General features: G+C 37.1%; 50 protein-coding genes, 1 other RNA gene, 1 pseudogene and 1 other annotated feature (2 of these 53 running past the window's edge). Of the genes and pseudogenes, 1 reads left to right on the top strand and 51 read right to left on the bottom strand.

Translation table 11 applies throughout. The features are described 5' to 3' along the window. The 3 genes from QUE18_RS05340 to gltB all read right to left on the bottom strand — a co-directional run. Positions 1-286 carry the start of a DUF5662 family protein gene (locus QUE18_RS05340; RefSeq protein WP_015530897.1) on the bottom strand. Its footprint begins 308 nt before the window's first position, so the window shows 286 of its 594 coding nt (coding positions 1-286); the start codon lies at positions 284-286; its stop codon lies off the left edge, out of view. Between the two features lie 188 nt (positions 287-474). Next, positions 475-1,962: a glutamate synthase subunit beta gene (locus QUE18_RS05335; RefSeq protein WP_009204549.1), complete on the bottom strand. Its 1,488-nt coding sequence runs from the start codon at positions 1,960-1,962 to the stop codon at positions 475-477. 9 nt (positions 1,963-1,971) lie between these two features. Further along, complete coding sequence (gene gltB, locus QUE18_RS05330; protein ID WP_009204548.1) at positions 1,972-6,516, bottom strand: glutamate synthase large subunit; 4,545 nt, start codon at positions 6,514-6,516, stop codon at positions 1,972-1,974. 307 nt (positions 6,517-6,823) lie between these two features. On the opposite strand from gltB, the gene QUE18_RS05325 reads away from it, so the two are divergent. Further along, positions 6,824-8,185, top strand: coding sequence for an MATE family efflux transporter (locus tag QUE18_RS05325; RefSeq protein WP_009204547.1), 1,362 nt, complete (start codon positions 6,824-6,826; stop codon positions 8,183-8,185). A gap of 344 nt (positions 8,186-8,529) precedes the next feature. On the opposite strand, the gene queC is transcribed toward QUE18_RS05325, so the two are convergent. From queC to QUE18_RS05085, 48 genes and pseudogenes are all read right to left on the bottom strand, one after another. Next, positions 8,530-9,195, bottom strand: a complete 666-nt coding sequence (gene queC, locus QUE18_RS05320) for a 7-cyano-7-deazaguanine synthase QueC (protein WP_009204725.1) — start codon at positions 9,193-9,195, stop codon at positions 8,530-8,532. A gap of 18 nt (positions 9,196-9,213) precedes the next feature. Continuing rightward, positions 9,214-9,801, bottom strand: coding sequence for a GTP cyclohydrolase I FolE (gene folE, locus QUE18_RS05315; RefSeq protein WP_008393722.1), 588 nt, complete (start codon positions 9,799-9,801; stop codon positions 9,214-9,216). A gap of 11 nt (positions 9,802-9,812) precedes the next feature. After that, positions 9,813-10,481 (bottom strand): putative 7-carboxy-7-deazaguanine synthase QueE, encoded by a 669-nt coding sequence (gene queE / locus QUE18_RS05310; protein WP_008393721.1) that lies wholly within the window; start codon positions 10,479-10,481, stop codon positions 9,813-9,815. Between the two features lie 5 nt (positions 10,482-10,486). Further along, positions 10,487-10,906: a 6-carboxytetrahydropterin synthase QueD gene (queD, locus tag QUE18_RS05305; RefSeq protein ID WP_008393720.1), complete on the bottom strand. Its 420-nt coding sequence runs from the start codon at positions 10,904-10,906 to the stop codon at positions 10,487-10,489. A gap of 274 nt (positions 10,907-11,180) precedes the next feature. Continuing rightward, positions 11,181-13,142 carry a PTS fructose transporter subunit IIABC gene (locus QUE18_RS05300; RefSeq protein ID WP_009204724.1) on the bottom strand — a complete coding sequence of 654 codons (1,962 nt, stop codon included), beginning with the start codon at positions 13,140-13,142 and terminating at the stop codon, positions 11,181-11,183. A gap of 181 nt (positions 13,143-13,323) precedes the next feature. Then, positions 13,324-14,382 (bottom strand): 16S rRNA (cytosine(1402)-N(4))-methyltransferase RsmH, encoded by a 1,059-nt coding sequence (gene rsmH, locus QUE18_RS05295; RefSeq protein ID WP_009204723.1) that lies wholly within the window; start codon positions 14,380-14,382, stop codon positions 13,324-13,326. A 106-nt stretch (positions 14,383-14,488) separates the two neighbouring features. Continuing rightward, positions 14,489-17,842, bottom strand: a complete 3,354-nt coding sequence (locus tag QUE18_RS05290) for a DEAD/DEAH box helicase family protein (protein WP_009204722.1) — start codon at positions 17,840-17,842, stop codon at positions 14,489-14,491. Further along, positions 17,826-19,037, bottom strand: a complete 1,212-nt coding sequence (locus QUE18_RS05285; RefSeq protein WP_009204721.1) for a restriction endonuclease subunit S — start codon at positions 19,035-19,037, stop codon at positions 17,826-17,828. The genes QUE18_RS05290 and QUE18_RS05285 overlap by 17 nt, the downstream gene beginning before the upstream one ends. 52 nt (positions 19,038-19,089) lie before the next feature. After that, the gene (gene xerA, locus QUE18_RS05280) at positions 19,090-20,058 is read right to left on the bottom strand and encodes a site-specific tyrosine recombinase/integron integrase (RefSeq protein WP_009204720.1); all 969 of its coding nucleotides are present in this window, start codon (positions 20,056-20,058) and stop codon (positions 19,090-19,092) included. Between the two features lie 51 nt (positions 20,059-20,109). Then, positions 20,110-20,841, bottom strand: coding sequence for a Fic family protein (locus tag QUE18_RS05275; RefSeq protein WP_009204719.1), 732 nt, complete (start codon positions 20,839-20,841; stop codon positions 20,110-20,112). Positions 20,842-20,859: 18 nt separating this feature from the next. Continuing rightward, positions 20,860-22,035: a restriction endonuclease subunit S gene (locus QUE18_RS05270; protein ID WP_009204718.1), complete on the bottom strand. Its 1,176-nt coding sequence runs from the start codon at positions 22,033-22,035 to the stop codon at positions 20,860-20,862. Between the two features lie 37 nt (positions 22,036-22,072). Next, the gene (locus QUE18_RS05265; RefSeq protein WP_009204717.1) at positions 22,073-23,539 is read right to left on the bottom strand and encodes a type I restriction-modification system subunit M; all 1,467 of its coding nucleotides are present in this window, start codon (positions 23,537-23,539) and stop codon (positions 22,073-22,075) included. Positions 23,540-23,659: 120 nt separating this feature from the next. Then, the gene (locus QUE18_RS05260; RefSeq protein ID WP_008393704.1) at positions 23,660-24,559 is read right to left on the bottom strand and encodes a LysR family transcriptional regulator; all 900 of its coding nucleotides are present in this window, start codon (positions 24,557-24,559) and stop codon (positions 23,660-23,662) included. 81 nt (positions 24,560-24,640) lie between these two features. Continuing rightward, positions 24,641-27,370 (bottom strand): FtsX-like permease family protein, encoded by a 2,730-nt coding sequence (locus QUE18_RS05255; RefSeq protein ID WP_009204715.1) that lies wholly within the window; start codon positions 27,368-27,370, stop codon positions 24,641-24,643. Next, positions 27,371-28,072 (bottom strand): ABC transporter ATP-binding protein, encoded by a 702-nt coding sequence (locus QUE18_RS05250; protein WP_009204714.1) that lies wholly within the window; start codon positions 28,070-28,072, stop codon positions 27,371-27,373. It abuts the gene before it with no gap. 642 nt (positions 28,073-28,714) lie between these two features. Further along, on the bottom strand, positions 28,715-29,488 hold the full coding sequence (locus QUE18_RS05245) for an ABC transporter ATP-binding protein (RefSeq protein WP_008393697.1): 774 nt from the start codon (positions 29,486-29,488) through the stop codon (positions 28,715-28,717). Beyond that, on the bottom strand, positions 29,485-30,369 hold the full coding sequence (locus QUE18_RS05240; RefSeq protein ID WP_008393696.1) for an ABC transporter permease: 885 nt from the start codon (positions 30,367-30,369) through the stop codon (positions 29,485-29,487). Before QUE18_RS05240 ends, QUE18_RS05245 begins: the two co-directional genes overlap by 4 nt. Positions 30,370-30,387: 18 nt before the next feature. Further along, complete coding sequence (locus QUE18_RS05235; protein ID WP_009202825.1) at positions 30,388-31,410, bottom strand: ABC transporter substrate-binding protein; 1,023 nt, start codon at positions 31,408-31,410, stop codon at positions 30,388-30,390. A 71-nt stretch (positions 31,411-31,481) separates the two neighbouring features. Continuing rightward, positions 31,482-31,720, bottom strand: a binding site (T-box leader). A 47-nt stretch (positions 31,721-31,767) separates the two neighbouring features. Continuing rightward, complete coding sequence (locus QUE18_RS05230) at positions 31,768-32,409, bottom strand: cell wall hydrolase (RefSeq protein ID WP_008393694.1); 642 nt, start codon at positions 32,407-32,409, stop codon at positions 31,768-31,770. Between the two features lie 138 nt (positions 32,410-32,547). Then, entirely contained in the window at positions 32,548-33,243 is a 696-nt protein-coding gene (locus tag QUE18_RS05225) for an MATE family efflux transporter (RefSeq protein WP_009202826.1), read from the bottom strand. Positions 33,244-33,350: 107 nt separating this feature from the next. Then, positions 33,351-34,037, bottom strand: a pseudogene (locus QUE18_RS05220) (ferredoxin); the annotation flags it as partial. 50 nt (positions 34,038-34,087) lie between these two features. Further along, positions 34,088-34,816 carry a glucosamine-6-phosphate deaminase gene (nagB, locus tag QUE18_RS05215; protein ID WP_008393687.1) on the bottom strand — a complete coding sequence of 243 codons (729 nt, stop codon included), beginning with the start codon at positions 34,814-34,816 and terminating at the stop codon, positions 34,088-34,090. Further along, positions 34,813-35,634, bottom strand: a complete 822-nt coding sequence (locus tag QUE18_RS05210; protein ID WP_009202828.1) for a MurR/RpiR family transcriptional regulator — start codon at positions 35,632-35,634, stop codon at positions 34,813-34,815. Before QUE18_RS05210 ends, nagB begins: the two co-directional genes overlap by 4 nt. Before the next feature lie 23 nt (positions 35,635-35,657). Further along, positions 35,658-36,344 (bottom strand): N-acetylmannosamine-6-phosphate 2-epimerase, encoded by a 687-nt coding sequence (locus QUE18_RS05205; protein ID WP_009202829.1) that lies wholly within the window; start codon positions 36,342-36,344, stop codon positions 35,658-35,660. Continuing rightward, on the bottom strand, positions 36,328-36,498 hold the full coding sequence (locus QUE18_RS05200; RefSeq protein ID WP_009202830.1) for a hypothetical protein: 171 nt from the start codon (positions 36,496-36,498) through the stop codon (positions 36,328-36,330). The genes QUE18_RS05205 and QUE18_RS05200 overlap by 17 nt, the downstream gene beginning before the upstream one ends. Positions 36,499-36,617: 119 nt before the next feature. Beyond that, positions 36,618-36,965: RNase P RNA component class A (gene rnpB, locus QUE18_RS05195), an RNA gene on the bottom strand. A gap of 22 nt (positions 36,966-36,987) precedes the next feature. Continuing rightward, positions 36,988-38,640 carry a nucleoside kinase gene (locus QUE18_RS05190; RefSeq protein WP_009202831.1) on the bottom strand — a complete coding sequence of 551 codons (1,653 nt, stop codon included), beginning with the start codon at positions 38,638-38,640 and terminating at the stop codon, positions 36,988-36,990. A 32-nt stretch (positions 38,641-38,672) separates the two neighbouring features. Continuing rightward, complete coding sequence (locus tag QUE18_RS05185; protein ID WP_009202832.1) at positions 38,673-39,464, bottom strand: Nif3-like dinuclear metal center hexameric protein; 792 nt, start codon at positions 39,462-39,464, stop codon at positions 38,673-38,675. Then, on the bottom strand, positions 39,454-40,149 hold the full coding sequence (locus QUE18_RS05180) for a tRNA (adenine(22)-N(1))-methyltransferase (RefSeq protein WP_015530881.1): 696 nt from the start codon (positions 40,147-40,149) through the stop codon (positions 39,454-39,456). The genes QUE18_RS05185 and QUE18_RS05180 overlap by 11 nt, the downstream gene beginning before the upstream one ends. Before the next feature lie 9 nt (positions 40,150-40,158). After that, positions 40,159-41,250: an RNA polymerase sigma factor RpoD gene (gene rpoD / locus QUE18_RS05175; protein WP_008393675.1), complete on the bottom strand. Its 1,092-nt coding sequence runs from the start codon at positions 41,248-41,250 to the stop codon at positions 40,159-40,161. Positions 41,251-41,286: 36 nt separating this feature from the next. After that, on the bottom strand, positions 41,287-43,062 hold the full coding sequence (gene dnaG / locus QUE18_RS05170; protein WP_008393674.1) for a DNA primase: 1,776 nt from the start codon (positions 43,060-43,062) through the stop codon (positions 41,287-41,289). Between the two features lie 63 nt (positions 43,063-43,125). Then, on the bottom strand, positions 43,126-44,133 hold the full coding sequence (locus QUE18_RS05165; RefSeq protein ID WP_040343735.1) for a deoxyguanosinetriphosphate triphosphohydrolase: 1,008 nt from the start codon (positions 44,131-44,133) through the stop codon (positions 43,126-43,128). Between the two features lie 55 nt (positions 44,134-44,188). Next, positions 44,189-44,959 (bottom strand): sigma-70 domain-containing protein, encoded by a 771-nt coding sequence (locus tag QUE18_RS05160; RefSeq protein ID WP_009202834.1) that lies wholly within the window; start codon positions 44,957-44,959, stop codon positions 44,189-44,191. Between the two features lie 14 nt (positions 44,960-44,973). Next, positions 44,974-45,801 (bottom strand): undecaprenyl-diphosphate phosphatase, encoded by an 828-nt coding sequence (locus QUE18_RS05155; protein WP_009202835.1) that lies wholly within the window; start codon positions 45,799-45,801, stop codon positions 44,974-44,976. Positions 45,802-45,870: 69 nt separating this feature from the next. Continuing rightward, positions 45,871-46,113 (bottom strand): DNA-directed RNA polymerase subunit omega, encoded by a 243-nt coding sequence (rpoZ, locus tag QUE18_RS05150; RefSeq protein WP_015530879.1) that lies wholly within the window; start codon positions 46,111-46,113, stop codon positions 45,871-45,873. Positions 46,114-46,124: 11 nt separating this feature from the next. After that, positions 46,125-46,742, bottom strand: coding sequence for a guanylate kinase (gmk, locus tag QUE18_RS05145; protein WP_008393667.1), 618 nt, complete (start codon positions 46,740-46,742; stop codon positions 46,125-46,127). Between the two features lie 18 nt (positions 46,743-46,760). Then, positions 46,761-47,642 (bottom strand): YicC/YloC family endoribonuclease, encoded by an 882-nt coding sequence (locus tag QUE18_RS05140; RefSeq protein WP_040343738.1) that lies wholly within the window; start codon positions 47,640-47,642, stop codon positions 46,761-46,763. Positions 47,643-47,751: 109 nt separating this feature from the next. Next, positions 47,752-48,294, bottom strand: a complete 543-nt coding sequence (locus tag QUE18_RS05135; RefSeq protein WP_008393665.1) for a Holliday junction resolvase RecU — start codon at positions 48,292-48,294, stop codon at positions 47,752-47,754. Positions 48,295-48,296: 2 nt separating this feature from the next. Continuing rightward, complete coding sequence (locus QUE18_RS05130) at positions 48,297-49,268, bottom strand: RluA family pseudouridine synthase (RefSeq protein WP_009202837.1); 972 nt, start codon at positions 49,266-49,268, stop codon at positions 48,297-48,299. A 9-nt stretch (positions 49,269-49,277) separates the two neighbouring features. After that, a complete protein-coding gene (locus tag QUE18_RS05125) occupies positions 49,278-50,039 on the bottom strand; it encodes an SDR family NAD(P)-dependent oxidoreductase (RefSeq protein WP_009202838.1) in 762 nt (253 codons plus the stop codon). A 26-nt stretch (positions 50,040-50,065) separates the two neighbouring features. After that, a complete protein-coding gene (locus tag QUE18_RS05120) occupies positions 50,066-50,737 on the bottom strand; it encodes an HAD family hydrolase (RefSeq protein ID WP_008393658.1) in 672 nt (223 codons plus the stop codon). Further along, a complete protein-coding gene (locus QUE18_RS05115; protein ID WP_009202839.1) occupies positions 50,738-51,475 on the bottom strand; it encodes a pseudouridine synthase in 738 nt (245 codons plus the stop codon). Then, positions 51,466-52,827: an RsmF rRNA methyltransferase first C-terminal domain-containing protein gene (locus tag QUE18_RS05110; RefSeq protein ID WP_009265052.1), complete on the bottom strand. Its 1,362-nt coding sequence runs from the start codon at positions 52,825-52,827 to the stop codon at positions 51,466-51,468. Before QUE18_RS05110 ends, QUE18_RS05115 begins: the two co-directional genes overlap by 10 nt. A gap of 7 nt (positions 52,828-52,834) precedes the next feature. Next, entirely contained in the window at positions 52,835-53,638 is an 804-nt protein-coding gene (locus tag QUE18_RS05105; protein ID WP_008393655.1) for a GTP pyrophosphokinase, read from the bottom strand. Positions 53,639-53,837: 199 nt separating this feature from the next. After that, on the bottom strand, positions 53,838-54,800 hold the full coding sequence (locus tag QUE18_RS05100; RefSeq protein ID WP_009202841.1) for a beta-ketoacyl-ACP synthase III: 963 nt from the start codon (positions 54,798-54,800) through the stop codon (positions 53,838-53,840). Between the two features lie 122 nt (positions 54,801-54,922). Continuing rightward, positions 54,923-56,395 (bottom strand): stage IV sporulation protein A, encoded by a 1,473-nt coding sequence (gene spoIVA, locus QUE18_RS05095; protein WP_009265053.1) that lies wholly within the window; start codon positions 56,393-56,395, stop codon positions 54,923-54,925. A gap of 112 nt (positions 56,396-56,507) precedes the next feature. Continuing rightward, positions 56,508-57,383 (bottom strand): shikimate dehydrogenase, encoded by an 876-nt coding sequence (locus tag QUE18_RS05090; protein WP_009202842.1) that lies wholly within the window; start codon positions 57,381-57,383, stop codon positions 56,508-56,510. A gap of 48 nt (positions 57,384-57,431) precedes the next feature. Further along, positions 57,432-57,671, bottom strand: partial view of a UDP-N-acetylmuramoyl-L-alanyl-D-glutamate--2,6-diaminopimelate ligase gene (locus QUE18_RS05085; protein ID WP_009202843.1) — the end only. It continues 1,218 nt past the right edge of the window; 240 of the gene's 1,458 nt are visible here — the last part of the coding sequence; its start codon lies beyond the right edge, outside the window — the gene reads right to left on this strand; the stop codon is at positions 57,432-57,434.

Genomic DNA, 57,671 nt, shown 5'->3' with positions numbered 1-57,671 from the left:
ATCCTGGATGGTCTTTATCAATGCTGTAATCAATCCAATATTCAAAATGATGTTTGTTCCGTCCTTTATGATGCAGCCATGACATTGAAATCCCTTCCTCCATACGTTCTGCATTATTCGGACTTTCTGTTCCCTGATAATATTTCACTCCTACCAGAAATTCCGTTGGGGAATATTTGGACATATCGTGCATAATTCCCTGATAATAAAGACCCAGTTTAAAACAGCCTTTTGCCACCAGAATCTTATGTCTTGTAATCGTTTTAAAGTGACCAATAAAATGCATAATCCAATCTGCTCCCTCATACTTCTCTCTTTTATTAAGATTTTTTCTCCACGGATTATCATAGCAAAAACAATCTCTTTTGAAAAGACTTTCTCGAAAACTTATCAAAAATAGTTTTGTTTTTTGCAAACGAAAAATGATGTCAGACGATATTTGTATTTCTGACATCATTTTTCAATTTTTATAACTTAAAGATTTGTATATCCCATTAATTGTTTGTCAACTTCACGAGCTGCATCTCTTCCTTCACGGATCGCCCATACAACAAGTGACTGTCCTCTATGCATATCTCCTGCAGTAAAGATATTTTCTACATTTGTCGCAAAACTATCTGGTTTTGTTTCTACATTTGTTCTCTGGTTAACTTTAACCCCAAAAGCTTCTGTGACATAAGCTTCACTTCCTAAGAATCCTGCTGCTATCAGTACAAGATCTGCTGGAATCTCTTTTTCAGATCCTTCCACTGGAACCATCATCATTCTTCCTGTCTTTTCATCTTTTTTGCTTTCAAGATTTACTAAAACAGCTTTTGTGACTTCGCCTTTTTTATTCATTTTGAATTCTTTGACTGTTGTCTGGTAGATACGTGGATCATGTCCAAAAACCGCGATCGCTTCTTCCTGTCCATAATCTGTTTTACAGATTCTTGGCCATTCTGGCCATGGATTGTTCTCTGCACGTTCATCCGGAAGTTTTGGCATCATCTCTAGCTGAGTAACACTCTTCGCTCCATGACGAATGGATGTACCAACGCAGTCATTTCCTGTATCTCCACCACCGATAACAATAACATTCTTTCCTTTGGCAGAGATATATTTCTTGTCTTTTAATCCAGAATCTAACAGACTCTTTGTTGTGGATTTTAAGAAATCAACCGCAAAATAAATTCCTTTTGCTTCACGTCCAGGAACTTCGATATTTCTTGGATTTGATGATCCGCAAGCTAAAACTACTGCATCGTAATCTTTCTTTAACTGTTCTGGTTTGATATCTTTTCCAACGTTTGCATTCGTCACAAAGTGAATTCCTTCTTCTTTCATGATCGCAATCTTACGTTCTACGATATGTTTTTCCAATTTCATATTTGGAATTCCATACATTAACAATCCACCAAGACGGTCAGAACGTTCGTACACTGTAACTTCATGTCCACGTTTGTTTAAAGAGTTGGCTGCAGATAATCCAGAAGGTCCAGAACCGATCACTGCAACTTTCTTTCCTGTACGGAATTTTGGTGGTCTGGCTTTAGCTAATCCATGTTTGTATCCATACTCGATGATACTTAATTCATTTTGTTTGGAACATACAGGATTCCCATTTAATCCACATGTACAGGCATTCTCACAGAGTGCCGGACATACACGTCCGGTAAACTCTGGAAATGGATTTGTTTTCTTAAGTCTTAAGTATGCCTGTTCCCAGTTTCCTGTATAGATCAAGTCATTCCACTCTGGCACCAAGTTGTTAAGTGGGCAACCAGATGCCATTCCATTCAATAATACTTTTCCTGACTGACAGAATGGTACTCCGCAGTCCATACATCTTGCACCCTGTTTCTGCTGTTCTTCTCTTGAAAGAGGAATATGAAATTCGTTAAAATGTTTGATTCGTTCTTTCGGAGATTCTGCACGGGCGTCTTCTCTTTCATAATCTAAAAATCCAGTTGGTTTTCCCATAATTTCCTCCTATTTTCCTGCATTTGCCTTGATATTAAATGCTTCCATCTTTGCCTGTTCACTGCTTAATCCACGTTCTTCCATCTGAACGATCAGATTTAACATTGCTTTGTAATCATTTGGCATGATCTTCTTAAATTTAGGCAGATACTGTTCAAAGTCTTTTAGAATTTCTTTTCCTTTTTCGGAATTTGTATATGCAACATGTTCTTTTAACATATCTTTTAATTCAATAACGTCATATTTGGATGTTACAGTTTCTACTGAAACCATTTCTTTATTTAAGTTCTTATATAACTTACTGTCTTCATCTAATACATAAGCAACTCCACCACTCATACCAGCTGCGAAGTTCTTTCCTGTTGGTCCAAGAACAAGAACACGACCACCTGTCATATATTCACATCCGTGATCTCCAACACCCTCAACGACCGCTGTAGCTCCTGAGTTTCTGACACAGAAACGTTCTCCAGCAACACCATTGATAAATGCTTTACCACTTGTAGCTCCATATAATGCAACGTTACCTACGATGATGTTATCTTCTGCTTTGAATTTGATTCCTGTTGGAGGACAAAGGATTAATTTACCGCCAGAAAGTCCTTTTCCGAAGTAGTCATTGCTGTCTCCGACTAACTGTAATGTCAGACCTTTTGGAATGAAGGCTCCGAAACTCTGTCCACCAGCTCCGTTACATTTTACAACATATGTGTCATCTTCTAATGCCTGTTCACCCCAGTGCTTTGTGATCTCTGATCCAAAGATCGTTCCGAAAGTACGGTCAATATTTGTAACATCAAGCTGAATACTCTTCTTCTGTTTCTTTTCGAGTGCTGGCATTAATTCTTTCATCAGCACTTTCATATCTGCTGTCTGCTCCAGTTTGAAATCATATACATTCTTGTGGTTGTAATCCATCTTCTGTGCTGGATCATATTTATATCCAAGAATCCTTGAAAGATCTACATGTTTTTCAGCCGCTTTTGCATTTGGTTTTAATAAGTCTGTACGTCCGACTAATTCATCAACTGTAGCTACTCCTAATTTCGCCATGTATTCTCTTAATTCCTGAGCAATAAACTTCATGAAGTTTATAACATATTCAGGTTTTCCTGCGAATTTTTTACGAAGTTCTGGATTCTGTGTTGCAACTCCGACTGGGCATGTATCTAAGTTACATACTCTCATCATAACACATCCAAGTGTTACAAGTGGTGCTGTTGCAAAGCCAAATTCTTCCGCTCCAAGCATTGCTGCGATCGCCACATCACGTCCACTCATTAACTTACCATCTGTCTCAACGATAACTTTATTACGAAGATCATTCATGATCAGATTCTGATGTGCTTCTGCAAGTCCAAGCTCCCAAGGAAGTCCTGCATTGTAGATGGAGTTTTTAGGAGCAGCTCCTGTACCACCATCATAACCAGAAATCAAAATAACCTGTGCTCCGGCTTTCGCTACACCAGATGCAACTGTTCCGACTCCTGCTTCAGATACAAGTTTTACAGAAATTCTTGCATCTCTGTTTGCATTCTTACAATCATAAATTAACTGTGCCAAGTCCTCGATAGAGTAAATATCATGATGAGGTGGTGGGGAAATTAAGCTTACACCGGCTGTTGAATGACGAGTTTTCGCAATCCATGGATAAACTTTCTTACCTGGAAGATGTCCACCTTCTCCTGGTTTTGCTCCCTGTGCCATCTTGATCTGAATCTCTTTTGCACTTACTAAATATTCACTTGTTACTCCGAATCGTCCAGATGCAACCTGTTTGATCGCTGAACAACGGTTTAATCCATCTCTTCCGACTTTTAATCTCTCAGGTCTTTCTCCACCTTCACCACTGTTTGATTTACCACCTAATTTATTCATGGCAATTGCCAGTGTCTCATGTGCTTCTCCAGAAATAGATCCGTAAGACATCGCTCCTGTCTTGAAACGTTTAACGATAGAGTCAACGCTTTCTACTTCCTCAATTGGAATACCCTTTTCTGGATAATCAAATTCCATTAAACCTCTTAAGTTTCCTGGTTCTAATTCCTTATCAATCATATCGGTATATTGTTTAAACAGATCATAACTTCCTGTTCTTGTTGCAACCTGAAGTGTATGAATCGTCTGTGGATTGTATAGATGTTGTTCTTTTCCACTTCTATATTTGTGACTTCCTGCACTTTCCAGTGTCAGATCATTTTCTAATCCCAATGGATCGAACGCTGCTCCATGTCTTGCATCTACATCTGCTTCTAAGTCTTTTAAGGAAATACCTTCAACTCTGCTGACTGTATTTGTAAAATATTTTTCGATCACATCAGAATTGATACCAATTGCTTCAAAGATCTGTGATCCCTGATAAGACTGTAATGTTGAAATACCCATCTTAGATGCGATCTTAACGATTCCATGAAGGATTGCATTTGTATAATCTTCAACAGCTGCGTAATAATCTTTCTGAAGCATATTTTCATCGATCAGTTTCTTAATTCCCTGTAATGCAAGATATGGGTTCACTGCACATGCACCATATCCTAACAGTGTTGCAAAATGATGAACTTCTCTTGGTTCCCCGCTCTCTAAGATCAGTGCAACAGATGTACGTCTCTTTGTCTTGATCAGATACTGATGCATTGCTGATACTGCTAATAAAGAAGGGATTGCCACATGGTTTTCATCGACTCCTCTATCAGATAGGATAATGATATTCGCTCCATCTCTGTATGCTCTGTCTGCCTCTACAAACAAGCGATCTAAGGCTTTCTCAAGAGATGTATTCTTGTAGTATGTAATAGGAAGTTCTACAACCTCAAATCCTTTTTTATTCATAGATTTGATCTTTAACAGATCTGTATCTGTAAGAATTGGATTGTGTACTTTTAATACGCGGCAGTTCTCTGGTTTCTCGTCTAAAATATTACCTTCTTTTCCAACATAAACTGTTGTTGATGTTACAAGTTCCTCACGGATCGCATCAATTGGAGGGTTTGTTACCTGTGCAAATAACTGTTTGAAATAATTAAATAATGGCTGATGACGATTGGATAATACTGCAAGTGGTGTATCATTTCCCATGGCTGCGATTGCTTCAGATCCATTTAACGCCATTGGAAGGATTGCTGTACGGATATCTTCATAAGTATATCCGAATGCTTTCATCAATTTTTCGCGTTCTTCTGCTCCATATGTTGGAACTGGTTCATTTGGAATCTTTAAATCTTTCAATTCTAACAGATTACTGTCTAGCCATTCACCATATGGCTCTTTCTCTGCGTATTTTTCTTTCACTACATCATCTGCGATCACTTTTCCTTTGATCGTATCAACTAACAACATCTTTCCTGGATGAAGTCTTTCTTTCACTACGATCTTTGTTGGGTCGATGTCAAGAACTCCGATCTCAGAAGACAAGATCAGCTGATCATCATCTGTGATGTAATATCTTGATGGACGAAGTCCATTACGGTCAAGTACTGCTCCTACCTGATCACCATCTGTGAAAATGATAGATGCTGGTCCATCCCATGGTTCCATCATCGTTGCATAATATTGATAGAAATCACGTTTTTCCTGAGAAATAACTTTATTATTTTCCCATGGTTCTGGGATTGTGATCATGATCGCATGCGGAAGATCCATACCGCTCATAACTAAGAACTCTAATGTATTATCAAGTCTCGCAGAGTCAGATCCATTTGGATTTACGACTGGGATCAGTTTGTGCATCTCATTTTTAAGATATTCTGATTCCATATTTTCTTCTCTGGCAAGCATCTTATCGGCGTTACCACGGATGGTATTGATTTCTCCATTATGTACGATAAAACGATATGGATGAGCTTTCTCCCAGCTTGGTGTCGTATTAGTACTGAATCGTGAATGCACAAGTGCGATCGCTGATTCATAATCTGAATCCTGAAGATCGTTAAAAAATGTACGAAGCTGTCCAACTAAGAACATACCTTTATATACGATCGTTCTGCTGGATAATGAAACAACGTATGATTCTTCATTACTCTGTTCAAATACTTTTCTTGCGATATATAATTTACGATCAAAATCAAGTCCTTTTTCAACATCCGCAGGTTTTGCTACAAATCCCTGTAAGATCTTTGGCATGCATTCTAATGCTTTCTTACCAAGAACTGTTGGTGTTGTAGGAACTTCTCTCCATCCAAGGAATGTCATTCCTTCCTTCTCAACGATGATCTCAAACATCTTCTTCGCCTGACGAAGTCTCAATTCATCATTCGGGAAGAAGAACATTCCGATTCCATATTCTCTTTCTTTTCCAATATTGATATTGGCTGCCTTACAGGCTTTGCTAAAGAACTTATGAGAAATCTGAAGCATGATTCCTACACCATCTCCTGTCTCTCCTGCTGCATCTTTACCTGCACGGTGCTCTAATGTCTCAACAATCTTCAATGCATTATCTACTGTCTGATGATTCTTAACTCCCTTAATATTTACACAGGCACCGATACCGCAGTTATCGTGCTCAAAACTTGGATCATATAATCCAGGAATTTGATTTGTCTGTTTCATATCCATTCATCCTTTCTCGATGTACTGTCTCGTGTTTTTTCTTATCATACCGAAATTTTCCCTAGTTGTAAAGTATGAATTTTCTTAAGTTGTCTGATAATTAGATTTCTTAACGATTTATACATTTATTTTCTGATAATATATCGAATTATCTCTTATTTTCTCGTTTACTGAATCCTGTTTCTCAAAAAGTTTTTTAAAAAGTTGTACTATTTTGTCATTTATACTATACTAGATAACGTCCGTTTCGACCATTTTCGATCGTTTCGACAATCTTTTATATATATTTTAGAAAGAAGAGGTTTTATTTATTATGAACGAACAAAAGACAAATCCGCTCGGTACCGAGAAGATATCAAATTTGCTTCTTCGTTTCGCTATTCCTAGTATTATCGCTATGGTCGTAAGTGCCTTATATAATATGGTAGACCAGTTTTTCATTGGACGAAGTGTTGGGATGCTTGGGAACGCAGCAACAAATGTTGCCTTTCCTTTAGTTATCACCTGTACTGCCATCGCCTTGATGTGTGGAATCGGCGGGGCTGCAAACTTTAATCTTTGCATGGGCCAACAAGAAAAGGAGGAGGCTGCTTCCTTCGCTGGAAATGCAATCACAATGCTTTTTTCACTTGGTATGATCCTTTGTATCATAACAAGATTATTTTTAAAACCAATGATGATCTTATTTGGCGCAACATCTAGTGTTTTAGATTATTCTTTAATCTATACAGGTATTACATCTCTTGGATTTCCATTTTTGATCTTAACAACAGGTGGTACGAACCTTGTCCGTGCTGACGGAAGTCCAAAGTTTTCCATGACCTGCACTTTAACTGGTGCGATCATCAATACGATTCTTGATCCAACCTTGATCTTTGGTTTCCACATGGGAATTGCTGGTGCTGCTTGGGCAACCGTGATCGGACAGGTCGTATCTGGAATCATGGTTATTTTATATTTAAGAAAATTTAAAACAGTAAAACTTACAAAAGAAAAGTTAAGACCACATCCTCATTATATAGGAAGAATCGTTTCTCTTGGTATGGCGCCATTCTTTAATCAGGTTTCCATGATGGTCGTACAGATCGTTATGAACAATGTTTTGATCCGTTATGGCGCAAAATCTTCTTACGGAAGCGATATTCCATTGGCATGTGCCGGAATCATTACGAAGATCAATATGATCTTTTTTGCGATTAATATTGGTATTTCTCAAGGATTACAGCCAATTATCAGTTATAACTATGGTGCAAGAAAGCTAGATCGTGTCCGTGAGGCTTATTTGAAAGCTGCGATTTCTGCAACGATCATCAGCACAGTTTCTTTCATCTGCTTCCAGCTGTTCCCACGACAGATCATTGGAATCTTTGGGTCTGAAAGTGAAGCTTATTTCCGTTTTGCAGAGAAGTTTTTCAGAATCTTCTTGTTTTGTACCTTTATTAATGGATTACAGCCAATTACTGCAAACTTCTTTACAGCAATTGGAAAGGCAAATCGTGGTATTTTCCTTTCATTGACCAGACAAGTTATTTTCTTGCTGCCTTTGATGATCATTTTGCCGATCTTCTTTGGAATTGAGGGAGTTATGTTCTCAGCACCGATCGCAGATGGATTTGCTGCGGTATGTGCGATAACATTTGCGGTAAAGGAATTGAAGTCGTTTCAGAAATTGTGATTTGTAGTTTGAAGGCGGAAATTATTGGTGGAATATTATAAAAAGAGATCATGTGCCTGCAACCCACTCGCGTTCGGACTCCCACGTAGCTGTACTAAGCTCCTGAATGGTCTAACGACCATCCACTCGCTAAGTGCAGACGTGTCCGTACGGTTGCTGACACATGATCTCTTTTTATAATATTCAAATAATTTACATGATTCAAACCACTACACAGTGTGTATGTTATACGGTACTGGCTAATAATTTTTGTATTTATTAATAGATGACAGATGGTAAAAGGGCTTAAACAACACCGATTTATCGAGATGTTTATAAAGCAAGCTTTTCTCTTTCGTATATTTTTATTTATGTCCACGGACTTTTAAATATTCCTCTAATCCATGTCTTCTCAACTTACATGCTGGACATTCTCCGCATCCATCACCCATCACTCCATTATAACATGTCAGAGTTTCATTTCTTACAATATCAAAGACGCCTAATTTATCAGCCATCTCCCATGTCTGTTTCTTGTCAATCCACATCAGTGGTGTGATCACTTCAAACTCATAATCCATGGCAAGTGTTAATGTTGTTTCTAAAGATGAGATAAAGACATGGCGACAATCTGGATATCCACTGAAATCACTCTGGGAAACACCCGTTACTAACACATGAATATCTCTTTGTTTTGCAAAAACAGCTGCAAATGTTAAGAATAACATATTTCTTCCATCGACAAATGAATTTGGTGTTCCTTCTTCTGGTGCTTCATGATCCACTTCCATATCCACTCTGGTAAGAGAGTTTGGTGCTAACTGATTTAACAGTCCCATATCCAGAATATGATGTTCTACACCGTGTTCTTTACAGATTTTCTTTGCACATTCGAGTTCCTTTGAATGTCTCTGTCCATAATTAAATGAAAGCGCGATCACTTCATCATATTTCTTCTTTGCCCAGAAAAGACATGTTGTGCTGTCTTGTCCACCGCTGAATACCACAACGGCCTTGTTTGGTTTTGCCATTTTGCTTCTCTCCTTTTCTTATTTTCCTGCCTGCATCATGAAATGCCATTTTAATGTGGAATCTGTATCAAATGCTCCTCGAAGTGTTGTTGTCACTGTCTTGGCATTGTGTTTTTTGATTCCTCTTGCACTCATGCAGCTATGACATCCTTCAATATAAACAGCTACATCTTCACTTCCTGAAACTTCCATGATAATTTCTGCGATATCACTTCCGATCCTTTCCTGAAGCTGTAAACGTTTTCCAACCATATCACAGATTCTTGCGATCTTACTAAGTCCTAATACCTTGTCTTTTGGCAAATATGCCACAGAGACTTTCATATCATACATTAATGCCATATGATGCTCACAATAACTAAAGATATCAATATCTTTTACGATCACCATATCTTTATGATCTTTGACACTTAGATCATCTTCAAATGTCTTTGAAAACATCTGTGCGATCTCATGATTGCTGTAATTCATTCCTTCAAAGACTTCTTCATACATTTTCGCTACACGATCTGGTGTTTCTTTTAACCCTTCACGGTTTGGATCATCTCCAAGTGCAACAAGAATACCTCTTATATGTTCCTTGATCGCTTCTTTATCGATTGCCATAGTATTTCCTCCTATACACCTGTCTTGTCAGGGTCCCATACAACTTTATGGATCTGAATCTGGAACCTGACTTTGTTAAGCTTGTTTTCTTTCATAAATTCAACGATTTCTTCTGGTTCGATTTTACCAAATACAGGACTGAAGTATACAATTGCTTTTTCACAAAGTCTGAATCGTTCAATGATTTCTTTGGCCCTGTTTAAATCCTCCCTGCTTCCAATAACAAATTTAACAACATCCCATGGTTTTAAATATTCCATATTTTCAAGGCACATATTCTCTTCCATATTACTGGATGGAAGTTTGTAATCCATTGTCATTGTTAGTCTGTTGTCTCTTTCTTTATAATATCTGATCGGTACACTTCCATTTGTCTCAATCTCAATCTCAACTTTTGGCATCATCAAGATACTTCCGATCAGTTCTGACACATTTTCATCAAGAAGAGGCTCTCCACCTGTTAATGTAACAAGTTCGACTCCTGCTTCTTTGATCCTTTCTACAATCTGCGGTGCCGTCAATAATTCACATCTTGCATCTCTTTTATTGGCCCATGTTGTGTCGCAGTAAGAGCAGTTTAAGTTACATCCTTTCAATCGGATAAACATAGCAAGACGACCAGCTTTCTTTCCTTCTCCGTTGATACTTACAAAGGTTTCGACTACTTTAAATGTTTCCATCTCATTTACTCCCCATATGCTGCCATATTATTTGGTGTCTCATAAACTTTCGCTAACTTGACATCATATCCGATTTCTTTCACTCTATCATAAAAATATTTTGCAAAACTCTCTGCAGTTGGACGAAAATCTACGAAGATCATTTTGAAATTTTCCTCTTTCAATGCTTCTACTGTCTTCTCTTTTAATGTTCCATCTTCTATGATCAGACTATGATCAAACTCATCTGCTAATTTTTTAATATCATCTTTTAACTGTCCAAAATCGACAACCATTCCTCGAATCTGCCCTGTCTGTTCTAATGTTTCACTTTGTACGGTAACTTCTAATTTCCAGCGGTGACCGTGGATATTGCTGCATTTTCCTTCATAACCCGATAAAAAATGAGCTGAATCAAAGGATGCATGTGTTGTTAACTGATACATTTTCTTCTTTCCCTTCTACATATATTTTCAATCAAAAAAGGATACAAGCACGCGTACCTGTATCCTGAAAATCTTCTTCTCAGTCCTAGTTTTGTTTATAGACAGGATGGTACGAATGAACTGTCTTTGATTTCTAAAATCTTATCTAGTATATCATTGTTTTATCAAAATAGCAAACAGAGATTGCAAAATTTCACAATCTCTGTTTACTTATTATAAATATTGCTTATGAAAATATGAAGAATTAATTTATTGTAAATGGTTATTTACAATCTTATTTATTTAATGGTTTCTTTGTAAATGACATAACGATCATTCCAATAACTGCACCAACTACTACAGAAATTAAGTATTGTACTGGATTCGTGATGACTCCAATAACAAAGATTCCACCGTGTGGTGCTGGAAGTCCACATTTAAATGCCATGGATAACGCACCTGCTACTGCAGATCCTACGATACATGGTGGCAGGATATGGATTGGATCTCCTGCTGCAAACGGGATAGCTCCTTCTGTAATGAATGATAATCCCATGATGTAATTTACAACACCAGATTTTCTTTCACTCTCTGTAAAACGATTCTTGAAGAATGTTGTACAAAGTGCGATCGCAAGTGGAGGTACCATTCCTCCGGCCATAACAGCTGCCATGATCGCATACTGTTCTGGTCCTGCATTGGCTACTGTTAACTGTGCTGTACCAAATACATACGCTGCTTTATTAAATGGACCACCCATATCAATGGACATCATCGCTCCAAGAACTGCTCCTAAAAGGATAGAACTTGTTCCACTCATAGATGATAAGAAGTTATTCAGTCCTGTATTGATCGCTCCAACAACCGGATTAACTGCGATCATCACAACACCCATAATTAAAATACCACAAACTGGGAATAGTAAAATTGGTTTTAACCCTTCTAATGCACTTGGTAATTTATCAAACAGTTTTCTTAATAAAACCATGATATATCCACCAACAAAACCTGCAAATAATGCTCCGATAAATCCAGAGGAAACGGCTTTGGCAGAATCATATGCCATGATATTAGCAAATGTATAACCACCATTTGCTAATGCTCCACCAACGAAACCTATCGCTAATCCTGGTCGGTCTGCAATACTCATTGCAATAAATCCAGCTAAGATTGGAAGCATAAATCCAAATGCCTGTTCACCGATTGTCTTTAGTAAAGCTGCAAGTGGTGTATTCTTACCGAAGTTTGCCGGGTTGATCGCCTGATTATCTACTAAGAATGCAAGAGCGATCAAGATACCTCCACCGATTACAAATGGCAGCATATGAGATACACCATTCATCAGATGTTTATAAATCTGACGTCCAACGCTTTCACCTTCTGCACTATCTTCTTGTGCTGCTGCTCCTGAATGATGATATGTTGGCGCTTTCTTATCTAAAATTGTCTGGATCAGTTCTTCTGGTTTATTAATTCCGTCCGCTACTTTTGTCTGAAGAACCTGTTTTCCATCAAAACGTGCCATCTCAACGTTCTTATCTGCTGCTACGATGATTCCATCACAATTTTCAATCTCTTCTTTTGTTAAGACATTCTTTGCTCCACCTGAACCATTTGTCTCAGCTTTTAATGTAATTCCCATCTCTTTTGCTTTATTCTCAAGAGATTCTGCTGCCATGAATGTATGAGCGATTCCTGTTGGGCATGCTGTAACTGCAAGAACTCTGATCGTTCCATCGTCTGCTTTCTCTTCTTGTACAGCAGGTTTCTCTTCTTCCTTCGCCGCCTCTTCTGGGAATTTTTCTGTTTCTTTCTTGTCAATCAATGCAAGATATTCTTCCTTGCTTGTTGCCTTTAATAAACTGTCCTTAAATACTGGATCCATTAAGATCACAGATAATCTTGACAATGCCTCTAAATGCACGTCGCTTCCTTCTGCTGGTGCTGCGATCATAAAAAATACATCAGATGGTTCTCCATCCATTGCTTCATAATCGACTCCGTCTGGTACTGTCATAGAAGCCAAACCAGCCTTAGTTACTGCTTTGTTCTTAGAATGAGGAATTGCAATCCCTCCTCCGATACCAGTTGTTCCATTAGCTTCTCTTGCTAAAATGCCCTTCTTGTATTCTTCGCGATCTGTGATGTTTCCGCCCTTGACCATTAAATCAACCAGATGATCAATTGCTTCTTCTTTGCTGTTAACCTTCACGCCAAGGTCAATTGTTGCATCCTGCAACAGCTCTGTAATTCTCATACAGGTTATCCTCCTTTTCCAAAATAAAAACGTCAAAATCAATCATTCGTTTCCTTTTTTTCTTCATTATAGCACAGTTTCAGTCAAAGTCAATCATTTTAAACCATTTTCTTTCATGTTTTTGAAAAAAGGAAATATTAAAAAGCATACCTCTTTTTAATATTTCCCTTCCTTTTAATTTTTATTTCACTTTGATCGCCCAGCGCATCTTTGTTGATTTTGCTCTTCCATTCTGGGCACATTCCTCTTTTGATGGACGAATAACATCTTTGGCTACATCACTGTAGATTCCTACTTTCTTCCCATACTTAAACGCATGTTTTACAAGTCGATCTTCTCCAGAGTGGAATGTAAGGATTGCAACCTTTCCACCTGGTGCTAATGCGTCTGGAAGTTTCTCCAATAATTCTTCTAATACTTCAAACTCGCTGTTTACATCAATACGCAAAGCCTGAAATGTTCTCTGGCAGGATTTTTTAACTGCTTCTTTTCGCTCTTTTTCCGGCAAAAAGTTTAATGCTCTTTCAATGACATCTTTAAGATCCGTTGTTGTCTTGATCTTCTTTCCTCGTTTCATCGTTGCAACGGTTTCTTTTGCAATCTGTTTTGCATACGGCTCATCTGCATTTTCAATGAGCATTCCTTCAAATTCAGCCTTCGTGATATCTTCTAAACGCTCTGCCGCTGAAATTCCTTTTTCTGGATTCAGTCTTAAATCTAATGGTCCTTCAAATTTATAAGAAAATCCTCTTTCCGGATTATCAATCTGCATGGAGGATACGCCAAGGTCGGCTAAAATGAAATCGAATGGTCCAACTTCTTCGGCTACCTGATCAATATTAGCAAAATTAATATGCTTGATCGTTAAGATATCTTCTCCAAACCCTGCATCATGCAGACGTTTCTCTGTCTTTACAGATTCGATCGGATCTACATCTAATGCGTAGATATGACCTTTGCCCTGTAGTTTTTCTAACATCTTTCTTGTATGTCCGCCATATCCTAAGGTTGCATCCAATCCTTTTTGTCCCGGCTGGATGTCAAAAAATTCAAGAATTTCTTTTACACAGATGGAAATGTGCATTCCTGCCGGTGTACTTCCTTTACTAATAACTTTTTGAATCGTATCTCCGTATTTTTCTGGATTTAATTCTTTGTATTTCTCTTCGAACCTTCTTGGATGAGTCCCTTTATATCTGACTCTTCGTTTGTGTTTCTTTTCTGGCTGCTGTTGTTCCATTATTTTATACCTTTCTTTGTTATAATCATGTTAATCTAAGATCAGGACATTTTTTCCTTCAAATGCAAAACCATAGGCTTTGATACTATTTTCGTTGATTCCTCCTTTATACTGTAACTTCCGCATTCTGCTTGATCTGATCGATCACTGTCATGATCTTCATTGCAATATCCATATCATTTTCAAAAATCTGTCCAATACTTCCGACACTTCGAAATGGCTCATCCATTATAACTCTTCTGTCTTCGATCATTCCATTTACAGAAATATAATCAACAATCAATCGTACAAAACGAATCTGATCAGCATTTAATTTCTCTTCATTTAAGAATTCATTAAATGCCTCATTTGCTGCCTGTTGATCCATTCCTGTGATTTTTCTTACAAGAATTCCAACTGGTGTATCCCCATATTCTTTTGTATAATCTTCTTTTGATCCTAGTTCCTGCCAAAGAATTCTCTCCAGTTCCTGCATATCACTTTTTTGTAACGGCTGGTTATTTCGTAATTTACACACTGCCATGTTATCTTGATGCTCTTTTAAATAGAATTCTACCTTTTTGCGATAGTTTTCTAATCGATTTTCCATCTCAATTGGTGTGTTTTCCTGATATTCTATTACCTGATCTGCAAAATCTGTATAAACGATTCTCTGTGTCTTTTTTGGTAAAAACTGAATCAGATTTCTAAGTGTTTCCCTGACTACATCCATTTCCAGAATAAATGCTTTTTCCCAGAATTCATTTGTCTGTACCTTATCCAAAATATATTTTTGCTCTTTGATCTGTGGCACAGAATCCTGCATTAAAGATAGTTTCTCTGCAATACCAACAACTGCTCCAATATTTTTCGAAGGATTCTTTCGTTCCAACATTGCAAGTTCAATACTATACATCAGATAATCAAATCTTCGTGCCAATTCATTTTCCTTTTCAGCCTCTATAATTGGTGCGATATGTTTCTTCAGGTCAGCCATTGCTTCTGTCTCAAGAATATCCCATGATTTCTGTTCTCGATATCGAAGGACATATTTCAAATGATGTTTTACAATGAAACTTTCGTCATTCAGATCACTTATCGCTTGTATTAATTCTTTCACTAATGTATTTCGATATTCTCTGAAATCTTCGTCTTTTTGATAGTCTGTATCTTGTAATTCTCTTACGATCCTTGCCTTACATAAAAAGATTTTCTCTGCTAATGTTTCTATAAATCCGCTATCTTTTCCATGCGGATTCACTCTGAAATATTCGAAGTTATTACAATAATCAAAAATCAGAAATTTTTCTTTATCCATTCCAGGCCCTAGTAAATCTTTGCAAAGTCTTGTTCCTCTTCCGATCATCTGACAGAATTTTGCATAACTTCTGACTTTCTTGAAAAATACAAGATTCAAAATCTCTGGAACATCAATTCCTGTGTCCAGCATATCTACGGATACTGCAATCTGAGGCATCTTGTCCTTTTCTTCGAATTGTTCAATCAAATGTTCGGACTCTTTGATGCTGTAATCAATCTGTTTGATAAAATGACTGCCTTTTTCTGGAAAAAGCTTCTGAAAACGCTCGACAATTGTCTTCGCATGTTTGCTGTTTCTTGCAAAAATAATTGTCTTTCCCAATTTATCTCCGCCTTCTACCTTTAATCCTTCTCTCATCAGATTGGTTAACACAAGATCAATCGTGTCTTTATTAAACAGCCATCGATTTACAGCTGTATTCGGAATATCTTTCTCTACATTCTCATCATCATCGAATTCATCGTCAAATGCTTCTTTTTCTTCTTCGGATAACTGATCATAGTGGATTCCTTCTTCCATGATCTTTGTCTTATACTCTCTTGTCCGATAATCAACCAGATATCCTTCTTTTACTGCCTCATCAAGTTCATATGCATACGTTGGTACATTTTGTTCCAAATCAAAAATCTCATATGTATTTCTACCTATCTCTTCTTTCGGTGTAGCTGTCATTCCTAATAAGACCGCATCAAAATAGCGGAAGATTTCCTGATATTTCTTATAAATGCTTCGATGACTTTCATCTACAATGATCAGATCAAAATGTGCTGGTGTAAATAGTTTTTTTCCATCCTTTCTCTTCGTGTCATCAATCGCATGTAACATCGTTGGATATGTTGAAAATATCATTCTGCTGCTTTCTGGATCTTCTTTATTTTCAAGTAAATTGCATACTGTCAGGTCTGGAAGGAGATTACTGTAACTCTTCTTTGCCTGAGAAACTAAAGCTTTACGATCTGCTAAGAATAAAATATTCTTTACATAATTATGTCTGCGAAGTACGTCTACCAGACTGATACTAACCCTTGTCTTTCCTGATCCTGTTGCCTGTACTAGCAACAGCTTTCTATGATGATTCATGATAGATTCACATAAGACTGTCACGGCCTCTTTCTGATATGGCCGGTTTGTAATTTTATCTTGAATCTCTAAATGAATCAAAGGCTTTTTGCTTGTTCTTTGATCCACCATTCGCTGCAGATCTTCTTTTGTGAAAATACCTGAGACAACTCGCTGTGGATCATCCTGTGTATCGTCAATGATCTGCATTTCAAAACCATTTGTTATAAAAATGATCGGTCTTTGCTGGTATTGATTTTCCAGACAATCCGCATATAATTTTGCCTGATGACTTCCTTTCATCGGGTCTACACTGCTTCGTTTTGCTTCGATGACTGCCAGTGGTTTTCCATTATTGCTGTATAAAACATAATCGGCATAACCTTTTCCTGTACTGTTTGGCATACCTGTAACTGGCACTTCTGTAAGACAGTCCTTGCCAATCGTCCATCCAGCTTCCGCAAGATCAAGGTCAATGTATTTTCTTCTTGTCTCTGCTTCTGTATCTTTGTCCACTTCATAACTTCGTCCAGTTTCATTTTCCTTACGAAGTTTGGTCATCTGCTCTCTTAGCTTCTCATTTTCCTTGATCGCTTCTTCTAATTTCTGGTCTTTTCCGCTTAGTTCTTTTTGAAGATTTTCTAATTCTTCCTGTGTTTTTTTCTCTTTTCCGGCATCTGGCAGCAGACTCATATCATAATGGCGATTTATATAGTTTTCACCATAACAGTAATCAATCCATTTACAGAACTGGAAAACACAGCGTAACGAAAGTACCGCTGCATCGTGTTTTACGTTGGTATTTGTATGTACTGCGACATTTCCAAGCTTAATCGTGTATTTTAGCATATCAAATAATTTAGGCTGAATCAGCTTGCGGAAAGAATATTCGTGAATCAGGCTGGAAATATTATCACGATATGGCATGGTCAGGGCATCATCGTGGACATATACCCATCGAACTGCGAGTTCTAAGGCTCGTCTTGACAAGATTGCTGCTGTTGACGGAGATATGGCGATGCTTCGTTCCGCTTCTGCTGCCTGCATCGCAAAGTCTTTGAAGCAATCTGTCTGTGCTAGAAAGTCAAAATTCGTCTGCATGTGGTTTCCCTCCCCTTATTTTTCCTGATTCTTTGGTATTTGGTCTTGGTTTTATTATACTCTTTGTATTGTGGGTGGTGCAATATAGAAATTTGTGGATGACAAACTTCGATTTGTTGACTTGGTGGACGAAGGTTGCAAATTGGTTTTGTAAGTCTATTGGTGGAACCATAACCTTAATTGCATTAAGCTTTGCTATCGTCAATCTTGTAATTGCCGCGCCACCCATCTTATTACGAATATCCGTATACATATCCTCATTATTTAATAATGCTGTTAAAAAATATCCGTTCATTATTTTTCTGTCTTGTTTTAATAATGCTACACTAGAAAGTAATGTAAATTCTTCTTTTAATGTATTTACCATTGCTATTCCTGTTGTTGCCCCATCCTTAATATATAATACATCCTCATATTCTGGATTACATCTTTCAAATATAGGACGATGTACTTCTTCCGAAACATAAGTTATATTTGAAAAATCAAATCCTGATAATTTAATATTTTTCGCTGTAACATACTTATATTCTCCAACTTCGAAACTTTCTGGTGAAAAATGTGTTCCATCATTCAATTTCGTACAGACATCTTTAAGAGATTTTTTATTCCACTTCATAGAATTCAATATTGGATTACCAAACATCTCTACAAATCGGGCTTGAATTAAATTATCTAATTGAATTAATTCTTGTTTTCTATTGGCTATAATATTTGATATTTGATCAAGTACCTTTATAATTTCTTTTTGTTCTTCTATAGTATGTATTTCTATCTCCATTTCAGCTAAGGTTGCTTTGTTAAGAGTTTTTCCCATAACTGCCTTATTACTTCCAACATTCCAATCTTTAAATTTAAATAAATAATATATATATTCTGGTAATAACTCTACAATTTTTTTATCATGAAATGCCATTATGGCTTCATTCGAATACATATCTTCTGCAGTAATTGCTGTTTTTCCAATAGACAACTTAAAGCTCATCACCACTGTATTAGCTGGAATAATTTTTATTCCACTCTCTATAACTGCACTTTCAGAAATAGTTTCTTTTGTTTCTGATATATATTTTCCTACATTTGATAAATCTGCAATTGAAATCCATTTATAATCCCCTGTATTCCAATAACTTGAATTATGTCTCGACGGTGTTTTACCCATCTGCAACTCAAAAATCTCTTTCAATTTATATCTCATTATTATCCCTCAAATTCAAATTTTTCAAGGAATAATTTTCTATTTTATCTGATTATGCCATATATTTCTGATGGGATGCCTTTACATTATTCTGATTTACCATTGCATATTGCATCGTTGTGTCAATCTGTGAATGTCCAAGGATTTTTTGTACCTGTTCGATTGGCATTCCTTTATCAATGGCCCTCGTTGCCATTGTTCTTCGGAATTTATGCGGATGGATTCGTTCCAATCCAAGCTCTCTTCCTAATTGTCTTAATCGAATCTCTACTCCACTAATCTTTAAGCGGTCATATGGTGCATCTAACGTAACGAATAATGCGGGGTTCTTGTCTTTCCTGCTTTCTATATATTCAATTAAATGTACTTTTGCTTTCGCATCAAAATAAACTCTTCTTTCTTTATCCCCTTTTCCGTAGACGACACATTCTCGTTCTTCGAAATTAATATCTCCTATGTTCAAATTTACCAGTTCTCCCACACGTATACCTGTTGAATATAACAGATCGATCATTGCAAGGTCACGAATCTGTGTGCAGTGATCCCTTAATTGTTCGATTCCTTCATCTGTGATCACACTTTTTACCACTGTTTTTGTCTTAATCTTATGAATCCTTCTCATTGGACTTTTTAAAATGTAATCTTCTTCCTCCAACCATGTAAAAAAGCTCGATATATTCCGTCGTATATTATCAATTGTAACATTCGAGCAGTTATTCCTTTTTTGATAATCCGCAAGATATGACCTCATTTCATCTGTCGTTATCTTGCGGATTTCTTTTTCCGTTTGCGAAAGCATATGTTCTGTTGTTACCTTATAATATTGAATGGTACGTTCCGAACATCCTTCTACTCTTTTTGCATCCAAGAACATTTCCAGAAATTCTTTATTTGATATCTGTTGTTTCTCTAGTTCATTTTCCGAAAATGTCCTTAGAATTACTTCCTGTAATTTTTTCATCTGTGGCACTGTTAAATACTCTGCCATCTCATTTAGTATTGTTACAATTTTCTCTTCCATGTTGGTACACTCCTATATACCAACATCCTTCAACCATTCTTGTTCCTAAATCTATGAAATAAAATATTGACATTCCTGATAATATGTTTCAGCTTCTTTTTGCATTAATTCTAATAATTGATCCACTTTATGATGTTCTCTATATTCTTTTAGTCCTTCTAAATACTTACTGCGATCATCATCTAAGATAATAAATGGTTTTAACTCATCATATTTCAGGCTTTCCCGAAACAATATCATTCTTCCTGTTCGTCCATTTCCGTCTTGGAATGGATGAATAGACTCATATCTTGCATGAAATTCAGCAAGTATTTTCATACTTTTTTCTTGTTTATGATACCAATCCAAAAGTTGTCTCATCTCTGTTTCTACATCCTTTGGCAATGCGGTTTTATACATTCCAATCATATTGGGACGTTTCTTATAATCTCCGATTGCATACCCATTCGCTCGGTCTTCAAAAACTCCTGATTTCAATTCATAATGCATCTGTTTAATTAAGTCTTCTGTTAATTCTTCTCCCAATGTATCTAACATATAATTGAACATCAAGAAATGCCCATTCATTTCTTCTACATCTTTTGCACGATAATAATCGTCATTAACTGGTAACGTGCCATTATCAAACAATGATGCTGTCTGTTCTGGAGTTAATGTACTTCCTTCGATTTTATTTGAATTGTATGCCATTGCTCTTTGCGTATAAGCATACACTCCCGATCTATCAAATCGTTTTCGTTCTATTTTAAAACGTTCAATTAACCATCGTTTAAATTCTGACATTTTAATATCGCCTCTTTTCTATCCGAAATATTCTTGCATTAATGAATCAAATAATATCTGTGTTTTTTCTAATGACTTCTGAACTTCAAACTTCGATTTGTCTATTTGATCTTTTATTTTAATAAATTGTTTTTGTATATCCATATCTGGCAAATACACCTTAATACTTTGCAATTCTTGTGCATTTATATTAGCTTGGTTTACAGCTCCCTTTGCCATTGCCCGAAGCACATCCTTTAATGCTTTAAGATTCATATATTGAGAAAAGACTTCTGGTAATATCTTTTCATTTAATCTTATTCGGATGATATATCCTGCAATAACCATGTCCTCCACCAAATTAAAAACCGCTGTTTTTCCAACTAGATCAATGCTATTAGTTCTATTAAAAAGAACATCACCTTTTCTTACAACACATTTTTCAATTTCTTCATCTGGAATATCTATATATTTTAAATTTTTCAAATCTAGCTGACCATTTAATGTTAAATTATTCATTCTTAAATATGGATATTTACCACCTTCAACTGCTGGCTTACTTGTTCCATATCTTACTTCTGTTACAATATCTTTAATTGTTACAACATTCCATCCTTTGGGATTCATAATTGGATCACCAAACATCTCGACAAATCGGGCGCTAACAAGCTCATCAAATTTTGCAATTTCCTTTGTTTTCACATCTATTATTTTCTGAATTTTATCCAATACTTGAACCAATTTTTGCTGTTCCCTTAAACAAGGAATCTCCATTTTTATTTTCTTAAGATCTTTTACTGCAAAACTTGCTTGGTTGACAGATTTTTTCATTATATTTCTTAACTGGCTTCTAAATGAATGACCATAAAAATAATATTTTGCATATCCTGGAATAATAATATCTCTATTGGCTCTCAGTCTAAGTAAATTCATTCCATGAATAATTATCTCATCATCTTGTTTTTTATATAAAACTGTTCTTCCCAAGTATTGCATACTATTAATATGTGACATTAATAAATCTTCATCTTCTAATATATATGATTCGTATTTTGAAAGATCTGTGATACCTGCATAACCCATTCTATCTCTATTAAATCTATCATTGGCTATTGTTTCAATTCTTGTAATCGGAAATCCCCCATCTACTTTACCTTGTTTAATATTTGCCCCATTTTGTATCTGAAAAAAGCATTCATCTATTATTTTCCTCATTCTTCTCATCCCTTACAAATTCAAATTTCTCTATCTACTAATCATCATTTTCTTCCAATATTTTCCTTAATTCCACTAGATTCTTACGAATCTCCACCTCTAATTCCTCAATATCTTTCAAAATTTCCTCCGTTGGTGGATACTCTACTGGAATATATTCAATCTCTTTATACTTATTGATAGAGAGATCATAATCATTTTCAACAATCTCTTCTTTCGGCACAAAAAAAGACTGTTCTGTTCGTTTTCTTTCTTCTTCTTTTTCTAGATTCTGATACCTCTCAATAATATCAGGAATATCATTTTCCTCGATTTCCTGACGTTTATCGTCTAACGTTCTTCCATCAGCTTTCATATCATAAAACCAAACTTTGTCGGTACCACCTGCTCCTGTTTTTGTGAAGAGTAAGATAGCTGTAGATACTCCTGCATATGGTTTAAATACTCCAGATGGCATAGAAATCACTGCATCTAGTTTATGATTCTCAATCAATTCTTTTCGAATCGCTTTATGGGCACGACTGCTTCCGAACAATACTCCATCTGGTACAATAACTGCTGCCCTTCCTCCAATTTTCATGATACGAAGGAATAAAACAAGGAATAATAATTCTGTTTTCTTTGTTTTTGCAACTTTTAAAAGATCTGCTGATACTCCATCATAGTCTAAACTTCCTTTAAATGGTGGATTGGCAAGAATTAATGAATACTTTTCTTTATCTGTATTCATCTCTGACAAGCTGTCTTTGTATTCAATATTCGGATCATCGACTCCATGAAGCAGCATATTCATTGCTCCGATTCGAAGCATCGTTCGGTCCATATCGAACCCATAGAACATCTCATGATTAAAATGCTCTCTTTGTTCCGCGTTTAAGAATAAATCTTTGTGGTTTTTACGCAAATACTGCTGTGCTGCCATTAAGAATCCTGCTGATCCCATTGCCGGGTCGCAGATGATATCAGATGGTACTGGTTTTACCAGTTCTACCATCATCTGAATGATATGTCTTGGTGTTCGAAATTGTCCGTTCTTTCCTGCACTTTCCAGTTTGGATAACAGATATTCGTATAAATCTCCTTTACTGTCTCCTTCCAGATTCAATCCATCAATCCCATCAATTACTTTGGTAAGTAATGCTGGCGTTGGAATTTTAAAGATCGCATCTCCCATATATTTACTATAAGCAGATTCTCCATCTGGATGTAGATTTTTAATAAATGGAAATACTCCATTCATCATCAGATCATAAATCTCATTCGCATCTCCCAGATTCTTAAATTTACTCCAACGATACTGCTGACAATCTGCTGGGAAAATTCCTTCGTATGGAATCCCTAAAATATTTGCATCCCTTTCCTTTCTTGTTTCTACTTCATCTAACTGCTTGATAAATAGTAAGTAGTTAAACTGTTCGATAACTTCCAGTGGATTTGTAATTCCACCTGTCCAGAAAATCTCCCATATCTTATCTATTTTGTTTTTTAATTCACCCGTAATCATCTTACTTCCTCTTCTTCATTTTCGTTTTTTATGTGAAAATTATACCATAAAATCACAAAAGGTCACAACCTGTATCTCTACCATGATACAGTTATGACCTTTCTTTAAACATATATAAAATTATTGTGCATGCCTCTTCAACGCTTCCAAATAAATCGCCCCTAATCTGCTAGGTTTCGTCTTCTTATGTGTCACATAGCCAATATGCATCTCGCCTTCTTCTGCAAGCGGAACTGCAATAATATTCTCTCCATTTAATTCTTTGTCGATCACACCGCTGCTGATCGTGTATCCATTTAATCCAATCAGTAAATTAAACAGCGTTGCCCTGTCTCTGACTCGAATATTCTTTGAACGCACTTCGGTACTGAACATCTCTTCGGAATAATAAAATGAATTATGTTCTCCCTGTTCAAAAGACAGATATGGATAATCTTTGAGATCCTCCATCGTGACCTGATCTTTCTGTGCCAGCGGATTCTTATCGCAGATAAAAATATGTGGTCTTGCAACAAATAGTTCCGTGAATTTGAGATCATTTGCTTTCATGATCTTCTCAAGGACCGATGCATTGAATTCATTGAGATATAAAATTCCGATCTCACTTTTCATTCTGGCTACATCATCGATGATCTCATAAGTCTGAGTTTCTCTCAGACTGAAATCGTAATTCTCGCTTCCATATTCTTTGATCAAGTCTACAAATGCATTGACTGCAAAAGAATAATGCTGTGTTGAAATGCAAAATTCCTGTTTCCCACCACTTTTATGTTTATATTTCTCTTCGATCAATGCCGCCTGCTCCAGTACTTGTCTTGCATATCCGAGGAAAATCTCTCCTTCTCTGGATACATGAATTCCCTTGTTCGTGCGGTCAAAGATCGTGATCTGCATCTCTTTTTCCAGTTCTTTTAGCGCTTTGGTAAGACTTGGCTGTGATACAAAGAGTTCTTCTGCTGCCTTGCTGATCGTTCCGATCTCCGCAATCGTTACGACATATCTTAGCTGTTGTAATGTCATCGTTTCTTCCTTCTTTAGTCTTTTTGTATCATTATACAATAGTTTATTTTATATGGCAAAGACTGATTGTTTCTTTTAATCTTACTCACGATTCTTTAACGCATCAGAAAGTCCGACTTTGTAAATCTTTCGCACTAATAACTTGTTAATTACCAGGTATGTAATGATAATTCCTGCATAGATCAATGCATACATCTGCCATGTGAAACTTAAATTCATACCACAAGCTATATTGGAAACCATAACTGGGTACATTGCATCCATTAATTTCTTAGATAATGGAACACTGATCAGTGCTCCAACTGCGATCATATAGAAATTCCCATCAAGATAAAGCTTCTTAATCTCTTTCTTCCGATACCCAAATACTTTCATCAACGCAATATTTTGTGCAGAACGATCAATCATTACCTTGATCATTAAATACATGACAATTGCAAAGATAATAACAGAAAGTCCAACGATCATTCCCATCATCGGAATCATCATATTGATAAATACATCTGAACTCTCCTCAATTGCTTTTTTACTTGTCGTTGCATATAGTTTTCCAGAGTCAATCGACAGTTTCTTCTTTGATACAACCATATTGTAATAATCTGATGATGTCTGAAAGAGATCTCTCATGCTGTCAATATCCATAAATGCATATAACCCAGAAGAATATTGTGTGATATCTGCTACCTGAAATGCGTAATCCATTTCATCTTCCTCATCAGACAGTATGATTGAGTCACCTTTTTTCAGATCATATTTCTGTGCCATTGCAGATGAAATAACAACTTTGTTCTTTGCTTTCGGAAGATCTTTATCCTGGCTGAAATATGGATTATCATTTTCTATACCGATCAGGGAAATTTCAAGATCATATCCCCATACTTCTTTATGCAATCCTTTTACAAAACATGCATCCCCGCCTTTTGGTACTTTTTTATCCGGATATTTATATGTATACATATATTCAAATTTTGTGTCTTTCTTATTTTCTTTGCTGATATGATCACACATCACATAACAGTCCAGACCGATCATCATAACCAACAGTGCAATAAACATTCCAAATACTACCGTAAATCCGGCTCTTGCCTCACGCAGTGACTGCCTGATCCTGAATTTTGTAAGAAATGGCATATCGCCTAATTTGACTTTTGAAATATGACTCTTCTTTTGCTCATTTCTTATCATAGAAAGTGCTGGCCTTGACAGTTTCTTTCTTATAACAAAATAGTTTACGATCACTGCAACGAGTGGTGGCATAATGATTCCATAAACCAATAGATAGATCAGAAGTTCTGGAATCAACTCTGGTATAGAAAAATAATCATAACAATCCTGCATCTGTGTTGGAATTCCTATCGGACTATATCCAATGATCATTCCTGCTAATCCTGCCAGAAATGTTACGATCACCGGAACTGTCAAATAATATTTTAGAAGCTGCTTCTTTGTCACTCCAAGCGCATACAATGTTCCAATAATACTATTTTCTTTCTCAATTTCATGAATGACAAAAACAGATATTACATAGGTAAATAAGATCATAATGATGACACCTGCTACCATTCCAGCAAGTTTACTAATGACCTGATCACCTGCCGCTGCTCCAATTCTTATGTTGTCATCTGCCTTTAAAAACTGAGTCAGATTCGATGTTTCCATATCAAATGCTTTCATCAGTTCTTCTGTTCCTTCTTCCAATTGATCAGTTCCTTCTTTTAACTTACTACTTCCATCTGATGCTTTTTTAACACCATTTGTATAAGCCTTGATTCCATCTCTATATGTTTTTAAGGCATCCAACTGTTCTTTTGCTGATTCTAAGGATAATCTTGTCAACCCATCACTTGACTTTGCGATCAAACTTTTTAGAATATTCGCATAATTATTTTCTGTCAATGATGTTACACCAAAGGATGTCAACTGGCCTTCTGCTGTTTTTAAGTATTCCTGAAAAATCTGATTGGCACCTTTTTGCAATGTTTCGTTGTTTTCACTTAGTTTGTTTAATCCGTCTGACATCTGGGTACTTGCATCTGTAAGTTTTTTGATTCCGTCTTTAATGTCATCTTTCTTTCCTGCAGTTTCTTCCCAGTAATCTTTAAAATATGGATCATCGACATCATCCGGGTTAAATGTGATCTTCTTTAATTTATTTTTCAACTGTTTCTGAGTCATTGTACCATTTAATCGGTATGCATAGATATATTCCTCAGACTGAATACTATTTTCATTGTCTTTTAGATTTTCATAAGCATCTTCTGTCACAAATGCAAGTCCAAACTGTTTGCTGTCTACAGTACTGTCTGATAACTTTTCATAACATGCATCGTAGTCTGGAACTGATCCGATTCCTGTTATTTTATAGAAGTTGTCGTCAATCGTGATCTTTGATCCTGTTTTTAAGTTGTGTTCTTGTGCATATCGTTTTTCTACAACAACTTCACTTTTGTTTTTTGCTAATCGACCTTCATCCAGATTAATTTTATTGACTTTTTTACGATTCTTAAAGATTCTTAACTTACTTCCATCTTTTTGTCTAAAATCAAGATAAAATGTCTCTTCTACTGTAAGCCCTTTCTTTGTAAAGTTTTCTTTTTGTTTTGTCGTTAGTGGCACAAATACCTGAAACTGTCCATCTTCCAGCTTATGTTTCTTTGCCTGCTTTGCAGTTCCATCAACAATCGTATCCGCTGCACCTACCAGACTGATGACCAAATACATACTGATAATAATCAAAAAAGCAAGTGCATAATAGCGGAATTTATTTTCTTTTAAATCTCTCCATGCTCTTTTTCTCAATACTTTTTCCATCTAAAGATCCTCCAGTGATTTTGCTGGTAATCTTGTTTCATTTTCGTAATCTTCACTGATCTGACCATCTTTGATGATAATAACCTTATGTACCATATTGCGGATTGCATTATTATGCGTTACGATCAGCATGGTTGTGCCATATTGCTGATTGATCTTCTCTAATAAGATCAAGATATCTTTGGATGTTTTCGAATCAAGAGCTCCTGTCGGTTCGTCGCAAAGAAGCAGCTTTGGATTCTTGATCAACGCCCTTGCAATTGCACATCGCTGCTGCTGTCCACCGGATAATTGTGCAGGAAATTTATCTTGATGTTCTGTTAGTCCGAGCGTATCTAGCAGTTCTTCCATATCCAATGGATCTTCCGTTAAAAATTGACAGATCTCTATATTTTCTTTGACTGTAAGATTTGGTACCAGATTATAAAACTGGAAGATAAACCCTAGATTAGCTCTGCGGTATTCGGAGAGCTCATCTGCATTTAATCCTGATATTTCATTGCCATCAACTTTGACTGAACCAGAATCCATAGTATCTAATCCGCCGATACAGTTTAGCATTGTAGATTTTCCTGAACCACTGCTTCCTTGGATGACACACATCTGCCCTTGTTCGATGTTGGTTGTGATTCCTTTTAGTACTTGATTATAGCTTTCGCCTGATCCGAAGCTTTTTTTCATATCTTTTATTTCTAAATACATATGTAATTCCTCTCATTTTTATAAGTTAGTCTACGCTAACACTTGGTTAGCATTGTCTAACGTTATTATAACAAAAGTCTACACACTTCACAAGATTGTGATTTGTAATGGTGTTGCATGTATGAGTGACTCATACAACAGAACACTATTCAAATCACTACACAGTGTGTATGTTATACGATACTGGTTAATAATTTTTGTATTTATTAACAGAAGGTAAAAGAACTTCTACAGCACCGATTTAGCAAGATATTTATGAAGCATAATAACATTACCTTCTGTCTGAAAATTCCCTATTTTACAATCAATACTGTTCTCCATACACACCCACTTAAATTTTCAATCTTGTGAATTGTCCACTCTATAGACTTCAGGTATATGATAAAAAATAAATAAACGATTGGAAGAGCAGCATTAGAATTTTGCCACGTTTTTTGCGGATTCGCAGCCGGCTTGGTGTGCTGTCTGAGCCTCAAAGAGTTCTGATTTAAACACCCTTGAAGGCGAGTTGCACAAGGAAAGCCGGCGGATCAGCGATCTGCAAAAAACGTGAGCAAAATTCTCTAGCTGCTCTTCCAATCGTTTATTTATTTTTTATCATATACTCGAAATCTACAGTTGGCCAACTTACAAATTAAAAATTTAATTTCCACACTCAATACTGATCTGATTAAACTGATCCAGAAGATCATCAACAACTAATTTTGCTTTCTCTTCTCCAGCTTTATCAAGTACCGCATGTCCCTGATGCATCATAAGAATACGATTTCCATATTCTACGGCATAACGCAGGTTATGTGTAACCATGATCGTTGTCAGTTTCTTTTCTTTGACAACTTTTCCTGTCAACTCCATGATCAGTTCTGCTGTCTTTGGATCAAGTGCAGCAGTATGTTCATCCAGAATTAAGATCTCAATTGGTGCCATCGTTGTCATAAGAAGTGCCATTGCCTGTCTCTGTCCTCCTGATAAGGAACCTACTTTGCTTCCCATCATGTCTTCCAGCCCAAGTCCTAATTGGCTTAATAATTCTCTGTAATAGTCAACTCTCTTCTTATTTGTACCAAATCCAAGTCCAAATTTCTTTCCTTTATTGTCTGCAAGAGACATATTTTCAAGGATTGTCATAGATGGGCAGGTTCCCATTGCTGGATTTTGATAAACACGTCCGATCTTTCTCTGTCTGATATACTCTTTTTGATGAGAAATATCTTCTCCATTTAAAATAATATTTCCTGCTTCCGCTTCTAAGCTTCCGCAGATCAGATTTAACATGGATGTCTTTCCTGAACCATTACTTCCGATCACGGAAATGAAATCTCCGTCATCTACCGTCAGATTGAAGTCTTTGAACAGGCAGACTTCATTGACTGTTCCGATATTATAATATTTGTCGATATGTTTTAATTCAATCATGCCTTTTTCACCTTCTTCTTACGGTCCATACTGATGATCAGAATGATCAGGAATAAGACTGCTGTGATCAATTTTAAGTCTGTTGCTGGTAATCCTACTTCGATCGCGATTGCTACACATGCTTTGTAGATCACAGAACCGATGACAACTGCAGTTGTTGCTTTGATAAGATTTCCTTTAAATACGTTTGTTCCAATGATAACACTGGCAAGTCCGATAACGATCGTTCCAGTTCCCATAGAGATTTCAAAGAATCTCTGCTGCTGACACATAACACTTCCAGCTAATGCAACTAATCCGTTTGAGATCGCAAGTCCTACGATCTTCACAAATCCACTGTCTTTTGCAAGAGATGTTACGATTGTCTCGTTATCTCCAACGGCTCTTAACAGGTATCCTGATTTTGTTTTTAAATATAAGTCTAATAATATTTTGGCAATGATCATGATGATGAAAATAATGATCACCGTCTTATATGGTGCTAATGCTTCTGGGAAGATTCCGTTGATGAAGTCATTATCAAATACGGATTTGTAGTTAAATAATGGAACATTTGCGCTTCCGCCTACAATTCTTAAGTTTAAGGTATAAAGACCTGTCATAACGATAATTCCGGATAATAAGTCTCTGACTTTGAATTTTACATGTATGATTCCTGTGACCATTCCTGCAATTGCTCCGGCTGCTGTTGCTGCAATTAATGCAAGCAGTGGGTTCTTTCCTGAGGAGAGCATGACGGTTGTCACTGCTGCTCCTAATGGAAAAGTACTGTCTACGGACAGATCCGGAAAGTCTAATATTTTGTATGTGATATATACGCCAAGCGCCATGATCGCATAGATAAATCCCTGCTCAAATACGCCTATGATCAATTGTTCCATAATATTTACATCTCCTGATTATTTTTCTGGTGCGCTGATCTTGTCAAATGTCTGTTTTGCCTGTTTCTGCACATCTTTGCTGATTGTCATGTTAATCTTCTTAGCTGCTGCTGTATTAATGATGACATCTCCATTGTTAAATGTTTCGAATTTCATATCTTTTGCTTTTTCTTCGCCTTTTAAGATTTTAGCTGCCATCTTACCTGTCTGTTTTCCTAATTTTACGAAGTCAATTCCGACACAAGCTACACATCCTAATTTTACCTGTTCTACTTCAGATCCGAAAACTGGAATATTTAATTTGTTTGCTTTCTGAAGGTATGTCTGCATGTTGCTGACTACTAAATTGTCTGTTAAGTTTGTGATGCAGTCTACTTTCTTCAGTAAACTGTCTGCTGCCATTGGCATATCTGCGGAAGCTGTGATTCCCTGTGTGATGATCTTGAATCCATATTTATCAGCTACTTTTTCATAAGCTTCGATTCCTGCTTTGGAGTTTGCTTCGTTTGTGCTGTAGAAGATTCCGACATTCTTTGCTTTTGGCATCATCTGACGAATCAGTTTTAACTGTTTATCTGCAAGTACAAGATCGGAAGTTCCTGTGATATTTCCAACATTCTTTCCTTCTTTATCTACAAATCCTGCAGCTTTTGGTGATGTAACAGCTGTATAAACAACTGGGATATCACTGTCTTTTGTTGCATTGTATGCACTCTGTGCACTTGGTGTTGCAATCGCACAGATCATATCTAATTTCTTTGATGCAAAATTTGATGCGATCTGGTTATCTGTGGCTGTATCTGCCTGTGAGTTTTTGTATGTAATCTTTAAGTTTTCTCCTTCTTTGATACCTTCAGATTCTAAACCTTTTAAAAATCCTTTGCGGCAGTTATCAAGAGAACCATGTTCTGCAAACTGGATGATTCCTAAGTTATATGTTTTAGATGAACTGTCATCTTTCTTGCTTCCACATCCAACCATTAATGACATTGCCATAACTGCTGTTAATCCCGCTGCTAATACTTTTTTCATTGTTCTCATAATTTCTTCTCCTTTTTATTTAAGTTGTACGTTTCTTCAAATAGAAAAAAAGAAAAGCCCCAAGCAAATATGCTTGAGGCGAATTATCCGCGGTACCACTCAAATTGACACTAGGTGTGTCCACTTAAATCATATACTATCATATATGCCCACTCTGGTAACGGGTCGGGTGCCCGGCGATTCCTACTTGTTACTTTCAAAATCACCCTCGAAAGTCCATTCACCAGGGAAATCATACTGCAATCTCACCACCTGCAGCTCTCTTTGAATCATTCTGATCCTGCTTACTACTCTTTCTCAACGGTTTCTTTTCTATTTGCTTAAAATCATAATACTTTTATCTTTCCTTGTCAAGCATTATTTGTAAAAAGAATGTCCTTGATAGGTAAACAATCTGGTAAGTGCCTCATCAAACCATGAAACATTTTTTGGATTTGCCATCGTTTTTTCTACGAAATATAATGCTCCTTCGGAATAGTCGATTCCGTCTTCTAATGCTTTTTTTACGCTTCTTTTCGTACTCTTTGTGATATGGACGGATTCATATCTTCCATCAGCTGTCGGTGAAAACTGGACTTTCCCATAAGCTCTCTGAAACACAACGGCTTCGATCGAGTTTGGAAATTCTTTACTTCTTACACGGTTTAAAATTACATTTGCTACAAGTATCTTGCTTTTTTCATCTTTATCGGTTGCTTCTGCTTCCACGATCCTCTCAAGAATCGATCGTTCTCTTTGGGTGACTACATGCTTTGTTTTTGGAATATAGACGGGTTTGTCTTTAATCTGTTGTTCTAAATTGACTTTCGTCATAAGCTGTGCCTGCATAAGGTACGCTCTTTGTTCTTCCAAAAGTCTTGTCTGCACCACTTGTTCTACTTTGGCATTGGTTTGGGCTGGTAATCTTAGAAATTCTCCTGCGAAGACATTTTGTCCAAAGCTGCAGATGCCGATGGAACATAGGATGGCTGCAATTTCTATTTTCTTCTTCAATGTCACATACTCTCCTTTAAGAAAGAGTATATGCAGTTATTTTTAGATTATTCATAGAAGTTTCATTGCATTAGTGTGTTGCAATTGATTTTGTTTTATCAATTATCTTATCATTTGAATCTGTAAATGGCAAGGTATTGATCATCAAACAAAAACCTTGATCCACTGATCCTTCTTCACATACAGATACGTTGGTATACACTTAAACAACTGATCTGAATTCAGCAATAACACAACCATCGGTACTGGCAATTTCCATACAAATGCCCCTAAAAATGAAAGTGGCATCACGATCGCCCAGGTTGAGATCAAATTCAGATACATCATATATTTTACATCGCCACCACCTTTGATAATACCAATTCCAGTTGGCATCTGGTATGACATTCCAACCATCACGATGGATAAAATGATCAGAATCTGGTCTGCCATTTGATATGCATTTTGTGTCAGATCATAGAGAGATAACAATGGAATCCTTAGGAAAAACAAGCTGATTCCAAGAACACTTCCTATGATCAGATAAATAACTTGCAGTGTTTTACTGTATTCTTTTACTTTTGTAGTTCCTCTGTTTTCCCCGATCGTTGTTCCGATCAATACAGCAGATGCTGAGGCTTCTCCGATGGTTATAACTTTCAAGTACTGAAACATCGTCGTAGAAACAGAATTGGCTGCAATCGCATCTGCGGATAAGCGGCCTAAGATTCCTGTTTGAATTGGTGTCGCAAGTGCCGCCATTAAGATCGTAGATAGCACAAATAAAGGATAGGTAAAACGGATCAGTGAAAGGTAATCCATTCCTTGTATAATGTAACTTTCCTTTTTTGTAAATAGCATAAAAATCCTTTCTAGCTGATCCTTCGCTTATAAAATAGCAAAAACACCATTTTGCTGATAAATTAATTATATCAGAAAAATGGTGTTTTCATCCACTTGATTAAAAATTATGGTATTTCATTTTCTCTGCCATCACTCACAAAAATTTCATTTTTAGCAGCTCTTTGATAGTTTCTCTTTAACATTTCAACATGTGATAAAAATGCCGGATCATCAAAATATTTTGCTTGTTTTGGACATTTTTTTACACATGCCTGACATTTGATACAAATTCCATCAATTTTACTTGGATCTTCTGAATTGATCGATCCCATTGGACAGACTTTCACACAAAGATCACAGTGATCACAATTACTTTTTGTCTTTGGTTTTGCCTTTAAGAATTTCGCTGGTTTGCCATCAATTCCAAGTGGGGTATAATATGGCGTGATTGGCTCAATTCCTTTTACATGAACTGGTTTCGGAATTTCTCCCAATGTTTGTATCATTTCTACAATCGTTACGATACGCTTGGCAAACCCTCTGATTTCTTCCTGATCTGACTTACCTGGGCGCATCGTTGCTAATTGATCTGTAAAAGCATGCTGTGCTACGAACGCTCCTGCTGCAATCGTATGAAAATGATTGTTTTCTAGTTCATTTCTTAATTCAATCAATGCATTGTCATAGTTTCTGTTCCCAAATGTAACAACTGGTACTGCAAATGCATCATTTCCTTGAAATAATCCTTGTATCATCGGAAGTACTTTGTTTGGAACTCTTCCCGCATACACAGGAGTTCCAAAGATCACTAGTTCTTCTTTTGTAAATAGATTGAATCTTCATTTTTATTCCACATATTCAACTATTTGATCAATGACATAGCTGCTTCATCTGCAATAATTGTTACATCTGGATGGAATCTTAAGATAGATCCTGGTACTTCTGGTGTTACTGGTCCATAAATACTGTCTTTTAATGCCTGTGCTTTTTCTTCTCCGCTGACAACTAATAAGATCTTCTTAGAACGCATGATCGTTCCGATTCCCATGCTGTATGCCTGTTTTGGTACATCATCTGCTGATTCGAAGAATCGTTTGTTTGCTTCGATCGTGCTTTCTTTTAAGTCTACGCAGTGTGTTCCATCTTCAAAATGATCCCCTGGCTCGTTGAATCCAATATGTCCGTTTCTTCCTAATCCTAATAACTGAAGATCAACCGTTCCTAAAGACTGTACCAATGCTTCATAACGTGCTGCTTCCTCTTCACTGTTTAAGTTTGTTCCATCTGGAAGATATGTTTTTTCTGGATTGATATTTACTTTATCGAATAAATATTCATGCATGAAATAGTAATAGCTTTGTTCATTTTCTTTTGGTAATCCTTTGTACTCGTCTAAGTTTACTGTTGTAACTTCTGAAAAATCAAGATCTCCTGCTTCGTATTTCTTTACTAATTCATCATATGTTCCGATTGGTGATGATCCTGTTGCAAGTCCTAACATGCAGTCTGGCTTTAATGTGACTACAGATGCAATGATGTTTGCTGCTTTTTTGCTCATTTCTTCGTATGATTTTGTTTTGATAATTCTCATGATCTTTCTCCTTTTAATGCGCGCACAGTGTCATCGTGCATGGTTTCTTTTTTCTTTTTATCGTGTTCTAAATAGTAAGAATATATAAGATCTAACATAATAAGGATTGGAAACTGTGGAGAGATAACATTTCCATGATCTAAATATTTTCTTGATGCGATCAAAACTAATTCGTCACAGATATCCTCATAGTCATCCTTATTTTTTCCTGTGATCAAGATGGTGTCCGCTCCTCGTTTTTTTGATTCTTCTAATAGATAACAAACATCTTCACTCTCTCCACTGATACTGATCCCGATCACAAGACAACCTTCCTTTTGGAATACTGCCTGCATCCTCATCAGATCTGGATCTTGAATCGAATTGATATCTACTCCAATTCTCATAAATCTTAGGCGCATCTCTCTCGCTGCAAGGCCGGAACTTCCTTTCCCACATACGAACACTCTCTTTGCCTGTCCTAATTTCTCACAGATCCTTATGATCTGTGCTTCGTCCATCAGGCTGTATGTCTTATTTAACAACTCCTGGTACATATTTAACACGGTTCTTGTATGTCCCGTGAGTTCTTTATTTTTCTCTTCAAATGATTCCTCATATTGATAAATAAATTCTCGATAGCCTCGAAATCCACATTTTTTTGCAAATCTTGATAACGAAGCTTCTGAAACAAACAAGTGTTTTGCGATCTCTTTTGCTGAAAAGTCCATTTTTTCTTCATTTTTCATAAAGAAATCCGCAATATTTTTTTCCAGAGCTGTAAAATTTTCATAATTTGATTCAATGATCGGTATGACCGATTTTACATAATAATCCATACATGATCCTTTTAAAAATGCTTTTATTTGATAGCATTTGCAAATGATTTTGTGATGAGCTGTGGTCTTGTGATCGCTGAACCTACAACTGCACAAAACGCTCCTAGTTCTAAAACTCTCTTTAACTTTGCTGGTGTATTGATATTTCCCTCTGCGATCACTGGATGTTTTACTTTTGAAAGGATTGTTCTTAAGATTTCAAAATCATTTTCATCGATTTTAAGATCCTTGCTTTGTTTTGTATAGCCAACCATTGTCGTTCCGATAAAATCAAACCCTAATTCATCTGCATGGAGTGCTTCTTCGATTGTAGAACAATCTGCCATTAGTAGTTGATCTGGATATTTTTCTTTGATCTCATGGAAGAACTCATCTAATTTCTGTCCCTTTGGTCGGCTTGAAATTGTTGCATCTAATGCTATGATCTCTGGTTTCGCTTCCATTAATTCGTCAATCTCTTTGATCGTTGGTGTAATATAAATCTCACAGTCATCGTAATTTCTCTTGATGATTCCGATCACCGGAAGATCTACCTGTGTTTTGATCTCTTTGATATCCTCTGGTGTATTTGCGCGGATTCCCGATGCTCCACCCTGTTTTGCAGCAAGTGCCATTCTTCCCATGATGAAAGAAGAATGTAATGGTTCATCTGGCAATGCCTGGCAGGATACGATCAGTTTTCCTTTTAAATTCTCAACTTTCGGATTCATTTTTAATTCCTCCCTTTCCTGCTTTCGTTATCTTTAGTATATCTGTTTTAAAATTAATTTCAAGTTTTTTTGATATTTTGAAAGTTCTTTCACGAATAGCTTGATTTATCCATTTTATCGTCATTTTTATATATATATCTGCAATTTCTTTCAAGATTTTTCTGGTTTCTGAAAGAAATACATTTGTTATAACTTCTTTTTACATATCAAAAAAAGAAGTTGTAAGATCTACTTATGATTTCTCTTACAACTTCTCTATCATTCTTATTCATAATGCTTAGCCAGACGATAAGCCGGGTTATGTCGTTGAATGGTCATCTATCTCGACTTACTGTTACCAGCAAGCTCCAGCGACCCACCTGAAAACAGATCGGGCCGATCTATCGTTTTCATCTCGGTCTTGCTTCGGATGAGGTTTACATATGCCCTGCCTGTTACCAGCCAGGCGGTAAGCTCTTACCTTACCATTTCACCCTTACCACTTACGTGGCGGTATATTTCTGTTGCACTAGCTTGAGGGTTGCCCCTACCGGACGTTATCCGGCATCCTGCCCTGTGAAGCCCGGACTTTCCTCACCGTTTCCCTTTCGTCTGAAACGGCGCGACCATTTGTCCAACTAAGCGCCAATTATTATATCATATCTTACACATCAAAGCAACTACCACCGATAAATTCTCTTAAAAGAGATGTCTTTGGAATTGCTTCGCTTGGAATATTTAAAAAATATTCTAAAAATTTTAATAATCTTTTTGCTTCCTGATATTCTGGACAATCTCTTGGAACCGCAAATAACAAAGGCTCCGCATATTGTTTTAAGACTGCGATCTCGTAGATCTGTGCTGAATTAAACATTACATCTGCTTCTTCCTGATATGGGAAAATATTGTCTTCTTCTCCCTTTCTAACAGAGTCCCATCTGGAGATCGTCTCTCTCGCATCATTTCCTCTTGTCATGGCATCTCGCACGATCCTTCGCAGTAATCTTCCGTCAGAACTTGGGATTCTATTATGTTCATCCAAGTTGATCTGATTCAATGCACTGACATAGATTCTATATTTTGCATCTTCTGGTATTTCATTCGTAAGAGTACCATTTAATCCATGAATTCCTTCCATGACCAGAACATCTTTTTCTCCAATCTTTAATTTGTGTCCGCGATATTCCCTTTTTCCTGAAATAAAGTTATAACTTGGCACATCAATCTCTTCTCCATCTAGCAATTGATTGATATGTTTTGTCAAAAGATCCACATCCAACGATGCGATCGTCTCAAAATTATAATTTCCATTTTCATCTCTTGGAGACAATTCCCTGTCTAAGAAATAATCATCCATAGAAACTGGGTGTGGTGTTAATCCAGCGATTTCAAGCTGAATAGACAATCTGTGGGAAAATGTTGTTTTCCCTGAAGATGACGGTCCTGCGATCAGGATGATTCTCTTATTCTTGCTTACAATCTCATCCGCGATATCCGCTAGCAGTTTTTCCTGCAATCCTTCTTGTAACAAGATCAGATGATTGATATTTCCATGTGTGATCTCATCATTTAAGGCACCTACCGTGTCAACACCCATCGTTTTCGTCCATTCTCTGGAACGCTGCATCACATGGAAAAGTTTTGGCTGTGGTGTAAATGGTACGATTTCCTCTGTCTGTTTCCTTTTGGGAATCTGAAGTACTACCCCATGCTGATAAGCAGACACCAAAAATGCTGGAATATATCCTGTCGATGGTGCCATATATCCATAAAAATAATTATCATATCCGTCTAACGAGTAAATATTCGTCTTTGATTCCCTGCGGAACTGAAATAATTCTTTCTTTCCCTTAAGGCCTATTCTGTCAAAATATTTTGCGGCCTGATCTGTGTCTAACGATCTTTTTGTGATCGGAAGATTCGCTTTGGCTAGCTCTTCCATACGTTTTTGAATGGATTGAGCAAAAGCATCATCTATCACACGATCTTCTAGGAAATCACAAAAAATACTATTTCCGATTGAATAATCTAATGCGATCTTTGTCGTTGCACCAGTTCCAAGCAGATCTTCGCATGCTTTCAGAAACATAAGCGTGGCAGTTCGTTTATATGCCATATACCCTGCCTGTTCTTTTAATGTTACAAAACGCACATGGCAGTCTTTTGTCATAGGAGTAAATAATTCTCTTAACTTTCCATCCATATAGGCAAGCAAAATGATCGGCTCCTGAGGCAGCTGTACCTGCTTCGCAAGATCAGAAAGTGTTGTTCCTTCTTTTACTTCATAAATGCTTTGATTCACTGTGGCTTTGATCATACGCCATCACTTCCTTTTTATATAACTACTATTTAAACAACTTTATAAGGGCTTCCTGCCTTATATGTGATCACATTCATATCACTGAAATGAGTCCTAATCAGATCTTTCATATCATCAATAAATACCTGTTCTAATCCATAATGTCCTGCATCGATCACACACATTCCCATATCGACTGCATCAAGGCCTTCATGATGCCCGATATCTCCAGTTAAAAATACATCTGCTCCTGTACTTTTCGCTTCACTGATCATACTTCTCCCTGATCCTGGAACAACTGCAAGTTTAGAGATCTTTGTATCTAGATTGCCAAATACCATGACATTTTCCAAAGAAAATGCTTCTTTTACTTTCTTTGCGTATTCTCCAACACTCATCTCATCTTCAATCTTGGCAACAATCCCTATTCCTTTTCCAAACGCTTTCTCATTGTGGCTTTTAGATAGCTCAACTGGTCCCTGTATTTCCTTCAAATTCAAGCGATCTGCTACTTGATCTCCCATTCTGCAGACATCGTAACATGTATGCATTCCATATGCACATATATCGTGGCGGATCAGTTTTAATAATTTCTTCTGAAGAAAATCATCACTCGTGCATTTGTTGATCTTTGAAAAAATGATCGGATGATGTGCAAGGATAAAATCTGCCTTTTGATCAATCGCATAATCTACAACTTCATTTGTGATATCTAATACAACTAAAACTTTCTTTATCTCTTTATCTTTATCTCCAACAAGAAATCCCGGATTATCCCAGCCTTCTGCTGTCTCTAACGGAACTTCTGTTTCTAAAAATGTGATCAGTTCTCTACAATTCATAATAACAAAGTGCCTCCATGATATCTCCAAGTAAATCTTCCACTTCTTCTTTTCGTCTTCTGATGTGTTCTTTTGAATCGTCTGTAAGACTTTCTTTGATTTTTGAATATTTGACATATTCCTGATCTAAGTACTCAAGAAGTACTGGATGTTTTGCGAGGATCAGTTCTTCTCCAAAACGATAAAAACACTCTTTGTCATACTGTTGCTTTCCATGAACTGCACGGATCACAACGTAGTATTTTCCATCTTCTTTTAAGAATTCTTCTTCTAAAATCCGAAATCCATGATTATTTAAGAAATGTCTCACTCGTTCTAAATGAGACTGTGGGGATAAGATCAATTCTTTTACATTCGCTAATTTATCAAAGTCCTGCTCTAAGATTCTGACAACCAGATCTCCACCCATTCCTGCGATTACAATAGAATCTACATCATCTTGCGGCAGTTCATGTAATCCATCGGAAAGAATGCAGGATACAACCTCTCCTGCATTCTCTTCTTCAATATGTGTTTTGGCACGGCTTAATGGTTCTTTATTTACATCCATCGCATAAGCTCTCGGGCAGTTTCCATTACTTGTTAAATAGATTGGTATGTATCCGTGATCTGTCCCGATATCTGCCACTACATAACCTTCTGTGACAAAAGATGCGATCGTTTCTAATCTGTTTGATAATTCCATAATCATACCTTAATCTAAATAATCTTTTAACTTTCTGCTGCGGCTTGGATGTCTTAACTTACGCAATGCTTTTGCTTCGATCTGACGGATACGTTCTCTTGTAACGTTAAATTCTTTTCCAACTTCTTCCAGAGTTCTTGCTCTGCTGTCATCCAATCCAAAACGTAATCTTAAGACTTTCTGTTCTCTCTCTGTCAGTGTTCCAAGTACTTCATCTAACTGTTCTTTTAACAGCGTAAATGCTGCTGCATCCGCTGGTACTGGTACATTCTCATCCTGAATGAAGTCTCCAAGATGGCTGTCTTCTTCTTCACCGATTGGTGTCTCTAATGATACTGGTTCCTGAGAGATCTTTAAGATCTCACGAACTCTTTCCACTGGAATATCCATCTCCTCTGCGATTTCTTCTGGAGAAGGTTCTCGTCCAAGTTCCTGAAGAAGCTGTCTGGATACACGGATCAGTTTGTTGATCGTTTCTACCATATGCACTGGAATACGGATGGTTCTTGCCTGATCAGCGATCGCTCTTGTGATTGCCTGACGGATCCACCATGTCGCATAAGTACTGAATTTATATCCTTTGCGATAGTCGAATTTCTCTACGGCTTTAATAAGACCTAAATTTCCTTCCTGGATCAGGTCAAGGAAGAGCATTCCACGTCCAACATAACGTTTTGCGATGCTGACTACCAGACGAAGGTTGGCTTCTGCCAGTTTCTTCTTCGCTGCTTCATCCCCTTCTTCCATTCTCTGTGCAAGTTTGATCTCTTCATCTGCACTAAGAAGAGGTACTTTACCAATCTCTTTTAAATACATACGGACTGGATCTTCGATGCTGACACCATCAGGAACAGCAATTTCTGTTTCATCTTCGATTGGATCATCAAGATCTTCATCATCGTCTGCAACTGCGGCAAGAGTCAGCACATCGATTCCATTTTGTTCCAGATAATCATAGATTGCTTCCATCATATCAGAATTTAGTTTCATATCCTTAAAATATGAATCAATCTGTGCATACTCCAAAAAGTTTTTATTCTTTTTTCCTAATTCCACCAGACCTGCAAGTTTCTCGGTGAACTGTTCCATTGTACCTTCCATAATTCGTCCCTTTCTTCTCTTCCTATTTTAACCAACCTATAATGAAATATGCAGTTTCGCAAGGTTTGCTTTCTCCTTGATCAGATCCTGCCATCTCAAAATATCATTTGTTGCGTTCATCTGTTGTTCAATACTGTCTTCCTTGACCCTTCGCACGATATCATTCAACGCCTTGTCTCGATCTTCCGCTAATGGACTGATCTTTAATGTTGTGTTGAATAATTCTGCAATCTTCTTCTGGTCTTCAAGATCTGTATATTGATTTAATATTTTTCCTGGAATCACTGCTTTCTCTTCTTCGTATTGTTTGAAGAGTAACAATGCCACTCCATGGTAAATCTGTTCATAAAAATCATCGGGGCCGATGATTCCTTCTAGTTTGTCAAATAACTGTGGCTCATTGACCATCCATGTCAATAACAGTTTCTGCGGCTGTTTCTTCTTCTCTTCTTTTGCCTCATTCACTTGCAGACGTCTCTCCTGCTGACGCGGTGTTGTCTGCTGTCTCTGAGCACTGCTGTATCCAGAAGTCCCATAATAATTCACAAGATCTTCCAGATCTTTTGCCCCGATATAATATTCTCTTGAAACAGCTTCAATATAATTCTTGCGTTCTAGCGGTTCTTCAATCGTTGCCAGCAGTTTAGCCGCTTCATGTTGAAACTGTGTCTTCGACTCTGGATCGTCCTGATCATATCTTCCTGCGGCTACTTTTACCTGAAACATAAAACTGCTCATTGCTTTTCTGATTCGTTCTTCCAGTGCTTGTGCTCCTAATCCTTTGATAAATTCATCGGGATCCTTATACGGAGTCAGATCAAGGACACGAACCGTAAGTCCTGCTTCTTTCAAGATCGGTATCGCTCGCAATATCGCTCGCTGTCCCGCCTCATCACTGTCAAATGACAAAATGACATTCTCTGTATATCTCTTAAGCAGCGTCCCATGACCACTTGTAAATGCAGTTCCAAGTGCTGCGACTGCATTTGTAAATCCTGCTTGATGCATGGAAATAACATCCATATATCCTTCACACAAGATAATCTCTTTCTTTCTTGAACTTCTTGCAAAATTCAGTCCGTAAAGATTACGGCTTTTATCAAATAATTTGGTTTCTTTTGAATTTAAATATTTGGGCGAACCATCTCCCATGACTCTGCCTCCAAAGCCGATCACGCGGTTGTTCACATCCATGATTGGAAACATCACTCTGTTCCAGAACTTATCACTTCCACCACGTCTTTCATCGATCGTCACCAAAGCTGAATCTTTCAGATCTTCATCACTGTATCCCTTACTCTTTAAAAATCGATACAGGTCATCATTATAAATATCAGCATATCCAAGACCAAAATGTTTGATCGTAGCATCTGTGATCCCACGGTCTTTTAAATATGCAAGCCCTTTCTGTCCCCGCTTGCTGTGAAGCAGATAATAGAAATAATTGGCTGAAAGTTTATTCATCTCCCGAAGCCTGGCTTTTTCATCCATCGCTCGTTTGGCTTCTTCATTCAATTCCTCTTCCGGAAGTTCCATTCCAGCTCTCTCTGCCAGATATTTTAATGCCTCCGGGAAAGAAAAATTCTCATATTCCATTAAAAATGTAAAAACATTACCTCCGGCTCCGCAGCCAAAGCAGTAATACATCTGTTTATCTCGGCTCACAGAAAAAGAGGGTGATTTTTCATTATGAAACGGGCACAAACCGAAATAAGAACTGCCTTTTTTCTTCAACGGTACATACGTCGAAATCAGATCAACAATATCGTTCCGGCTTCGCACCTCTTCTATGATTTCTTCACCATAAATCAACGCTTGTCCCTCCTTAAAAAATCCCTCTATATATTATTATTCTACACCTTTTTTTATTTTCCTTTATTTTTGCATAAAAAATTTGGGGATAAAAATCTCAGTATATTTCTCAATTGCAAAATGGTCTGTCATTCCAGCAATATAGTCACAAACTGCCACAGGTACATCTCCTGGTTTATCGATCATCTTCTTATTATATTCTGGCAATTGCTCAACATGTATCAGATAATACTCATATAACGGACCAATGATATTCTTGATCTTGTCTTCTTCTTTCTTCGTATTTGGTTCTTCATAAACTCTCTCAAACATAAACTTTCGAAGACCGATCATTGCATCTCTTACTTCCTTTGACATCACAATATCATTCAGATTCTCACTATGTTTTACAATATCAAGCACCATCGTATTGATCCGTTCCCGATATGTTGTTCCAAGGACTTCCGTAAATTCTTTTGGAAGATCTTCTTCCCGTAGAACCTTAGCCCGTACGGAATCGTCAATATCATGGTTGATATATGCAATTTTGTCTGCCAGCCGCACAATTTTTCCTTCTAATGTATGCGGCATGCTGTGCATTGAATGATTTTTCATTCCATCTAAGACTTCCCATGTAAGATTTAATCCCTGTCCATTCTTCTCCAGACACTGAGCAACCCTGACACTTTGTTCATTATGCTTAAATCCTGCTGGATTCATTTCATTTAACACTCGTTCTCCCGCATGTCCAAACGGTGTATGCCCAAGGTCATGTCCAAGCGCGATCGCTTCTGTCAATGTCTCATTGAGATTTAATGCTCTTGCGATCGTTCTGGCATTCTGCGATACTTCCAAAGTGTGCATTAACCTTGTTCGATAATGGTCGCCCACTGGAGATAAAAATACCTGTGTCTTATCTTTTAAACGGCGAAAAGCCTTGCAATGGACGATCCGATCCCGATCCCTTTGGAAACAGGTTCTTATCTCACATTCCACCTCAGGCTTTTTTCTTCCTTTTGTATGGATGCTTTGTGTCGCATATGGACTTAATAATTCCATCTCTGTCTGTTCTTGTTTTTCTCGGATATTCATAAGATCAGCCCTCCAATCTGCTTCCACAAAGCGTTCCATATGATATTTGTTTCTTCTATGACTGTTTAATATCAGCTTCCATCACTGAAAGAGCATCTAGGGATATCTTCATAACCTCTTTGACTTCCTCTTCTGTCATGGACAGATATTTTGCCAGTTCTTCGATCTTTGGTTCTCTTCCAAGTTCTTTTGATAAGAAAGTAGAAGCATCATCCAGACGATTTGCCTTGATTGCCATCGCTTCTCCAACACTGTCAGAACCTCTTTGCATTGCGATCGCATCTAAAATAGAATCTTCTACTGCACTCTTCGCATGTGCAAGGAATCCTTCTGCGTCTTTTCCCTGATAAATTGCCATTGCTTCCAAAAGACCAATATTACCTTCCTGTACAAGATCTCCGAATAAAACACCTTTCCCCGTATGTGTTCTTGCAATTTCAAGAATCTGTGGAAGAAAGCTTTCAATGACTGCTTCTCCATCTCCTTTCTCTACAAGCCATGCATGGATCAGTTCTTTTTGCTCTCCTTCTCCCGGAAGATCCATCTGTTCTAATTCTTCTTCATAGAATCGGATCGCACCCTGTTCTTCTTCCGAAATGTCAGCTTTTTCTTTCGCCTCTTCTTCTGCAACGATCTGTGCTTCATCAACACCCAGAACGCGAATCCCAGCTTCTACAAAACTTGCGATCAGAAGTTTTTTCGCTTCTTCATTTAATTCATAATCGCTAAAATAATCTAATAATTCTTTGTGGTCGATCTGATTACCATTCGTCTTGGCGATCTGGATCATCTCTTCCATATTCTTTAGAAATAAATTCTTATCCATGTTTTACAAACTCCTTATTTGATGAATGCAAAATACACGATCACTAACAGACCGAGTATGATTCGGTATACACCAAATGCTTTAAAGTCATTCTTCTTAATATATCCAAGCAAGAATTTGATCGCTCCGATTGATACAAGAAATGATACAACCATTCCTACGATCAGTACGATCAACTGTGTTGATGTAAATGCAAGACCGAACTTCACGATCTTTAATAAGCTTGCTCCAAACATCACAGGAATCCCTAAGAAAAATGAAAATTCAGCAGCTACTGTTCTAGAACATCCAAGCAAGATTCCTCCAAGAATCGTCGCACCAGATCTAGATGTACCCGGAATTAATGCCAATATCTGAAATACACCGATTCCAAGTGCCATTCCATAGGATAATCTGGAAAGATCATTCATTGGTCTTCTTCTGCTTCGTTTGTTGCGGTTTTCAATAATGATAAATAAAACACCATAGATGATCAGCATTGCTGCTACAACTGGTGGATTATAAAAATGATCGTTCAACCAGTCATCAAACAAAATACCAATAATTGCTGCTGGAAATACTGCAAGAATTACCTTTGTCCATAAAATGATCGTATCCATCTTCTCCTCGTGATTCTTCTTCGGTGAAAATGGATTCAACTTATGGAAATATAAGACAACGACTGCCATGATCGCACCTAACTGGATCACAACATCAAACATCTCCTTAAAGTCAGCTGTCATGTTCAGCTTGATAAATTCATCTGCTAAGATCAAATGTCCTGTACTACTGATCGGTAACCATTCCGTAATCCCCTCAACAATTCCAAGTAATATGGTTTTAAGTAACAAAATAATGTCCATAAAAAACTCCCTGTCTGTACAAATAAGGGTGTTTAGGAATCCCTAAGCACCCTGTTTTCCTTACTGTTTCTATTCTTCTGCTTCTTCGTCATCTCCGAGAATCTTAACTTTTTCTTCCCAAAGTTCTTCAACAGCTGTAGATAATGGTTTTGCACCATCTTTTTCTTCTACTAATGGCATATCTCCTGCGATGATCTGTCTTGCTCTCTTTGCACTTGCAAGCACGATAGAATAACGGCTTGAGATAACTTTCTCTTCTTCACTGTCACCATTGATGACCTTCATTAATTCTGTATATGATGGATGTAACATAATAATTCCTCCTATAGCTGTTCTAATTCTTTTTTTGTTGCTTCTATAAACTTAAGATTATTTCCAAGCAGGCATTCTTTTGCCTGCACAATGGCATGAATTCGATCCGCGCAGTCTTCTACCTGATCATTGATCACGATATAATCATATTTATCCATGTCTTCTGACTCTTCTTTGGCGCGATTTAAACGTTTATTGATCACTTCCTCAGATTCTGTGCCTCTGCCTACTAAGCGTTCTTTGATCGCAGCTGCACTTGGTGCTGTAATAAAGATCAACAATGCATCCTCATATTGCTTCTTAATATTAAATGCACCCTGCACCTCAATCTCTAAGATTACATTATGTCCTGCGGCAAGTTCATCTTCCACAAACTTTCTTGGCGTTCCATAATAATTGTCCACATATCTGGCATATTCAATAAATCCATTATAATCGATCAGATTTTTAAAATCATCCACGGTCTTGAAAAAATACTCTCTGCCATCAACTTCACCTTCTCTTGGTTGTCTTGTTGTTGCAGAAATTGATAAACTATATCCATATTTTTCTACCAGTTTCTTTGCCACCGTTCCTTTTCCAACTCCAGAAAATCCGGAGATTACCAGTAATGAACCTCTCTTTTCCATGATCTTTCCCTTCTTATCTTACTCTATGTTCTGAATCTGCTCTCTTACTTTCTCAACATTCGTCTTCAGTTCGATTGCATGATCCGCAAGATCGACATCACTTGATTTGGATAAGATCGTATTCGCTTCTCTGTTCATCTCCTGTGCCATGAAATCAAGTTTTCTTCCGATGCTTTCATCGCTTTCCAACACATCTGTCATAGAGCTGATATGACTTTGCAATCTTACGATTTCCTCATCAACAGCGATCTTATCTGCATACAATGTAACCTCTGCTGCGATCCTGTTTTCTTCGATCGTTGAGTCTTCTAAAAATTCTTTCACTTTTTCTTCTAATTTGCTTCTGTATTCCGCAATGATCTGTGGAGAACGTTCCTCAATAAACGTCACATCTGCTGCCATCTGATCAAGTTTGCCTAAAAGATCTCTCTTAAGGTTTGCTCCTTCAATCGTTCTTGTCTCTACAAACTTCTCCGCAGCCTGTCTTAATGCAGCTTCTAGCAACTCCCACCATACTTCTTCATCTTGCTGTACTTCCTCAATTGTTACAACCTCTGGATATTTGGCGAGGGCTTCTGCAGTGATCTTGGTTTCAATGTTAAAATCTTCCTGCATCTTTTTAAATACCTGCATATATTCTTCTGCCATTGCCTGATTATAATGGAGACTTACCGCTGTCTCTGACAAATCTTCATAAGACACATAAATATCAATCTTTCCACGGCTTGCGTATTCTTTCATGATATTACGGATATTTGCCTCAAACATGGCTAATTTCTTGGGAAGTTTTAATGAGATGTCACAATATCTGTGGTTGACGGATTTCATCTCCACTGTGACCTTCTGATTCTTGTCATTGGACACTTCCCCATGTCCAAATCCTGTCATGCTTCTGATCATAAAATCTATCCTTTTCTGCACTGCGGTTTAAAATCCACAGCTTTTCTTTTTCGTCAATGTTATATTATACGCAAAATTTTGCTTCTCGTCAATGTTTTCGACACGAATCTTATTGATCTTTTTGCTCTAATACTTTTTGCAGACATTCCAGATAATGAAGGATCATTCCCTGCTTTAGTGGAACAAAAAAACCAATATCTAATTCTTCATATTTGAAATGTTTCACTCCACCTTCTTTTGCACGATTCCAGTACTTCATCATCTCCTGAAATGACATATAATAGCAAACATGCCTTGATGTAAAATAGATCAACAAAAAACTGATTCCACCCTGTTCTTCATATTGTCTCATAAACTCTACCTGATGTTCATGAATATTCTGAAGTGGAAATATGTCTTTTGCACATTCTTTTGCATCAAAACAAATAGGAATTCCTTGCACAACCCCAATATAATCAACAGTACTCTTCTGATCAAAATAAGCAAGCGTAATATGACGTTTTGTCTTATCAAATCTGACTGGCTTGATCGATGTCGGTATTTTCTGCACAAGAGCAAGTTTCTGTTGCCTGTATTTTTCATTCGTATAGTTGATCAACTCTTCAAGGACCGATCCTCGAAGTCCCTTTACATTCCATTTATCTTCTGCCATGACTATGCTCTCCCAAACAAGTCATTTTTAATCATATCAAATCGCTTCGGAAGTGGTGCTTGAATTTTCTTTCCGGATAAATTTTTGCACATTTTCATATCTCGTGGAAAAACAATCTCTGTACAATGAAGCAGCTGATCTTTTAATCCAAATCTCTGTTTCATCTCCTGATTGATCTTTTTATCGCCATATTTAAAATCTCCGATCAACGGATGTCCAATACTTGCAAGATGCGCTCGGATCTGATGGGTCTTTCCTGTGATCAGTTCGACTTTCAATAGTGTAAATTCATCATTTGATATCACTGGCTCATAAGCTGTCTCAATATGGCTTGCTCCTGCGATCTCCTGTTTTGATACCTTTACCTTGTTTGTTTTTTCATCTTTCTTTAAATAAGCACTGACTTTTTGTGTTCTTTCAAGTTTTCCTTTTACGATGCAAAGATAGTATTTTTCCATATCACGATGTTTTAGCATTTCTGCCATCGTCTGTAATCCTTCTATAGAAATCCCACAAATGATGATTCCTGTTGTATTGCGGTCCAATCGGTTACAAATCGATGGTTTTACTACCTGCAATTCCTTTTCACTGATCAACCCTTGGTTCACTGCATATGGGATGATCTGGTCATTGATGGAAATATCCTCTGGTTTTGATTTCTGTGACAAAATTCCCCATGGTTTATTGACCATAATGACATTCTCATCTTCATATAAAACATCAAGTTTGATCTTTTGCTTTCCTGCTTTAACTTCTTCACGGAACTTGTTGATCGTATCTTCTGCAAGATAAATACACACCTGATCTCCTTGAGATAATTTCTCATTTCCCGTTGCTTTTTTGCCGTTTAACTTGATATTTTTCTTTCGAAGCATCTTGTATACAAAACTCTTTGGAGCTTTATTTAAATATTTCGAAAGAATCTTATCTAATCTCTGTCCTTCTTCTCTTGTCGTTATGTTTAATTCTCTCATTTTATATCCTTATTTACCCATGATTTTTGCGATCCATCTTCCAGGAAGAAGCTTGCAGATAACCCTAGTTACTTTCATCGTCATTCCATAAACAGATACTGCTTTATTTTTTCTCGCATCACGGATTGCTTTTCTTACAACTTTCTTTGGATCTGCCATTACGAATTTCTTATAAAATTTCATCTCTTCCTGTTCATATGCACGGTCAAAAAACTCTGTTTTTACTGGCCCTGGACATACTGCGATCACCCTGATCCCTTGATAGGACAGCTCCTGCCGCAATGCAATAGAGAAACTTTTCACATATGCTTTGGTTGCTGCATAAACTGTGAAATTCGGCTGCGGAGCAAATCCCGCAGAAGATGCCATCTGATAAATAAAAGATCCTCTTCTTAAATATGGCAATACAAGATATGTAATTCTTGTTAATGCTTCACAGTTTAAATGGATCATTCCTGCCGCATCTTCCTCTGTCTGATGTTCAAAAGACCCCGAAATCCCATATCCAGAAGCATTCACTAAAATTCTTACAACTGGCTGTTCTTTTGCAAGAACCATTTTAAGACGTTCAAAGCTTTCTTGCTCCATAAGATCTAATGGAAGAATCCTCACTCTTGTTCCAATGATTTCTTTTCTTAGTTCTCTTAGCCGCTCTCTTCGTCTGGCAACGACCCATATTTCATCAAGCCCCTTGTATTTCTTCGAGATCTCACGGACAAATTCTTTTCCTATTCCGGAGGATGCTCCGGTTACCAATGCGATATTTCTCATATAATCATCCTTTCTCCTGGCATCTGTTATTTCTTTAATACCTCATAGGTTCCATCTAGTATGTCATAATATGTATTAATATAATAATCTGCAATTTCTTTCTTTTCTTTCACTGATCCTTGAGAATATGGATCTTTCACTGCACACACTTCCATTCCTGCACGTTTCCCTGCCAAAATCCCATATGGAATATCTTCAAAGACCAATGCATCCTTTGGTCTGGTATCGATCATCTTTGCTGCATGCAAATAAACATCCGGTTCCGGCTTACTTCTTGGAACTTCATCGGACGTGCAGATATAATCAAATGCATCCAAAATCCCATTGGATCTTAAACAATCTTTCGCCAGCTTTCTTGAATTGCTTGTTGCGATTCCAAGTTTCATATTCTGTTTTTTTAACAACTCAATAAATTCTTTCACGCCCTCTTTTAAACGAATTTCATTGATATAGATTTCGGAAGCCATACGATTCCATGTTCCCATGATCTCTTCGATCGTAAGCGGCAACGGAAAATGTTCCTTAAAATAAACTGCTGTTTCATGAAAACTATATCCCTCTAATTTATCATTTAACCCTTGCGGAACTTCCAATCCATATTTTCCCAAAAAGCGAATATCAATCTCTCTCCAGATCCACATGGAATCAACTAATGTCCCATCAAGATCAAAGATTACTGCTTTTTTATTCTCTAACATTTATCTCCTATGCTCCTTTAGTTCTTGTAACTCTGCCTTCGTTAATCTTCGGTATTCTCCAAGCTTTAACTCTTCATCCAATTTTAATGATCCCATTGACAGCCTTTTTAAATATAACACTTCACTTCCAACAGCTTTTACCATCCGTTTTACCTGATGAAATTTCCCTTCCATGATCGTGATCAGAACCTCTGATTCTTGTACATCTGCTTTAAGGATCTGAAGTCTTGCTTGTTTTGATCTTTCGCCATTGCCAATATCCAGACCTTCTTTGAATCTGGCGATCTCATTTTCGCCAAACTGCCCTGAAACTTTTGCAAAATATACTTTATCCACATGTTTTCTTGGCGAAAGAATTTCATGTGCCAGCATTCCATCATCCGTTAATAATAATAATCCTTCTGTATCTTTATCCAATCTTCCTACGGGGAACAATCTGTCTTTATAATCTTCATGGATCAGATCGAGTACAGTCTGATCATGATGATCCTTCGTTGCAGATACAACCCCTTGTGGTTTATGTAACATCAGATAATGGAACTGTTCAAACTGAATCAGTTTGTGGTCAAATTCTACCTGATCTTGTTCTGCATCCACCTTATATTCTGGTTTCTTGATTGCTTCTCCATTAACCACAACTTTACCCTTTTTGACAGACTCTTTCGCTTCTTTTCTTGTCATATTTAAACTGTCACACAAAAATTTGTCTAATCTGGTTTTCTTTGCCATTATAACCATCTCCAGCTGGAAGAATACTTATTCTTCAGTCGTCCTTTTTTAATCTTCGCCCATCCTAATGGAAATTCATTTGTTCCAACCAGATGAATTCCTTCGGTATTTGTATCTACGTCTAATGTCTCACATTTTAAATATTTGACCGTATTCTCATCGTTGATGTCAAACGAAAGATATGGTTCATACTCATTGGCCGCCAACGCTACTGCAAATGACTGACTCGGTTCGAATCTTCCTTTTTTCATCTCTCCTAGATAAAGACCTTTCCTTAGAACTCTTACTTTCTTCATCTCTGGAATATCTTCTTTTAGGTAAAACAATTTTCCTTGATGTTCTCTAACATGACTCCAGTCAATATCCATCTTACAGTTTTTGAAGAATTCTTCTGTCTCTGGTGTCAGTTTTACTTTCTTAATCTTTTCGTATTTGAATGTTGGCTGTTCTCCGTCTGCTTTCTTCAATAAGGCAAGAAAATGTCCTTCTCCTTTGATCTTATGTGGCCATAATCGAATGCATTGTTTGATGTCTTCTCTTCCTGTCAAAGTCCATTCTGGGTGTCCGTGGTCAAATCCTTCACACATCTTCATTGGCACAAGAGAAAGATCTTCATTCTTCTCTAAGAGATATTCGATCACCTGTTCATTTTCTTCGGGTGAAAATGTGCAGGTAGAATAAAGTAGCATACCACCTGGCGCTAATAGCTTGATCGCATCATCAACGATCTCTCGCTGTAATTTTGCATAAGGTTCGCTTCCTTTCTGCTGCCAGTTCTTGATCTCATTATTCCCCTTTCGAAACATTCCTTCTCCAGAACATGGAGCATCAATTAGGATCTTATTAAAAAATCCTGTCATTGATGGTACTAAATATTTGGCTTCCGTACAAAGGATCATATCATTACGGATGCCAAACATCTCGATATTGCGGATCAGAGCTTTCGTTCTTGAGATACTGACATCATTCGATACCAGTAATCCTTCTCCCATTAACTTTGCTCCAAGTTCTGTAGACTTTCCACCTGGTGCCCCACACAGATCAAGCACACGGTCTCCCGGTTCTACGGGCAGGTAGGAAGCTGGTGTCATCGCACTTGGTTCCTGTATATAATATAATCCAGCATGATAATATGGATGTTTTGATGGTTTTTCTTCCCTGTCTACATAAAATCCATTATCTGTCCAAGGCACTTTCGTCACATGAAACGGACAGATCTTCAAAAAGTCTTCCACTGAGATCTTTAGTGTATTGACTCTGATCCCATAATATGCAGGATCATCTAAATGCTTCTCATATTCCGAAAAATCCTCGCCCAATAGACGTCTCATCTTCTCTTCAAATAATTCTGGTAATTTCATATTCTTCTTAAGAAATGCTCTGAGCACGATATCCTTCTGCAATAATATCCAACTGTTTATTAAAATGCTCTAAGCGTTCCATATCTCCTGTCTCATATATTTTATAAAATTCATCCTGAATCTTTAATACTTCATGACGATTCGCAACTTTATATAAATTCTGCATCGTATGAAGGATCTCAGATACAAGATTTGACTTCTTACGGAATGAATCCTGTGCATCCATGATCTCATCACGAACTGTTGACATCTCATGATCTAAGACATCGATCGCATCTGATGCAACTAATAATTTATCTGTCACATGCTGTGGAATATCCCCTTTATACTTATACTGTAAAGAATGTTCCACGGTTGCCCAGAAATTCATCGCAAGTGTACGGATCTGTATCTCTGCCTGTATCCGCTTCTTCCCATAAATCGTATTCACTTCATAATAGATGATCACATGATAGCTTCGATATCCGCTGTCTTTGGAATGTGAAATATAGTCTTTGTGGCTCTTGATCTCCATATCAGAACGACTCTCTATGATCTCTAATACACGATCAATGTCTTCCACAAACTGACAGATCAAACGTATTCCCGCAATATCTTCCAGTTCTTTTTCTACATCATTGACATTGATCTTCTTTCTCTGCATCTTATCCAAAATACTTGAGATAGATTTTACACGTCCATCGACTTGCTCGATCGGTGAATATCTTCCGACATTTCTGTATTCTCTTATAATATGTCGAAACTTTAACACAAGTTCATCAACTGCCAGCTCATATGGGGTGAGCATTTCTCTCCATAACTGTAATTCCATGAATTCCCTCCTGTACTTATCCACTCATTATATCATATTTTAACTTCAAAAAGAATCTTGTATTACAGGATTCTTTCTTCTTACTTCATATTTTTTATTTCATTGAAATTTCCTATGCAATAAAAAAATAGTCAACTCCTATCATCTTATATGAAAGCTGACTATTTTTATCTTCATTTGTATCGTATTTGTTTGCTTCTTACCATGTAAGATAAACAGAACCCCAAGTAAGTCCTCCGCCAAAACCACTTAAAACAATCTTATCTCCTCGGTTTAGCATTCCTTTTTGATTGATCTCATCTAAAAGAATCGGAATCGTTGCTGATGAAGTATTCGCACAACGGTCTATATTCATCGGGAACTTTTCAATTGGCTGCTTCAATCTTCTCGCTGCTGCTTCAATGATCCTTTTGTTAGCCTGATGTAATACAAAATATTTGATTTCTTCTTTGGAAACGCCTGCTTCATCAAGGACTTTGTTAATACTCTTTGGTACCATACGTGCTGCAAATTTGAATACTTCCTGCCCATCCATGGCAACCTGTTGCATTGAAGAATCATCCTTTACTAAGAGATTGTTTAAATGTCTTTCTTCACATGTTAAAACATCTCCTCGTGCTCCATCAGATCCTGCATCGATAAAGATTTCTCTTTCTTCATCCGCTTCCACGATCGCGCATCCTGCACCATCTCCAAATAATACACAAGTACTGCGGTCACTCCAGTCAAGAATCTTAGAAAGTGTCTCAACCCCAATGATCATCATCTTCTTACCCATTCCTGCTCTCGCATATGCAACTGCTGTATTTAATCCAAAAACGAATCCTGAACATGCTGCATTAATATCCATACAGACTGCATTGACAGCTCCGATTCCTTTCTGTACCTGACAAGCCGTACTTGGTGTTGCATAATCTCCTGATAATGTTGCAACGAAAATATGATCTAATTCTTCCGCACTGATTCCTGCATCTTCTAATGCTTTCTCTGCAGCTTTCACTGCCATCGTTGATGTTGTATCTTCAATCGAAATGTGCCTGCTGCGAATCCCTGTCCTGGATGAAATCCATTCATCACTTGTATCCATCACTTTGGAAAGGTCATCGTTGCTCACTGATTTTTCTGGAAGAAAACTTCCTGTTCCTAATATTTTTACAGACATAACTACTCCACTTATCTTAATCGCTTCTTTTTTTCTCTTCTTGATCTGTACTCATAAATGACAGATCAAAAACACTTTGTCTATCAAAGTATATTCTTTTTCCATCCGTTTGTCAATTGTTCTTAGATAATGATACAGACAAGACCGCCATTACTTTCATTTATGATCTTTTCCATTGTATCCTGAAGCTTTTGCTGACTCTCATCTGTCATTTTTAATGCCTTCGTCTGCATACCGTCTCCAACCAGCTGTTCTAACGTCTTTCCAAAAATATTGACATCCCACATACTTTCCCCTGGCTGATTCGATCCCTGCTCAATATAGTCCATCAGATCTTTTGCCTGATATTCTTCCCCAACGATCGGAGCGATCTCCGTTGAAATATTTGCACGGATCATGTGAATAGAAGGTGCACTTGCCTTAATTTTTACTCCGTATTTACTTCCATGTTTTACAATCTGCGGTTCTTCTAATACAATTTCTTCTTTCGTCGGTGTCACAACACCATATCCTCTTTGTTTTACTGCCGCCAATGCTTCTCCAACTTCTTCGTACTCTTTCTTTTTCTTTGCTAATTCTCCCATGATCTTGATAAATTCATATTCATTGCGAATCTCCATCCCTGTTGTTTCACTTAAAAATTCATAATAATATACATCCCCAACTTTTACTGTGATGACCACTTCCCCACTGTCCATCGCAACAGATTCTAGTTTCTGCCCCGTTATGTACTCATATTCTTTTTCTTGTTCTTCATAAATGTCTCTCATTGTTGTTTTTTCTGTGATCACATCTCTGGCCATTTGAAGTAATTCCATTTTTAATGGATGATCTTTCTTTAACATCTCTGTCCATCTTGGAACATAAAATCCAATTGATGAAATCGGAAATTCCATCAACACACTCTTTATAATTTCATAAATATCCTCTTTTTTCATCTGTTCTAAATTCATTGGTAGCACTTTTGTCTGATATTTTTCTTCCTTTTCAGCCGCTAGCTGCTTTGTGCTTTCTGAATATGGATGAATCGTATTTAATAAAACAACAAATGGCTTTTTCAATGCTTTCAGTTGTTTGATCGTTTCTTCTTCCGCTGGCTCATATTGTTTTGCTGCAATTTCCCCAAAAGAACCATCACAAGTTACAACTACACCGATCGTTGAATGTTCCGTGATCACTTTCTTTGTTCCAATTGCCGCTGCTTTCGTAAATGGTATTTCATAATCAAACCAAGGTGTTTTTACAAGCCTCTCTTCTTCTCCTTCCATGTGTCCTGTAGCGCCTTCCACCATATATCCCACACAATCGATCAGTCGGACATTTAATTCGATTCCTTCTTCCGTCTTTATTGATACTGCTTCATTTGGAACAAATTTCGGTTCTGTTGTCATGATCGTTTTACCACTTGAAGATTGTGGAAGTTCGTCATTTGCACGATTTCTGTCGTTTTCATCTTCGATATTTGGCAATACCATTAGATTCATAAAACGTTTGATAAATGTACTCTTTCCTGTTCGCACCGGACCAACAACACCAATGTAAATCTCTCCGTTTGTCCTTGCTTTCATATCCTTATATACATTAAACTGATCCATAAGTTCCTCCTTTATAGACTGATAAAGTATATGAAGACAATAAGAAAAAAAGACCAGAAATCTGCTTATTACAGTTTCTGATCTTTTTGTTTCCATATATGATCTATGTATCTTATACTCCCTGGAAGAATCTTTCTTTCACTTCATCAACTGGCATATCTTTCCCTGTAAATAATTTGAAAGATGCAACTCCCTGCCATAATAGCATTCCTTTTCCTGGAACTGTGATACATCCATGTTCTTTTGCTTCTCTTAAGAATTTTGTCTCTTCTGGATTATATACAACATCAGCTACAACTAATCCTTCATGAAACATTGTTGTATCTGAGATCACTGTTGTATCTTCTTTTGGTTTCATTCCAAGTAATGTTCCATTAACTAAAATATCTGCTGCATCAATCTTTTCACGCATTGTATCTTTCGCATCGAGATCATATAATTCTACCTGACATTCTGGTACCTTAGCTTTGATCTTCTCTACCATCTTCTGGGCTCTCTCGAAAAATGGATCTCTTGGGTTAAAGATCGTGATAGATTTTGCTCCATCTAATGCACACTGTACCTGAATCGCTGTTGCTGCTCCACCTGCTCCAAAGATTACGATATCTTTTCCTTCAACGCCGATTCCATGATCTTTTAAGTTTGCAACAAAACCTTCACCATCTGTGATATGTCCGTATAATTTTCCGTCTCTGTTTACAATTGTGTTAACGGCACCGATCAATTCTGCTGCTGGTGATAATTCATCCATATTCTGAGCTGCTGCTGTTTTATTTGGCATTGTAACATTACATCCCTGAATATTTAACAGACGCATGGATTTTACGAATTCTGGCACTTCCTCTTCTTTAATATCAAAGGCAAGATACGCTCCATCGACTCCACATGCCTGAAAACCGTAATTCTGCATTGCTGGTGATGCGGAATGTGAAACCGGTGAACCAATCAATCCGAATAATTTTGTTGTTCCTGAAATTCTTGCTTCCACGTTTGTAATTCTCCTTCGTTTCTTTATATATTTCAAAAGACAGATGTTTTATCTTCCTTCGATAATTTCCTGGATCAGATCTCTCTCATCCATATGATGTTTCACACCTTTGATCTCCTGATAGTCTTCATGCCCTTTTCCGGCAAGAATAACAATATCTCCTGCTCCAGCATGTTCCATACAATATTTGATCGCCTCTTTACGATCTGGGATCGTAACATATTCTCCATCTGCTTTGTGAACCCCGATCAAAATATCGTTGATGATATCCATTGGTTCTTCATTTCT

Source organism: Anaerostipes hadrus ATCC 29173 = JCM 17467 (assembly GCF_030296915.1).
In the GTDB taxonomy this organism is placed as follows: Bacteria; Bacillota; Clostridia; order Lachnospirales; family Lachnospiraceae; genus Anaerostipes; species Anaerostipes hadrus.
Note: the sequence above shows the minus strand (reverse complement) of the source record. Positions and strands in the feature narration are given on the sequence as shown.

What these genes read in the sequence shown, in the direction of transcription:
- QUE18_RS05335 (WP_009204549.1), bottom strand. Translation starts at nt 1,962, where the DNA reads ATGGGAAAACCAACTGGATTTTTAGATTATGAAAGAGAAGACGCCCGT.
- gltB (WP_009204548.1), bottom strand. Translation starts at nt 6,516, where the DNA reads ATGGATATGAAACAGACAAATCAAATTCCTGGATTATATGATCCAAGT.
- QUE18_RS05325 (WP_009204547.1), top strand. Translation starts at nt 6,824, where the DNA reads ATGAACGAACAAAAGACAAATCCGCTCGGTACCGAGAAGATATCAAAT.
- queC (WP_009204725.1), bottom strand. Translation starts at nt 9,195, where the DNA reads ATGGCAAAACCAAACAAGGCCGTTGTGGTATTCAGCGGTGGACAAGAC.
- folE (WP_008393722.1), bottom strand. Translation starts at nt 9,801, where the DNA reads ATGGCAATCGATAAAGAAGCGATCAAGGAACATATAAGAGGTATTCTT.
- queE (WP_008393721.1), bottom strand. Translation starts at nt 10,481, where the DNA reads ATGGAAACATTTAAAGTAGTCGAAACCTTTGTAAGTATCAACGGAGAA.
- queD (WP_008393720.1), bottom strand. Translation starts at nt 10,906, where the DNA reads ATGTATCAGTTAACAACACATGCATCCTTTGATTCAGCTCATTTTTTA.
- QUE18_RS05300 (WP_009204724.1), bottom strand. Translation starts at nt 13,142, where the DNA reads ATGAGAATTACAGAGCTGTTGCAGGATGCAACAATTGACCTTGGCGTG.
- rsmH (WP_009204723.1), bottom strand. Translation starts at nt 14,382, where the DNA reads ATGGAACAACAGCAGCCAGAAAAGAAACACAAACGAAGAGTCAGATAT.
- QUE18_RS05290 (WP_009204722.1), bottom strand. Translation starts at nt 17,842, where the DNA reads ATGCAGACGAATTTTGACTTTCTAGCACAGACAGATTGCTTCAAAGAC.
- QUE18_RS05285 (WP_009204721.1), bottom strand. Translation starts at nt 19,037, where the DNA reads ATGAGATATAAATTGAAAGAGATTTTTGAGTTGCAGATGGGTAAAACA.
- xerA (WP_009204720.1), bottom strand. Translation starts at nt 20,058, where the DNA reads ATGGAAGAGAAAATTGTAACAATACTAAATGAGATGGCAGAGTATTTA.
- QUE18_RS05275 (WP_009204719.1), bottom strand. Translation starts at nt 20,841, where the DNA reads ATGTCAGAATTTAAACGATGGTTAATTGAACGTTTTAAAATAGAACGA.
- QUE18_RS05270 (WP_009204718.1), bottom strand. Translation starts at nt 22,035, where the DNA reads ATGAGGAAAATAATAGATGAATGCTTTTTTCAGATACAAAATGGGGCA.
- QUE18_RS05265 (WP_009204717.1), bottom strand. Translation starts at nt 23,539, where the DNA reads ATGATTACGGGTGAATTAAAAAACAAAATAGATAAGATATGGGAGATT.
- QUE18_RS05260 (WP_008393704.1), bottom strand. Translation starts at nt 24,559, where the DNA reads ATGACATTACAACAGCTAAGATATGTCGTAACGATTGCGGAGATCGGA.
- QUE18_RS05255 (WP_009204715.1), bottom strand. Translation starts at nt 27,370, where the DNA reads ATGGAAAAAGTATTGAGAAAAAGAGCATGGAGAGATTTAAAAGAAAAT.
- QUE18_RS05250 (WP_009204714.1), bottom strand. Translation starts at nt 28,072, where the DNA reads ATGTATTTAGAAATAAAAGATATGAAAAAAAGCTTCGGATCAGGCGAA.
- QUE18_RS05245 (WP_008393697.1), bottom strand. Translation starts at nt 29,488, where the DNA reads ATGATTGAATTAAAACATATCGACAAATATTATAATATCGGAACAGTC.
- QUE18_RS05240 (WP_008393696.1), bottom strand. Translation starts at nt 30,369, where the DNA reads ATGGAACAATTGATCATAGGCGTATTTGAGCAGGGATTTATCTATGCG.
- QUE18_RS05235 (WP_009202825.1), bottom strand. Translation starts at nt 31,410, where the DNA reads ATGAGAACAATGAAAAAAGTATTAGCAGCGGGATTAACAGCAGTTATG.
- QUE18_RS05225 (WP_009202826.1), bottom strand. Translation starts at nt 33,243, where the DNA reads ATGCTATTTACAAAAAAGGAAAGTTACATTATACAAGGAATGGATTAC.
- nagB (WP_008393687.1), bottom strand. Translation starts at nt 34,816, where the DNA reads ATGAGAATTATCAAAACAAAATCATACGAAGAAATGAGCAAAAAAGCA.
- QUE18_RS05210 (WP_009202828.1), bottom strand. Translation starts at nt 35,634, where the DNA reads ATGGATTATTATGTAAAATCGGTCATACCGATCATTGAATCAAATTAT.
- QUE18_RS05205 (WP_009202829.1), bottom strand. Translation starts at nt 36,344, where the DNA reads ATGAATCCGAAAGTTGAGAATTTAAAAGGAAAACTGATCGTATCCTGC.
- QUE18_RS05190 (WP_009202831.1), bottom strand. Translation starts at nt 38,640, where the DNA reads ATGATCAAAGCCACAGTGAATCAAAGCATTTATGAAGTAAAAGAAGGA.
- QUE18_RS05185 (WP_009202832.1), bottom strand. Translation starts at nt 39,464, where the DNA reads ATGAATTGTAGAGAACTGATCACATTTTTAGAAACAGAAGTTCCGTTA.
- QUE18_RS05180 (WP_015530881.1), bottom strand. Translation starts at nt 40,149, where the DNA reads ATGGAATTATCAAACAGATTAGAAACGATCGCATCTTTTGTCACAGAA.
- rpoD (WP_008393675.1), bottom strand. Translation starts at nt 41,250, where the DNA reads ATGGAAGGTACAATGGAACAGTTCACCGAGAAACTTGCAGGTCTGGTG.
- QUE18_RS05165 (WP_040343735.1), bottom strand. Translation starts at nt 44,133, where the DNA reads ATGAATATCCGAGAAAAACAAGAACAGACAGAGATGGAATTATTAAGT.
- QUE18_RS05160 (WP_009202834.1), bottom strand. Translation starts at nt 44,959, where the DNA reads ATGGATAAGAATTTATTTCTAAAGAATATGGAAGAGATGATCCAGATC.
- QUE18_RS05155 (WP_009202835.1), bottom strand. Translation starts at nt 45,801, where the DNA reads ATGGACATTATTTTGTTACTTAAAACCATATTACTTGGAATTGTTGAG.
- rpoZ (WP_015530879.1), bottom strand. Translation starts at nt 46,113, where the DNA reads ATGTTACATCCATCATATACAGAATTAATGAAGGTCATCAATGGTGAC.
- gmk (WP_008393667.1), bottom strand. Translation starts at nt 46,742, where the DNA reads ATGGAAAAGAGAGGTTCATTACTGGTAATCTCCGGATTTTCTGGAGTT.
- QUE18_RS05140 (WP_040343738.1), bottom strand. Translation starts at nt 47,642, where the DNA reads ATGATCAGAAGCATGACAGGATTTGGACATGGGGAAGTGTCCAATGAC.
- QUE18_RS05135 (WP_008393665.1), bottom strand. Translation starts at nt 48,294, where the DNA reads ATGGCAGAAGATAAATGGAATGTAAAGGGACTTCGAGGATCGGTCCTT.
- QUE18_RS05130 (WP_009202837.1), bottom strand. Translation starts at nt 49,268, where the DNA reads ATGAGAGAATTAAACATAACGACAAGAGAAGAAGGACAGAGATTAGAT.
- QUE18_RS05125 (WP_009202838.1), bottom strand. Translation starts at nt 50,039, where the DNA reads ATGAGAAATATCGCATTGGTAACCGGAGCATCCTCCGGAATAGGAAAA.
- QUE18_RS05120 (WP_008393658.1), bottom strand. Translation starts at nt 50,737, where the DNA reads ATGTTAGAGAATAAAAAAGCAGTAATCTTTGATCTTGATGGGACATTA.
- QUE18_RS05115 (WP_009202839.1), bottom strand. Translation starts at nt 51,475, where the DNA reads ATGGTTATAATGGCAAAGAAAACCAGATTAGACAAATTTTTGTGTGAC.
- QUE18_RS05110 (WP_009265052.1), bottom strand. Translation starts at nt 52,827, where the DNA reads ATGAAATTACCAGAATTATTTGAAGAGAAGATGAGACGTCTATTGGGC.
- QUE18_RS05105 (WP_008393655.1), bottom strand. Translation starts at nt 53,638, where the DNA reads ATGGAATTACAGTTATGGAGAGAAATGCTCACCCCATATGAGCTGGCA.
- QUE18_RS05100 (WP_009202841.1), bottom strand. Translation starts at nt 54,800, where the DNA reads ATGTCTGTAAAAATATTAGGAACAGGAAGTTTTCTTCCAGAAAAATCA.
- spoIVA (WP_009265053.1), bottom strand. Translation starts at nt 56,395, where the DNA reads ATGGATCAGTTTAATGTATATAAGGATATGAAAGCAAGGACAAACGGA.